This is a genomic window from Pseudoalteromonas sp. XI10 (genome assembly GCF_001469895.1).
Taxonomy (GTDB): domain Bacteria; phylum Pseudomonadota; class Gammaproteobacteria; order Enterobacterales; family Alteromonadaceae; genus Pseudoalteromonas.
Map to the genome: position 1 here is coordinate 115,344 of NZ_LOPY01000011.1, position 57,671 is coordinate 173,014.

Genomic DNA, 57,671 nt, shown 5'->3' on the forward strand with positions numbered 1-57,671 from the left:
TAATATGCGCTTGCTCTGTGGTTACCTGATGCACCAATACCACCAAATGGTGCTGCACTTGATGCACCTGTGATAGGACGGTTCCAGTTTACGATACCTGCGCGAATACGACGAAGGAAATGGTCGTAATCTGCTGCGCTGTCGCTTAATAAACCAGCTGATAAACCAAAGCTTGTGTCATTCGCTTTATCAATAGCGGCATCAAAATCAGTGAAGCGGAATACTTTAAGCAGTGGTCCAAAGTGCTCTTCGTCTGGGAAGTTAGCGACATTTGTACACTCTAAAATACCCGGTGTTACAAAGCCGGTATTTTCTTTGTGCGTTAGCTCAACTAACACTTCAGCGCCAAGCTCAACAAGTTGCTGTTGTGCTGTGACCATACCAGCTGCTGCTACTGAAGAAATCATTGACCCGATGAAAGGTTGATCTTCTGCGTCGTAGTCACCGACTTTAATAACTTTAGTTGCTTTAATAAGACCCGCTAAGATAGCATCACCTTGCTCGCCTGCAGGTAAGAATAACTTACGCGCACACGTACAACGTTGACCTGTAGAGATAAACGCTGATTGAATAATATCGTGGATAGCCGCTTTAGTGTCAGCAACATCAGTAACGATAAGCGGGTTATTACCACCCATTTCTAAAGCTAAGATTTTGCCCGGTTGACCAGCAAACTGTTCATGTAAAATATGACCAGTGCGCGAAGAGCCTGTAAAGAATAAACCGTCGATCCCTTTATGAGATGCAAGCGCTTTACCCGTTTCTACTTCACCTTGCACAAGGTTGATTACACCTGCAGGCAGACCCGCTTTTTGCCATAACTTCAACGTTAACTCAGCAACTGCTGGCGTTAGCTCAGACGGTTTAAATACCACGGTATTACCTGCTAATAATGCAGGTACAATGTGACCATTTGGTAAGTGACCAGGGAAGTTATAAGGACCAAACACAGCTACAACACCATGAGGCTTGTGACGGATCATCGCACGACCTTGTGGCATTGGGTTTTCAACATCGCCTGTACGCTCTAAAAATGCTTTTTCAGAGATAGCAATTTTACCCACCATCGCACCTGCTTCAGTGCGTGTTTCCCAAAGTGGCTTACCAGTTTCTTGTGCGATAGCAATCGCTAATTCTTCGCTGTGCTCTTTCAGTGTTTCTGCGAATGTTTTTACAATCGCTAAACGCTCTGCAAATGTTTTATCAGCCCAGCTGTAAAACGCTTCACGTGCAGCAGCGACTGCGCCGTCTACTTGTTCAGCAGTGGCAGTGTTTGCTTGCCAGATTACATCGTTATTTGCTGGGTTTACAGATTGAAAAGTATGACCAAGGCCTGCTTGCCATTGACCATTAATAAATTGCGCTGCATGAGTCATTAATATGTCTCCTGAATTCTATAGTTCTGCAAGTGATACTGAATCACCCGCTTCTAAGTGAAGTGCTTTTGCTAGTTCACTTGAGATTGTGATGCTATCGGCATCACATGATAGGCTAACTTGAGTCACGGTTGCTCTAAAATCAGCAATTTTATCATTTGCTAACAATACCGTGGTGTCGCCTTGGCTTTCACCAATTTCAACTTTAACTGTGTGGGCATTTCTGACTGTAGCAATGTTATCTACTTTTGCTTCAACAGTTGGGCCCGCATCAAAAATGTCTACATAACCATTAAAGGTGAAACCTTCGCTCTTTAATAGTTCAATCGCAGGGCGTGTGTTGTCATGTACTTGACCAATCACAGCTTGTGCATCTTTGCTCAGTAAGTTGACGTAAATTGGGTATTTAGGCATTAACTCAGCAATAAATACTTTCTGGCCAATACCCGTTAAGTAATCTGCCGTTGGAAAGTCCATTGAGAAAAAGTGCTCTTCTAGCCATTGCCAGAATGGGCTTTCGCCGCTTTCGTCTGACACACCACGCATTTCAGCAATTACGGTGTCAGCAAAACGTTCTCTATGTTGATTAATAAACATAAAACGCGCTTTTGAAAGCAATTTACCGTTATTGTTTTTACGGTAGCCATCTTTTAAGAATAATGTGCATAGCTCAGTTGCACCGGTGTAATCATTACACAGGGTTAAAATATCAACGGCTTTATACACGTCTAGCGTACGAGAAGAATGAATTACTTTGCTTAAATGATAATGATAAAAAGCATCATCTAAACCAACAGCGGCTTCAATACCCGAAGTCCCTACAACTTCACCCGTTTCGCTATCTTCAAGAACAAACAAGTAACCTTCATCACCTGGCTGCTGTGCTGCTTTTGCAAATGAGCTGACAGAATGATCAATTTTCTTTTGTAATAACTCTTCATTATTAGGCAAAGACGTAAAGCCATGGCCTGACTCAACAGCAATCTTTACTAACGCTTGGTAATCGCTTTGCTGGATTGGGCGAAGGATCATCATAAGTCCGCTTGCTCCCTTATAAATAACGGTAAATTAAGAAATGTGGGCAAGCTTAGCTTGCCCTGAAATGACAGTTTCGTTTAGCCGTTAACGACTTTTGCAACTGCTTTTTCGAAACGAGCCATACCTTCGCGGATATCAGCTTCTGGAATTACAAGTGACGGAGTGAAACGAACAACATCAGCGCCAGCAACTAAAGACATAACGCCTTCTGCAGTACCAGCTACTAAAAACTCTTTTGCACGACCTTTGAATTGCTCTGTTACTACAGCACCAATTAATAGACCTTCGCCACGGATTTCAGTGAATACATTGTACTTTTCGTTAATCGCAGTTAGTAACTCGCGGAATAACGCTGACTTTTCTTTAACGCCGTTAAGTACCTCTGGTGTATTTACTGTGTCGAATGCAGCTTCTGCTACTGCACACGCAAGAGGGTTACCACCGTAAGTAGAACCATGAGTACCTACTTTTAAGTGCTTAGCAATATCAGTTGTGGTGATCATTGCACCGATAGGGAAACCACCACCTAACGCTTTTGCAGTCGTTAAGATATCAGGAGTTACATTTAAACCTTGATAAGCATAAAGCTCACCCGTACGGCCAACACCTGTTTGTACTTCATCAAAGATAAGTAGTGCATTATGCTTAGTACATAACTCACGAACACCTTCAACAAACTCAGCAGTTGGAGAAATGATACCGCCTTCACCTTGCAGAGGCTCCATCATTACTGCACACGTGCTGTCTGAGATAAGCGCTTCAAATGCTGCTAAATCGTTGTAGTCACAGTGAACGATATCACCAGGTTTTGGACCAAAACCATCAGAGTATGCAGCTTGACCGCCTACTGTTACTGTGAAGAAGGTACGGCCGTGGAAACCTTTGTTGAATGAGATAATTTGTGACTTTTGCTCACCAAAGTTATCAAGTGCAAAACGGCGTGCAAGTTTAAGTGCCGCTTCGTTAGCTTCTGCACCAGAGTTAGCAAAATATACTTTTTCAGCGAACGTTGCGTCAGTTAGCTTTTTAGCTAAGCGAAGCGCTGGCTCATTAGTCATTACATTTGATAAGTGCCAAATTTTTTCGCCTTGCTCTTTTAATGCACTTACAAGAGCTGGGTGACAATGGCCAAGACAGTTAACAGCAATACCACCAGCAAAATCGATAAATTCGCGACCTTCTTGGTCCCATACGCGAGAGCCTTCGCCTCGAACTGGAATAACACTTGATGGTGCATAGTTAGGAACCATTACTTGATCAAATAATTCGCGATTGACTGTCATTTTATATCCTCATAATTGTAAGCACACTCAGAGTAAGGTGGCGCTCTAAAGCTAAACTAAGCCATTTTACTTAGCCGATTGAGCTTAGCGCAAAATCACCAAAATTACTCTTTGGTTCAATTTTCATTCATCCATTATTCCAGAAAATTTTCGTCCTGTCTCTTAGAAAACTTTCATGTAGCCCTTGAAAATAAAGGGCTTGAGATATTTTTTCATGGATAGTGAATAACTATTTGAAGGCTATTTTTTGCTCTAAATACTATAAAAAGGCGTACGGCTAGTGAGCCAAGCAGAGGCTAAAGAGAAAAAATTTGTCGCTGCGGATTGATAAACAATGAATGAATAGTCGCAAAAAAATTAACAATTTTTTTAATTAATTTGAATATGAAAGCGATCAAAATTGCATTTTGCTAGCTGATCAAGCTCTTCTTTAGTGAAATCGAAGTGTGCAAACCAACGTTCGGTTTCGTCATTTTCGACTAGTTGATGCTCATTTAAACTTAAATACTGAGCGTAACAACGTGCTTTTAAAATCACCTTGGTAAGCGGCAAATACTCATCGTTTTTAGCTAAAGGTGTAGTTAACTGCTGCATTACCGCATTAAATGGCAAATACCTAAAAGCCATTTTCTCAATTACAGTGGCTGTTACCTTCATCGACTGCTTATTTAGCAAGGTGCTTAAAAATAAAGGATCCGGTTTTAGCTCTAATAAAGCTGTGTGTAGATCTTTCTTTTGCTCATCACGGGCTTTCGTTACTTGGCGCTGCCAAACTAACTCAAAAATACGAAGGTATATACGGACTAGCGCTATCTTACCCACGTCGAGTAGCATACCTAAGGTAAACGCGTGCACCTCATTTACACCATTTAATTTAGCAAGTTCTTGAGCAGCAATGGCACACGCCATTGAGTTATCACGAAGTCGACGTTTTAACAGCGGGAATGGCTCTGTACTGTGTGGCATCCAATGGCGTACCGCAAAGGTTGGCACGACAAACTTTAAGTTATCTAAACCAATGTAGCGCAGCGCTAACAGTGGGTTATCGACCTGAACTGAAGTGTGTTTATTACGTTGTTTTCTATAAAAAGGTAAATTCACAAACGCAACGAGCTCACGACCTAACCAACTCAAATCTTTAACTAACGGCTCTAGTCGACCTACTGAGGCCGAGCGCACAGCTAAAATATCTAAAATAGCAGGTACGCTATCTTGAATCCCTATAGTTTCATGAATTACTGAATCAATGTCTTCAAGCTGCTTATGCATGGCAGCCTCAATCACTTGGTGTAATTGCTTGCTCGCCTGTGCACGGTATTTATGGTGAGCTGTGCTGCTCTTTTGACGTTTTTTCTCAGCAGCAACTTCTACTTCTAATAGAGTTCGCTGTTCCATTGATTCGCCATAATCAATTTCGAGAGTGTGAATATAGCCAATTTGACGCTGTGCAAAACTGTGACCAAGCAAAAGATCGTGCGCGCGCTCATTAAGCACCATCGCAGTCCTTTGTTGTCGGTTTTCTTCGGTCATTTGCACAGGCGTATTGTCGGTCATATTTGTTAATTCACTAGCCTAAGGTTAGAAGCGAGTTAAAAAGTTAGCAAGTAATTCAAGCCCTTGTTGGGTCAAAATTGCTTCGGGGTGAAATTGCACTCCTTCAAGTGCTAAATCATTATGCATGATCCCCATAATTTCATCAAAATCAGAATTTTGTTCTGTCCATGCGGTAATGCTGAAGTCACTAGGCAGACTTTGTTTATCCACCACTAAAGAATGGTAGCGGCATACCGTCAGCGGATTTGCCAAACCGTTAAACACACCTTGATTGGTATGCTTAACTAACGAGGTTTTACCATGCATCACTTGCTTTGCACGAATAACATCAGCACCTAGAGCCTGAGCAATAGTTTGGTGACCTAAGCAAATACCAAGAATTGGCAACTGGCCTTTCAGTTGTTCAACCACTTGCAAAGAAATACCCGCTTCGTTTGGTGAACATGGCCCAGGCGATAGTACGATGTGCTCTGGGTTAAGTTGTTTAATCTCAGCAATGCTGATCTCATCGTTTCGTTTAACTAATACATCTTGGTCTAAGCGCTGAAAATATTGCACTAGGTTGTATGTAAACGAATCATAATTGTCGATCATTAACAGCATTGCGTGTAACCCAAAATTACTCAGTCAAAATAATGAAGGCGCATTTTACCCCAAGCGTTCATAAATGTCGGCAAAAAATGGGGGATTACTCAGCGATTAAATGCGCTGTAAGGTCAGCCCTTTCTTGCTCATTAAGTTTTTGCGAACATTTATTTGCGAAGTCATAACGTACTAGTACGGTTTTACCAACGGCACAGCAGTTATCTTGCTGCCAGGCCTCTTGGCGCAGTACAAATGAACTAGAGCCGATGTGCTCAACACTTGTTTTCACTGTGACATCGTGACCATAAAACAACTCACCCACAAAGCTTACTTCAACCTTAGCAATGATCAGTTTCCACTCATAAGGGTTTAAATCGGGCGTAAAAAACCTGAAAATAGGCGCTCGGGCGGCTTCAAACCATACAGGGAGTACGGTATTGTTGATGTGCCCTAGCACATCTGTTTCGCTAAAGCGTGGTGTGATAGTTTCAGTAAACATAGTAACCCTATAAAAAATATAAACTAAAGGTAGCTCATGACGGACTTTATTCGCGTATACGAAAACGCCCTCAGCAAAGAATTTTGCGACAACTTTATCACGGTATTTGAACAAAGCCCGCATTTAAAACAAGGCATTACCTCAGGCGGAGTAGATTTAGCGAAAAAAGACAGCCGCGATTTATACCTTAATAACCACCCTGAATACGCTGAGCAACTAAAGCATATTCAACAAACGACTGCGGGTTACGTCTTCAAATACCTTGAAGAGCATATTTTTATGATGATTGGTGCCTTTGGTTTAAAGGTTTACCATCCGCAAACGGGCAAACCTGTTGACCTAACACAAGATAACTTTGAAGAAGTCGGCAAACCACAATTGCCATTACTCGTGCAGCAAATTTTCCGCATGGGTCCAATTCAAGCACAGAAATACGATATCAATAAAGGTGGCTACCCTTATTGGCATAGCGAGGTATACCCGCAAGCTGGCCACAACGAAGCTCTGCATCGTGTGCTGTTATTTATGTTCTATTTAAATGATGTAGAAGAAGGTGGTGAAACTGAGTTTTACTATCAACAACGAAAAATATCACCTACACAGGGTTCTATGGTCGTAGCACCGGGCTATTTTACCCACACGCACCGTGGTAATAAGCCTATTTCAAATGACAAGTATATTTTAACCTCGTGGGTCTTATTCAACCGCGCGGAACAAATATATGGCCAACCACAATCCTAATGCTAAGCGGTAATAATCTAAGCTAAAGCTATTAGTAGAAGGAGTGCAACGTTTGATGTCGCGCTTTTTGTTAGCATAAAAAAGCAGCCACTTGGGCTGCTTAAAACTTATAGCTTATAGCTTAATTAAAGCTCAGCTTTAATCTGCTAGTAATTGATCAAATAAATCAAAAACCTTATCAAGCTCTTCAATTGTGTTGTAATGCATACAACCAATGCGTACTACGCCCCCGGTTTCTAATACACCTAGCTGCTTACATAAGCCTTGAGCGTAGAAGTTACCGTCCCACACACAAATATGTTGCTTACCTAAAAATTCAGACACAACACGTGGCTCGATGCCTTCAAAAGTTAAAGCAAAAGTCGGTGTGCGATAAGCTATACGCTCTAGATCATCAATACCAAATAACTTGATGCGTGGGTAATCTGCTAAACGAGATAAAAAGTGCTTACTTAATGTCATTTCGTGCTGTTTAGTCATAGCAAATGCAGCAGCTAATTTTTCTCGGCGTGAATGAGTATCATCAAGCTCACTAATTGCAGCAATGTAATCAACAGCAGCAATTAATCCAGCTAGCGCTTCAAAGCTTTGTGTACCCGTTTCCCAGCGACCTGGCGCAACATCTTTTGCAGGTTCAACTTTATATGGTGTGAAACCTTCAAGATGCTCACGTTTGCCATAGACAATACCAAGGTGAGGACCAAAGAACTTATATGCAGAGCAGGCTAAGAAGTCACAATCAAGTGCTTGTACATCAACCAATTCATGAGGTGCGTAATGAACGGCATCAACATACACTAGCGCACCAACAGCATGTGCAAGCTCAACGATGCGTTTAATGTCATTAATTGAACCTGTCGTGTTCGACGCATACGTCACTGCAACAAGCTTTGTTTTGCTAGATAAAAGGCTTTCAAAGTGTGCCATATCTAGGCTGCAATCAGCTTCGTTGATAAGGGTAGTTTTTACTGTCGCGCCTTTATCTTCAGCAGCTTGCTGCCAAGATGATACGTTTGAGAAGTGATCGGCATTGGTGACGATAATTTCATCATCAGCAGTCCAATCACGCGAGATGGCACGGCTAAAGCTAAACGTTAAGCTTGTCATATTTGCACCAAACACGATTTGCTCTTTAGATGGCGCATTTAATAAATCGGCTGCAGCTTGGCGCGCATTTGCCATTAACTCTACCGTTTTATCACTTGAGAAAAATGCACCGCCTAAGTTTGAGTTGTAGTAACCCAAATATGCACTCATAGCGCTTAGCACTGACTGTGGTACTTGCGAGCCTCCCGGACCATCAAGGAAAATCGGTGACTGACCTGCAACTTGTTGCATAAGTGCAGGAAATTGGCGACGTAATTGCGTTAAGTTCATGATTTACCCTTACGCAGTTAGTACGAAGCAATCAAGGTAACCTTCTTTGCTTGCATCTAATTTATTCATTGGTGTAGCGTTGTGCCATACTTCACGGTCATTAATCAGTGCGAACATGCCGTCTTTGATTTCCATTTTGAAACATGGCTCAGCTTGTTGGTGTTCATAAACAAGCAACTCACCACCTTCTAGGTTTTCGTGTGATACACCACATACGCATACGTGATCAAAACCATCTTGGTGAACACCTTCTGGCGCAGCTGGTGTGTCACTGTCGATCGCAAGCATTCTGAATTGGTGAATTTCAATAACGCGATCATCGCTGATACCCGTCATATCACGGAACTGATTAACGATTTGCTTCATGCCATCAGTCGCTAATAAGCTATCTTCTAGATTTTCATAAGTACGCTCAACATTACCTTGGAATGTATTGATTGAGTCATCTTGCACGAATGCTTTTGTTGGTTGTAGTTTTAATTCACCATCAACAACTTTAATTACTGAATAACGACGCTTACGAAATTCACCATCTGCGTATGGGTTAGCAGGTAGGTTAGCAAAAGAAGGCTTAACTGCGTCAATGTGCGCTTGGCTTACAAAACGAAGTTGTAGAAGGTTCTGGTTGTTTAATGTAGTCATTTCGATCTCGCCTTAATACGTTGAGAATATTGGCGAGGATTTTAATTCAATTAGCAGGGAATATTTGCGTTTTTATGTAAACCAGCAAGGTTTATTGGATAATTTTAAGATCGTTATAGACATTTTTTAGAATATTTAATCTAAAAAATAAAAACAGCCACAAATGTGGCTGTTTTAGGTTGCACAATTTACGACAAGTTTAATTGCTCATAGAAAGGGAAACTTGATCTTGTGACTGGCAACTATTGCCTGCTAAATACTTACAGAAAACGAGTTCGGTGCGATTGTTGCTTATAAGCTCAAGCAGCGTGTCTTGGCCATTTTCAATAAATGACAATTTACCATCAACCAATTGAACACCCGTGATGCTTTGATCTCCAATCGTCAGTAAGTAATCGTAAGACTGACTATTTTCATTATAATCCTGCTCACTTAATGACCATGTTGTACCATCGCTTTCATATAAAGTGAAACTATATAAGTCGTAGTCGTAGAATTTATCAACTGCTGTTGAAGTAGCATAATCATGTACATATAGATGTGCAGATGATTTTTCTAGCACCCCAGTACCATTATCATCGAACGCCACAGTACGCTCGACAAAATAGCGGGCTCCATCAATAGCAATCAGCTTGTAAACAAACTCACCATAAATGTAACATGTATCCAAGCTAGTATCACAGAAGTCAGTTGTTTCCCAACCTCCTGAGCTAGTATCTACATAAAGCCTTCTAATATAGCGGTTATTAATAAAGCTTCCTTGATATGAACTTGTTCCAAAGGTAAAGAAGATTTCACCATCGTCATAAATTTGGATTTCAGCCCAATGCGAATCAATATCATGACCCTCTCTGAACTGATGACGACCAGAAAAATTACTTACATTAATGGCTACTTCATTGCGTTTAACAAACATGCCTGCATCAACATAGTCCCCCTCGTTATCATTACCCTTATCTAAAAATTGGTAACCAACGTTGATGTTTTTAGTAAAATAGAGTGTATCTGTTGAATTATCACTGCTGTGATTAAGTACTAAATTGCTATCAATGATCTGCCAACTAAACGTATCTTGCTCATCACTCAAAATATCTATGTAAGAGCCTGTTCCATCAGCATTGATCTGCATATTTAATAGCACTCCTCCTTGTTCAGCGCTTACAGCCCATTGCCCTACGACATCATCACTAACAATGGCAATTTCATCGCCATCAGAAAATGCATAAACATTGGAACTTTCAGTACTAGTATTCACTAAAACGTCATTCTCATAATAGCTATATTCAACTGTTAGCCAATGCCAATTAAGCCCTTTTTCTGCCATTGGCATTAATTCAGCGTAACTAATCTCCGTGCGATATTGAACCTCTGTCATGCCATCAGGGAAAGAGATATATTCTTCCACGACAATACTATCGATAGGTGATAACTCAATGTGATCATCAACTTCATACCAGTTGATATTTGAACTACCGTTGAGAGTTACAGCGCCAGTGTTATCTGCATTTAGTAATAAGCCCAAGGCTGGTGCATTATATAAATCACTATTATTTAAAATATACTCGCCAGCGGCTAATAATGCAGGTTTAAATGTTGCTGTAATTTCGCAATCAGCACCTGTGGTATAGACAAGGTAATAAGCTCCTTCGATATATCCCTCGCATCCTGTAATTTCGTCAACAACATACCCTTCATCAGGGCTAATTACGAAAGACGCGTATTGGTACCAATACGAAGTTTGACTGCTAGGTGAGAGACTACCATTCTGAGATGGGTTTACTGTTAACGTTACTTTAGGGCGCTTAGGTAAGTAGCTAATCTGCGTATCAGCTGAACAACTGCTTCCTTGCTGATATCGGCAAATAGTAACAGCATTTTCATCCGCAGAAACCAGCTCAACAAACCACGTATTGCCATCAACTTGATAGCTTAATACGCCATCATTGAACGTTGCTATATGCTCAACACCATCAAAACGGACAACATACTCTTCTTCACCTAAATCATTGTATTGAATGTAAATAGCATCTGTAGAGCTATCATCTTTGTAAAGAGAAATCGCACCATCTAATAGCTCTTCAGTAAAAGCTGAGTATGACAAGTCTTTACTATATTCATAAATGAATACCGATTTAACTTCATCATATGCCTCACCAGCCATAGTGTAATAAGTTAGCGTTCTAATTATGTAGTAGGTGCTACCAACGATATTAATGAATTCATGTTGCATTTCACTTTCAAGGTAACAGTCATCAGCAAAGCCATCACAACTTGAAACAAGACCATATGTTTCTGAATAAAAACGTTTTCTAGAGAAGTTGCCATCTTCAATATGACCTTGGAAACTTGAATTACCTAAACCAATAGCAACACTACCATCAGGATAAATATTCAAATCATAAGATTGAGACGTACCAACAAAACCATGCCAACGACCAATAATATCCTCATTGGTTGTTGTTACATTCGCTTTTTTAACCATTAAGCCTGTTAATGTATTACTTGGCTCATCAAAACTAGTGTCTAATGCAACCACTTGGTAGCCCGCAGAGAGAGCTTTTGTAAACCAAAACTCAATTAACCCAGTTTCACCGTTTTCATCATAACTAATAGATAACTTAGTATCATTGAGCTCCCAACTAAATACCTCAGTACTCTCACCCGTTACATCCCCTGTACCATCGGCATAAAAGCGCAAAGTTTCAGGTTCATCATCAGATGACGCAGAATCATAATCATTGTCTCTTAGGTCTAAAACCCATGTGTTTTCGGTTAACTCTGTAGTATTTAGTGCTATTGTTTTAGCTTTATCAATCAGGTTAGTTGTATAGGTTCGAGTAATTGAAGGTTCCACAACGGGTTCACTACCATTTTGGTAGTCCAATGTTCTTTGTGTGGTTTGAGTCACTTCAATCGTTCTGAAAACCTCATTTTCTGCTAAAACTTGAAAACTAATATCTGTTAATTTTGTTTGCCCAATATAAGATTCATTGCCATCGTTATATTCATCAGTATAAGTCACTACACTATTTGCTAGTGCTAAGGTATACACCCCTGATTCTTTACTCATTGTCAGTGTTGAGCTTGTATTTGCATTAAGTTCACCTGTACCGTCACTTGCCAGAACAAGGTGATATGCATCATTGTTATAATAACGAGGTGAGTTAACTATAAAATCACCGACAATAGGCTCATCGCTATCAGAAACTAAGTTTTCATCTTTTTTAATTTCTTCTTTCGTCTCTTCAATGAGATCTGGATCTTTCTCATTTACTTCATCTTCAAAATTCTTAGCGATATCTTCGTCACTGACAAGATCGAGTGTGCTTTCGACGCCTTCAGGGAGAACATAATCTGCATTATCCACGATGATTTTGATGAGAGTTGCCAATAAGATCTTTTCGTCAGCATCAACATTTAGCAGTGCTGCGTTTAGCTCTTCGACTGATTGAGGCTCTTCATTATTACGCGTTAAAAGCGCATATTCTGCGGTCGTTACATTCGTGATGTTGACGCCAAAGTTGTCTTCACTATCAAGCGTATTATCCTCACCAGCCTGTTCCAATAACGCTTGAATTGAGCTTAGCTGTGAAACAAAAACAACCCCAGGATTGGTGCTATCAAGACCTTTTGCTTTAACCAGCACAAGCTTATCACTTGCAGATTCGTCCACTACAAGCTCTATCGAATAGCGCCCGGTTTGATCTGCATTGACCGAAAAGATGTCACTACCAACATTAATCTCTAACTCTGCATTAGCGATTGGCTGATCCGTTACTATCCCGGTAATTGTCACTGTTGATACATTTCGTTTAAATATAACACTATGCTTTGCTGAAGCTGTTGCCCCATCGTTATCGGTTACAGTGACAGTGAAATTAACCGTTGTATCAGCGTCTATATCGGGTGTTTGAAAAGTAGCTTCAGCACTCGTTAATCCATCACTTTGTACAAAGTCAAAACTAGCATCAGATGTCCAACTGTAAGAGGCAATGCTACCGTCACTATCTGTGGCAGCAGCACTTAATTTAAAAGAAGTCTGCTCTGCACCTTCTGATTCGGCACTAATAGTAACTGTTGGACTTTGATTAACGGGGTCTACAGGATCTGGTTTAGTTTCAGAGTCACTACCTCCACCTCCCCCACACCCAACTAAAAATAAGGTACCAATAACTGCAGCCAACAGCCGCTTATGAATTAACATACATACTCCATTATATTCACTTATAGCAGGGAAATTCTTAGCCATGTAAACGCTAAATCCCTTAACGTTGATAAAAAGCCACAGCGAACTGTGGCTCTTGGTTTACTCAATTAATTGCTTTTCTTACTTGTTGAAGCTGCTCCTGAAAAGAGAGGCCTCTCAGATCACCCAAACCAGCAGCCATGGTCAATGCATAAATTTCACTTTCTAGACTCAGCATGTGCGCTTCAACAGTGTCTTTATCAATAGCCGATTTTTGGGCTAAGTACTCAGCATAGAGACTATTAATACGATCGATTTGTAATGACAATAAAGCAGCTTGTTGTTTAATTTGCTCGTACTCACGATAGTTAGCTTTACTAAATGTTTCACCTTGCTCTAATTGTTTTCGAACGTCCTGATAAACTGTCGGAAATATATCGACTTTTTTTGAGTTAGCTAGCCCATAAATTTTTTCGATATACTGAGAGAAATAAAACTGTACAACGGCGTCTTTTTCTAAATCAATGAGTTGCTCTAATAGCTTAGGTACATACTCAGCAACTTGCTGCTCTTGCCCGTCAATGAGCATTTCCTTTAATTGTTGATGTTGCTTATCGAGCTCTCGATAACGCTTTTCATAAGATGTTTCAGCATCCAATTGATCTAAAATGGCAAACTCATCTCTAATTGGCTGTAAAACCGATGTGATCCTTTGCTTGGCAAGCTGCGCTTCAGTAACCAAGGAAATGACCTCCTGACTTTGAGACATGACTTCATCTGCAACCGTGTCAGATGAGAACAGTGACGCACTTTTTAAAGCATGTTCAGGAGCTAAACGCAGTTCATTAAACTCAGGCTCAAGCACCGCCCAAACTTTACGAGCCTTAGCTACACGCTCCTCATCAAATTGCGCTAAGTTCTCCGTATCTATTTGGTTATAAGCTGTCAGTGCTTCTTGGAAAACACTTTGGGCTTTTTCATAGGCTGCCTGTATTTGTTCGGGGGTCGCCTGTTCTTCTCCTGTAATACTACTCGCAAGAGAACCTAAATCTTGCTGAACAGAATCAATGGTTTTACACCCTGATAAAGAGAATAAAAGTAATGAGCTAATTATGGCGAACTTGTTCATTAATAGCTCCACTGCAAACCAACTGCAAAAGACACATTACTATATTCAACTTCAGGCACGCGCAGACGTTGACCATTTTCAAGATTCTTAGTCACTATATCGCGAGATTTGTATTGCGCATCAATACCGCCCATTAACGCAATATGTGACATTATTTGATAACGTAGCCCGACTCGCCCTAACACACCCCAGCCATTAAAACTGTCGGTTAATGTAGTTGTTTCAAATTGAGTATTTTGAATTTCAGAGTACATGGGTGTACTCAATTCAGCTTCTGCATACCAGCTGTACTTATTAAAACTGTCTTTTAAACGACTATCGTAACGGGCACCTAAAGTAAGCAAGATACCCATTTGATCTTCTGACACAGAGACCACGGGGCGTAGCTGAGAGTTATAATCTTGTTGGTCGCCCACATTGTTCGCGTTATTCATACCCGGTAAGGTAAAACGAGCGGGGTTATCTGGATCATCTGAGATAGCAATCAGTGCCTCATCAAATGCCGCTGCACCTGGTTGCACAAAAGCAAAATTTGAGCGTGTAAAACTAGAAGTAAAAAACTTAGTGCCTAAAGTAAACTGTATGGCTTTTGAAAAATTATAAGCACCTTTAAAACCGATCTCATTCGCTTTTGTTTTAAATGCATTTTCTTGAATATCGCCAAACTCTGCCAAATGCCAAGTTTCAGTTTCAATTTCAGTAGAAATTGTTGCAGCACTTTCAATATAGAATCCCCAATCATCATCAATCCCTGTGTATGATATCTGTCGTATTGCGGGATTGGTCACATCAATTGACTGGCTCAACTTGCCAAACCCTGCTACATCATTGAGAGTCTCACTATAGCTAATCGTTTCAAAACCGAGTCGGACTTCACTAAAAGAGGGGTTAACAGCAAGAGCCGAACCACTAAGGGGGAGTAAAAGAAGAAGTGCTTTCATTGTTCAATTCCTTGATTTGCAAAATCTATGCAGCCAAGAAATGATGTCCGCCTTCCTTGGTTACAACATTAAACACAAAGTTACAACTGTTAACTTTTAACAATAATCAGTGTAGACAAATGTATTAATTTTACAAACCAAACTGAACAAAAACTTAATAAAAAAGCCCGCTAGGTGCGGGCTTTTATACTAGTAAATTTAATTATTACTAATTATACAGCTTGCTGAACGATCACTTGGTCTGCCTTTTTAGTGTATTGAGGCATACGGTGGAAGTTCAGGTAACGATAAGTATCAGCTGCAGTTGCATTGATCTTATCTGAATACTCTTGGTACTCAGCAGGTGTAGGTAATTTACCTAAGATTGCCGCTACTGCTGCAAGCTCAGCTGATGCTAAGAATACGTTAGCGCCAGTACCTAGACGGTTAGGGAAGTTACGCGTAGAGGTAGATACAACAGTTGCTTTATCAGCAACACGTGCTTGGTTACCCATACATAGTGAACACCCTGGAGTTTCGATACGCGCACCTACGCGACCAAAGATACCGTAGTAACCTTCATCAGTAAGCTGGTCTTTATCCATCTTCGTTGGTGGTGCAACCCAAAGTTGAGTTGGGATACGGCCACTGAAACCATCTAGTAGTTTACCTGCAGCACGGAAGTGACCGATGTTAGTCATACAAGAACCGATGAATACTTCGTCGATTTTCTCGCCTGTTACGTCAGAAAGAAGACGTGCATCATCTGGGTCATTTGGAGCACAAAGGATTGGCTCTTTAATTTCTGCAAGATCGATTTCGATTACATGCTTGTACTCTGCATCAGCGTCAGCTTCCATAAGTTCAGGGTTAGCTAACCACTCTTGCATTGCATTGATACGACGCTCAATAGTACGAACATCACCGTAACCTTCAGAGATCATCCATTTAAGCATTACGATGTTTGACTCTAGGTATTCAGCGATAGACTCTTTAGAAAGTTTAACTGTACAACCTGCAGCTGAACGCTCAGCTGACGCATCAGAAAGCTCGAAAGCTTGCTCAACTGTTAGGTGCTCAACACCTTCGATTTCTAGTACACGACCAGAGAATTCGTTGATCTTACCTTTCTTCTCAACAGTAAGAAGACCTTCTTTAATACCGTAGTAAGGGATAGCATGTACTAGATCACGTAATGTGATACCTGGCTGCATTTCACCTTTGAAACGTACTAAGATTGACTCAGGCATATCAAGAGGCATTACACCAGTTGCTGCTGCGAATGCTACCGCACCTGAACCCGCTGGGAATGAAATACCTAGAGGGAAACGAGTATGCGAGTCACCACCAGTACCTACTGTATCTGGTAATAACATACGGTTTAACCATGAGTGGATTACACCGTCACCTGGACGTAGTGATACACCACCACGGTTCATGATGAAATCAGGAAGTGTGTGGTGAGTGTTTACGTCGATTGGCTTAGGATAAGCTGATGTATGACAGAAAGACTGCATTGTTAGATCTGCAGAGAAACCTAAACATGCTAGATCTTTAAGTTCGTCACGCGTCATAGGACCTGTTGTATCTTGCGAACCAACAGTTGTCATTTTCGGCTCACAGTATTGGCCAGGACGTACGCCAGGCATGTTACATGCTTTACCAACCATCTTCTGAGCTAATGTGAAGCCTTTACCAGAATCAGTTACAAGAGCAGGCTTACGGAAGATATCTTCAGCTTCCATACCTAGTGATGCACGCGCTTTATCAGTTAAACCACGACCGATGATTAGTGGAATACGACCACCAGCACGCACTTCATCAAGAATTACGTCTGATTTAAGAGAGAAAGTAGAGATTACTTCATCAGTACCGTGACGCTTAACAACACCTTCGTATGGGAAGATATCGATTTGGTCACCCATGTTTAGCTCATCAACAGGTAGTTCAATTGGTAATGCACCAGAGTCTTCCATTGTGTTGAAGAAGATAGGAGCGATTTTACCACCTAAACATACACCACCAACGCGTTTGTTTGGTACGTGAGGAATATCATCACCCATGAACCAAAGTACAGAGTTAGTTGCAGATTTACGAGAAGAACCCGTACCAACTACATCACCAACGTATGCAAGAGGTAAACCTTTCGTTTTAAGCTCTTCTAGTTGTGAGATTGGACCAACTTCACCTGGTTTTTCAGGATTGATACCATCACGTTCGTTCTTCAGCATTGCTAAAGCGTGTAGTGGAATATCAGGGCGAGACCATGCATCTGGTGCAGGAGAAAGGTCATCTGTATTTGTTTCGCCAGTTACTTTGAATACGGTAACTGAGATTTTTTCAGCAACTGCAGGCTTGTTTACAAACCATTCTGCATTTGCCCAAGATTCGATTACTTGCTTAGCAAATTCGTTACCTGCTTTCGCTTTTTCTTCTACATCATAGAAAGCATCGAACATTAATAATGTGTTTGATAAACCTTTAACAACGATCGGCGCTAACGCTTCGTCATCTAGAAGATCAATCATAGGTGCGATGTTGTAACCACCTAGCATAGTACCAAGTAGCTCAGCTGCTTTTTCTTTTGATACAAGTGGAGAGCTCGCTTCACCTTTTGCAACTGCAGCTAAGAAACCTGCTTTGATGTAAGCAGCATCATCAACACCTGGTGGTACACGGTTAACTAGAAGATCAACGATAAACTCTTCTTCGCCTGCCGGTGGGTTTTTGATTAATTCAATAAGATCAGCCGTTTGCTGAGCATCTAATGGCGCTGGTACGATACCTAACGCGGCACGTTCTTCTACGTGTTTACGATATTCTTGTAGCACAATATTGCCCTCTTGGTGACGTGAAAGTACTCGGTAGTATTAAGCTAAATACCAATTAAGACCCAGTACCTTTAGTATTCTGACAGTTAATTATAAAGCTTTTAAGTATAGATGAAAATCCATGCTGTAAGTAAGGAGTTTAATATTCACTATAAGTAGCATGAATAGTACTAGAAAAAAACTCTATTCAAATGAATATTTATTAAGAATCATTCCTATCTACTTACTTTATAGGTTATAAAAATGAAAAAACCCAGCACAAGGCTGGGTTTTCAAATTTGCGTAAAGGGTTAGATTAACGCTCTACTTTTACACGCTCAATTACAGTTACTTTCGCTTCAACACGACGGTTTTCAGCGTGAGCTTCTGGCGTATTTGCTGGGTTTTTAAGGCGCTCTTCACCTAAACCAACAGTAGTAAGACGCATTGGGTCAATACCGTCTTCGATTAGTTTCTTAGCAACAGCATCAGCACGTTTCTTAGATAACCACTTGTTGTAGTCAGCTTTACCTACTGATGAAGTGTGACCTTCAAGTACTACGTCAGTACCTGGGTGCTCTTTTAAGAACTTAGCAGCGCGGTCAATATCATCTAAGTATTGTTGAGATACTTTAGAAGTGTTGTTAGGGAACGTGATTAGTAAGCTCTTAGTTACTTCACGATCTTCATATAATGTACAGCCAGTACCATCAACAGCGTCAGTCATTGGCGTGTTTGCACATTGGTCATCAGCATCAGGGATGTTATCGCCATCGCTATCAACTGGCTCAACCGCAACAGGAACAACTGTTGGAGCAGGTTCAACTGGCTCAGAAGCTGAGCTTTGCGCACCAAAGATATAGCTTAGGCCTAATTTAGCGCCAACATCTGTGTAACCACGGTCAAGACCTTGGTATAAAGATGTTTCAGCGTTAAACGCGAAGTTATCTGTGAAGTAGTGTTGGTAACCAGCACCTACGTTTGCGAACATTAGATCTTCGTCAACCGCATCAAGATTTTTAAGACCGAAAATACCGTAGAATGGACCACCACCTAAGTGATATAAAGCGTCAATACCGTAACGTTTTCCACTTTCAGTACCGCTAACAGAAGTACCGTCATTTAGATCAGCTTTCCAATCGAAGTCCATGTCAGCATATTCTAAACGAGCGCTCCAGTAATCACTAAAACGGTAACCTAGCTCTAAACCCCAACCTGTAGAGTCATCAACATCAAGGCCACCTGGAGTGTAGTCGCGGACATTTTCCCAAGAATTATCATAGTAGTCGCCAAATGCGCCGATGTAGAAACCTTGCTTTTCGGCAGCGAAGCTTGAAGCACTAGTTGCAGCAAGTGCTAAAGCAATAGTAAGTGATTTTAATTTCATTGTTTCCTTCCCATTTTCACAATTAAAATTGTAGCTAAGTCAAACCAGCTCAATCAGTTTAAACAGAGTAGTCGACTAATAGTTAATCAAAACTTAACGAACTCGGTACAGAACAAAAATCTTGCCGAGTAATTTCAGTCAATTACCCAAATAATAGGTTATCTAAATAACTTTGCGTAACAATGCCTTTAGATCGCTTTGTTATGATTAGGTGAAAGTCGATTCAGCCTAATCTACTGACTTCAAAACCGATAAAAGTCCATTCCCAATTACATTATTATATTGGTTATTTTTAAATCAACAAGTTGAAAGCAACTTTATTTGTAAATTTTCGTTAAAAAGCAAAACTTTAGTGCTATTTTATTGATATAAATCATAACACTGGCAGCTAACTTGCTCAATCAACGAACACTCAGATTTAAAAAAATGAGCATTTACAATTGTTATCAACCATAAAGATTAACCCTTAAGTACCACAAAAAGTTTGGTAATTACAATCACCTTCCTTCGGAGGTTGATACCATGCTGCAAACTCTTCCTCATACTCATATGGTTTTTGAATAACTTTTAAAAACTCATTGATTGATGAACTAGATCCTGTCTTTTCATACTCAGCCAAGATCATTTCAATATTATGATTACGGGGAATGACTGCAGGATTAACAGCTCGCATTGTGCTGTAACTTTCAGCTGATGTTCTGAGCCTCCATTTTGAAACCCATTCTTTTAAATTAGAATCTATAACAAAGTCTTTCACTAAAGATTCAGTAAGTGCATTAAAAGTATTGGTGTAATCAAGTTGGTGTTGCTTCATTAACCCCAGTAACTCTGAAACTAAAGCATGATCGCCTTCTTGCTGACCAGCTAAGCCTAATTTCTGCAGCCACATAGTATTAAATGCATCATTAAATTTAGCAGCAAAACCATTCACAACCGGTGAGAGTTGCTCAACGGCAGCATCTTGATCAGCAAATAAAGGGATTAAGCTTTCAGCTAAACGCGCAATATTCCAATTGGCAATATTCGGCTGATTAACAAATGCATAGCGCCCTTGATGGTCAATCGAACTAAACACCGTGTCTAAGTCAAACTGATTCATCATTGCGCAAGGACCATAGTCAATGGTTTCACCACTAATCAAGGTATTATCGGTATTCATAACGCCGTGTATAAAGCCAATTCGCATCCAGCTGATAACGAGCTCAATTTGCTTATCTAGCACGGCGGTTAAAAATTCAATATAACGCTGCTCACCCGTACTGCTAATGTCAGGAAAGTGGCAATTAATTGCGTAATCAACGAGCTTTTCTAGCCCTTCTATATCACCTTGTGTAGCTAGGTATTGAAATGAGCCAACACGGATATGACTCTTAGCTAAGCGAGTGACAACTGCACCCGGACGAGGTGGCTGGCGATATACCGTTTCGCCAGTTGTAACTACAGCTAAACAACGCGTAGTCGCGATACCAAGCGCATGAAGTGCCTCACTCATGATGTACTCACGTACAGCCGGACCAATTGCACAGCGACCATCACCACCACGAGAGAATACAGTTGCTCCTGCGCCTTTTAGCTGTAAGTCCCACAATGTGCCATCTTGATCTGCAATAGCGCCAAGCAAATGCGCTCTGCCATCACCAAGGCGCGGTGAAAAATGACCAAATTGATGACCTGAGTAACCAAGTGCAACCGGTGCAACATCTTTATCTATTGTTGAACCAGATAGCAATTTAGCTAAAAATTCGCTGTCGTGGTTAATCGCAAAATTATCAGCGAGCTTGTCATTGAATAGCAGTAATTGCGGCTTAGCAACGGCGCTAGGCATATCTTTAATAGCAAGCAGCTCACTAATATCTGTGTATCGGGTTTGCAGTTTCATAACTGTCCTTAAGATGTCGCTACACCTACACGATTATCGCCTACACCATAGGCCACTAGTTGGCTTAGTGCCTGCAAGCTATAACCACTTTGCTGTTGTAATTCATTGAAGAAGTCTTGCGCCGCTTGTAATGACTTTTTAGTTTGTAAGCCGCCATCAATCAACTCATGGGCACGCAAGTAGGCTTCTACATCGCGAGAAAGCAAAAAGGTATCTTTACCAAGCGCTCGCAAAGCGTACGGGCCAGTATTTCCCCCTAAACGCGCACCATGCTTTTTAAGATAGGCCCACAAACCAATAATATTGTCAGTTGGCCAATCTGCAATAAACTGGCTAAAACTGCCATGTTTCTCGGCAACTTCGTGGATCATGTACGCATTTTCTGGGATCGTTTGTACTTTTTTAAAATTACGAACAATTCGCTCATCACTGGCTTTTTGCTCAAGCATATCTGGCGGCATCATCAACAACTTTTCTACGCTGAAATCCCAAAACACATCACGAAAACCAGCCCATTTATTATTGATAACAGACCAATAAAAACCGCTTTGAAAGACTTTACGCGTAAACTCTTCTAACCATAAATCGTCATGCATTTTGGCAATATCAGTATCATCGAGCGGGTTTGATAACAATGCATGCAGCATTTCTTCGCTGCCTTTTCGAGATACGGCTCGCTGATAAATATCGTTAAATTTTTCCATCATTTTTCCAATTTATTTGGTTAACGCTAAGTGTACGTAAAAACACGCTTATACGTAAGCATGTTGCAAAATCGGTCACTAAAAAACAAATCCTTCGCCTTGACACCTAGATGGCTAAAATGCTTTAATCGCCGCCAATACCCTATTTAACTATGTTGGCTTTAACCTTTAAAGCGAGCATAAAGGGCTGGAAGAGGTGCGTTATTCAGGTAGCGTATGGGAAGAGCACAGACTCTGTTGATCATACGTGAGGGGAATTAACGCCGAGAAGTAACACCGTTTGTGAGGTGCTTATTTCGGGCGACTGGGCTGAATCCCAGCGACTGTCACCAACAATAGCAAAGCGCTATTGATTAGTTTGGTGGAGAGCTTCTGGTCTTAGTATAATAAGGCCTTCGCGTCTTTATTATTTTAAGCCCATTCGCTCTTCGAATTATACCTTGTTCGAACGACGACATGCGGCTCCATTCAAATGTTCCCGCATAAACTCTTCGAATACCTTATAAGTTCGTGAGAGATGATCAACAATTTTGATTTAAACGACTATCCATTGTGGACAGCGCTTGTCACGCCATTTTCTGAATCTGGCGAGGTCGATTACACGGCCCTTGAACAACTGGTTGCGGAGCAGCAAGATGCAAATAACGGCATTTTATTGCTTGGCAGTACCGGTGAAGGGCTGGCGCTTTCACTCAAAGAGCAACAAGCCATTGTTGAACATGTTTGTCACTTAGCACCAAATGTCCCACTCATGGTTGCTGTGGGCGGCATGAACCTTAAGCAACAAATTGCTTGGGTTGAATACTGTAACCAACTACCTATTCATGGCTACCTGTTAGGTTCACCTCTGTATGCAAAACCTGGGGTTGTTGGCCAAACACATTGGTTTGAAAGCCTACTAGACGCAAGTAACCACCCTTGTATGTTGTATAACGTACCAGGACGCAGCGCAGTTGAGATTTCACCACAGGTGATCAAAAACCTTGCTGAGCACAAAAATCTTTGGGCCTTAAAAGAAGCCAGTGGCGACATTAGCAAATTTGAAGGCTTTAGAACGGCATCACCAACACTGGCTATTTTCAGTGGCGATGATGCACTTATGCCATATTTTGCTCAAGCTGGTGCAAAAGGTTTAGTTTCGGTTGCCGCGAATGCTTGGCCGAGTCAAACCCATGAGTTTGTTAAACGCAGTTTAAGTGGTCAATACCCAAATCTATTCACCGATTGGTCGCAAGCAATCCAAAGTTTATTCGCTGTGGCAAACCCAATCCCCGTAAAAGTACTGATGCACCTGCAAGGTAAAATAAATACCCCGCATTTACGTCCGCCGCTTACGCATTTAGAGCTTGAGCAAACAGACAGCATCACCCACGCAAACAACACAATTTTATCTTGGAACTAAAAACAGGTTTTATCATGAGCTGGTTAGAATTATTAAACAACTTAGAATCAGGCGCAGTTCGCGCAGCAACACAAGACGAAAACGGCAACTGGCACGCCAATGTTGAAGTTAAACAAGGCATTTTAGAAGCCTTTAAAAATGGCACAAACACTGAGTTCCCAGGTGGTTTTGTAGATAAACACAACTTAGCACCACAAGGCTTTGCAGCCGATGCAGGCGTGCGTATGGTACCAGGTGGTAGCAGTGTTCGCCGTGGCGCACACGTTGCTAAAGGCACTATTATCATGCCACCAGCATATGTGAATATTGGCGCATTCATCGACGAAGGCACTATGGTCGACAGCCACGCATTAGTGGGTTCATGCGCACAAGTGGGTAAAAATGTTCACCTAAGTGCTGCAGTACAATTAGGTGGTGTACTTGAGCCAATTGGTGCCAGCCCTGTGGTTATTGAAGACGACGCATTCATCGGCGCAGGCTGCGTTATTGTTGAAGGTGTGGTTGTGAAAAAAGGTGCTGTACTTGCGCCAGGTGTTCGCTTATCGGCAACCATTCCTGTCTACGATTGCGTTAACGAACGCCAGCTAGACAAAGGTGAAGCCATCCCAGAAAACGCGATTGTGATCCCAGGCTCTCGCCCTGCTTCAAATGCATGGGCTCGCGAGCAAGGTCTAAGCATGTCTTGTGCATTGATCGTGAAATACCGTGATGAACAAAGCGATGCATCATTACTGTTAGAAGAGGTTTTACGTTAATGAGCTTTTTGAGCACGCCCATCAAGCAAGCTGTTGAACAAGTTTCAACACATCTTGATACGCCATTTTTTATCTATGATTTAGATAAATTAACTGCACATTTAAATCAACTGACTGCGCAAACCGATGTGAAACTTTGGTATGCCGTTAAGGCCAACCCACTGTCTCGCATTATTCAATGTTTAGACAGCGCAGGGTTTAACTTTGATGTTGCAAGTAAAGGTGAACTTGAGCAAGTGCTTGCTCAAGGCATCGATAGCGAGCGCGTGCTCAACACAGGGCCTGCAAAGAGCCCTGCACAAATTTCACATTTTATTGCTCGCGGCGTACGTACCTTCGTGGCCGAGAGCATTAACCAAGTTCGCTGGTTAAACGAACAAGCAACAAAAGCAAATTGTCAGCTGCAAGTTCTATTGCGCGTACAACTTCGTTGGCCAGACAGCGATAAGAACCCTCTTGGTGGCGATAGCCTTACTCCTTTTGGTTTGGGCTGTGATGAGTGGCAAGCACTCAATGTAAGTGATTACCCAGCTCTTAGCTTTGATGGTCTGCATATTTTCCAATGGGGCAATATGCTGAGTACTGACAAGCTCGCCGAGCTATGGCGTGCGATGATTGCACCATTACAACAGCTCGCAAGCTCAATAAATATTAACCTTAATATTCTCGATTTAGGGGGTGGCTTAGGCATTCCTTATACTCAAGATGCAAACCGACTCGATTGGTCTGCACTTATCGAGACTCTGGCGGCTATTAAAGCGGATGCTGGTGTCAAAGAGCTTTGGATGGAACTTGGCCGCTATGCGGTGGGCGAATGCGGCCATTACGCAACACCGGTTGTTGAGCGCAAAGAGAATTACAATCAACAACAGGTCATTTTATCAGGCGGCATTAACCATTTACTTCGCCCAGCTGTGACAAGCCAAGATTTTCCAGCGGCCTTACTACGCGAATCGACGGCTGAGCCTGCGGCAATGACTTTATACGGACCACTTTGCACCGCCCTTGATTGCTTAGGTGAGCACCAATTAGCGAGCGATTTAAATGAGCAAGACTGGTTGGTATTCAGCCAATGTGGCGCTTACGGCTTTACCGAAAGTATGCCGTACTTTTTATGTCACGAATTAGCGGCTGAATACATCCTTGAACAAGGCAATATTGAGTGCATTCGTAACGCTGAAGATGCCAGCTATTATTTAAGGTAATTGCCATGAGTAAAGAGTTAATCAGCCAAGAGAATATTGTGGTTGGCGAGATTGCCAACGGCCTACCTCTAACAATCCCAGTGTATCGCTTAAAAGGCAATGGCACGGGACCAAACGTGTATATACAAGCAAATATGCACGGCGCTGAAGTACAAGGTAATGCAGTAATTTATCAATTGCTTGAGCAGCTAAAATCACTCAAGCTGCGTGGCGATATTACCCTAGTGCCTTATGCTAACCCTATTGGTTGCAACCAAAAATCAGGTGAGTTTACTTTAGGTCGTTTCGATCCAATTACTGGCACCAATTGGAACCGCATGTACCGCTTTAATAAAGCGTTACCGTCACAGATTGCTGAACAGCATAAAGACAGTGATGATGCGACCCTTAAAGCTGCGTTTAAACGGGCACTCGTTGCTGACATCGACAATCAATTAACGGGCCCTGATTACAGTCTAACAACAGGTAAGCGTATTGCCCTTAACTTGCAAAAGCTTGCCCATCAGGCTGATATTGTTTTAGACCTTCACACTGGGCCTATCTCAAGTAAGCACTTATATTGCCCTGAATACGCCAAAGACAGCGCAAGTTACTTCAACATCGAGCATGTGTTATTGATCCCAAGTGATTTTGATGGCGCGATGGATGAAGCGAGTTTCTGCCCATGGTGGTCACTATCTGAAGAGCTCGGCAAACAAGGCCGTGAATTTGCTGTTCAAGTCGAAGCATTCACCGTTGAGCTAGGTAGCCAAGAGAAAATCGATTTAAGTGCGGCTCTTGAAGATGCAAATAGCATTTTAAGTTACCTCAATCATAAAGAGGTATTAGTTGATGCTGCGTATCATCCAAAAGCGATGACACGTTATGCCTGCATGCTTGAAGATTATGTAGCTTACTACGCACCTATGGGTGGCATGGTCGAGTATCTTGCCCCATTGGGTGGTCATATTAAAGCTGGTGAGCCTATCGCCCGCATTTTAAGAATGGAGCGCTACCTTTCTGAGCAACCGCTACAAACATTAAGCTTTGATAAAGACGCCATTTCTATTTTGCATTTTGCTTCAGCAAGCGTGAATCAAGGTACCGAACTTTATAAGTTTTTTACCAACGTATTTGAGCTGTAAGCTCACACCTTCTCATTGCGTGAGAGTCAACGGCTTATGCCCTTAGGCCGTTACAGCAGGGCTCCAAGCTTAGCTTGGGGCTCTCTATTTACCTAAAATTTCAACAATTCAGTACAAGTTCACGGTTACTTATGTAAAAATCGTTATAATTATACCTACTTAAAAGTCTACTGAAAGGGAACTGCAATGGAATGGCGCATTTGGCTGGCAGCAGCTGGTTTATTTTCTGTACCTGTATTTGCTCAAACTGAACAACCACAAACTAACGAACAAGACGACGCGCTAGAACTCGTAAAGCAGTGTATTTTGAACGAAGCGATTGGCGGTGACGGTAAACAAACACTCGAACAACTTCGTAAAAAATGCTCAGACTTAGACGAGAGTAAAAAGCTCACCGCTTTAGACAAACGTAAAGCCCGTGAAGAAGTGAGTAAGAAAAACCGAAATGTGATCACCCCACATAAGCGTAACTACATATTACCGCTTTCATACGTATCTAACCCGAATGAGCGCCCTTTTGATGGTTTAAAAGATCTTGCAGATCAAACTGATGGCGAGCCACTTGATAACCTTGAAGTGAAATATCAACTTTCAATTAAAGTGCCTATCTTCGAAGGCTTTTCAGATGAAGATCAGGGCGTATTCTTTGCGTTTACCATGCAATCGTTTTGGCAGTTTTACAACAAAGATATTTCATCACCATTTCGTGAAACAAATTACGAACCAGAGATCTTCTGGGTGAACTACCTTGATCCTGAGCATGTGCTTTGGGGCGATGAAATGGCAATTGCAATTGGTGCCTCACATCAATCGAATGGCCGCAGCCAACCTAATTCACGTTCGTGGAACCGTATCTATGCCGATTTCCTATGGGAAAAAGATGGCTTTGTTTTTAGCTTTAAGCCTTGGTACCGCATTCCTGAAGATAAAAAAGACGATGAGCTAGAAGCCCGTGGCGATGATAATCCTGATATCTACAAATACATGGGTTACTTTGAGTTTTCAGGTGCATACCGTTACAACGAGCATGAATTTAGCTTTATGACCCGTAATAACTTAAATTCAGATAACCGTGGCGCAATCCAATTAGATTGGTCTTTCCCTCTTTGGGGCCGATTACGTGGCTACGCACAATATTTTAATGGTTATGGTGAGAGCTTGATTGATTACAACGCCGATATTGAACGTTTTGGTGTGGGTATTCTATTAACTGACTTACTTTAACTGCAATAAGTGAAGAGCGAGCTTTAGATAGCTCGCTCTAAATAGTCGTTATTTTTTAACGATGAAGTGACCTTCGAATTCTGCTACTAACACATCACCATCGTATACATTTACTGGCACATGGTAGCTTGCTTTACCACTGTCTTCTAAATCAGCTAACTTGCCTTTACAACCAGCCAGCTCAACACTACCACGAGGGTCGTTATTGAGTGGTTTAAGGTATTTAATGTTGGCATCAGCTAACACGATATTTCCTTCTAGGCCTGCTTCTTTCAGCGCTAGGTAAGTTGCGCCCCACCCTGTTAAGGTTGCTAAACTATAAATTGAACCCGCAAACATAGTGTTATGAAGGTTTAAGTTCGCATCTAAATCAGCGCGGGTAGTAAACTGCCAATCGGTATAGCTTTCAACTTTAATGCCCATCGCATCACTGATTGGGATCGACTCACGCCACGTGTTTTGCAGTACTTGTGTCCAGTTTGGATGACGGAACCAACCCGGCTCAGATGGTTTTTGTTTTACCATTTTCCAATGCTGTACATCGTCATAGGCAAGGTGCGCTTTTTCTTTTAATTCGTAGCCATGACGCTTATAGAAATCAAGGGCTCGCTCACGAGCAAACAATACCAGCTCGTCGGCATCTTGAGTCCATGCGATTTTTTCTAATTCATGTAATAAACGGCTACCAATATGCTGGTTACGATTACCTTCAGCGACCGCCATATAACGAACTTGCGCTTGCTGATGATTGTTAAAATGCAGGCGAGCTACGCCTAATACTTCGCCGTCATTATTTTTGATAAAGCGGTGCTCAGCGTCTTGTTCTAAGTCATCTTGCTCAGAACCACGCGGCTCGCCCCAGGGTGCTCTTAAAACCTGCCAACGTAATGAATAGTACGCTTGCCAATCTTCGCTGCTTTGTGGGGTGGTCACTTTAAACATAAAAACTCCTGTGATAATTCAGCCACTGTCTGTTGTTTTTCTGTCGTGGCCTTTGGAATGCGAATTACGATACGCGATCTTCTAACAAGTTGGAATAATACTTTGGTGACCCAGCCTAAATTATTATTCTTGGCTGTAAAAACTAATGCACAATTGCACTTTAAGCCTGCTGGTCTATGCTGAAATAATTGTATTATTTTAATAAATAAATAGCTAAAGGCCCGAAATATGGAACATTTTCTTGAACCCAGTGGCGCAGTAAAACATAGTTTTATTGAGGACTGCCACCGATTAGGGCAACTCATCTATTGGCATAAACAAGGCAATTACAGTATTCAAGTTAGGCAACTTAACCAATTACGCTGGTTACTGATCAACGAAACTCTGCAATCGGTCATTGAAAAACGCCGACCTGCCAGATTACTTTTCCCGCATTTACAATACCTTGCAAAGCTTTGGCAAGACTTAGAGGAACCTAAAAAGATTTTAGAACTAGGGCTAGGCGGCGGTGCTATTCGTAATTACTTACAGCACACCTACCCTGACAGCCAACTGACATCGGTTGATAAAAACCCCGACATAATTCACTGCTATAAACGTTACTTTGGTGGCGACCATGCCAATAACCTGCACTGTTTTGATGCACAGCAAGTATTAGAGCAAAACAACGAATACGATTGGATTATCCTAGATTTATTCAGTGAGGTAGATGCGCCATTATTTTTATACAAGCACCAGTTTTACACCAAACTAAGGGCAGCGATGGCAAAAGATGGCTTGTTGTTCATTAATTTTTTATCTAATCACCCATCGCAACTAAAACAACTTGAGCACCTGCTAATCACCGAGTTTGGCAAGCGCCCAAGCATTGTAAAAATCCCCGACTACGTGAATCACATCGTGATGATCAAAAAATAGCTGTCTGTTAGACAGATAAATTAAAAGTAACGGGACCATCGTTACATAGGCTTACTTGCATATCAGCACCAAACTGACCTGTAGCCACTGTTAAGCCAGCTTTTTTAGCCTCAGCAATAAAATACTCATAGAGCGTATTGGCTTGTTCTGGCGTGCCAGCACTTGAAAAGCTCGGACGCATACCCTTTTTAGTGTCGGCTGCTAACGTAAACTGCGAAACCACTAAAAGCTCACCTTTGATATCATTCAAACTTAAGTTCATCTTTCCTTGTTCATCGGTAAAAATGCGGTAATTGCTGACTTTGTGTAAAAGCTTCTGGACGCTTTGCTCGGTGTCCTGTTTTTCAACACCTAATAGCAGCAAAATACCTTGTGAAATTTCACCAACTACTTCGCCTGCCACTTCTACTTTTGCTTGTTTTACTCTTTGAATTAAGCCTTGCATTGATCCCTCGATAACTTGATATACATTAAATCTGCGGCACGTCGCATTGCCGCCAAATATACCTGATTATCGCTGCTGTGCCCAATGCCATCTAAAATCAATAATTGTGCATTTAACTGTTCAGCAAGCTGCTGTACAGCACTATATCGACAGATCAAATCGGCGCGGCCATGAATAAACCAAATAGGTAAATGAGTCAGTAGATGTGCATTTTCTGCGATAAAGCCTTCTTCAATGAAACAGTGATGACGAAAATAATGCACCATTAACTTTGCTTGATTTAACCCGACATGGGGCTCCTGTAAACTCCAGTTTGTCAAAGGCTCACCATGACATAGCACCTGCTCCCAATGACACCATAACTTGGCAAATTTACTGGCTTTAATTTGATCATCATTGTTTAGTTGCTGCTGATAAAAGTCGAGTAAGGCACGCCAATCAGTGTAATCATGTGCAAATTCATTAAAGCACTCAGGGTAAAAATGCGCGCCAGCTCCTTTTGTTGTGTAAAGCCACTCGAAGTCACTGTTACAAGCTAGAAAGCTAGCCCGTAAAATAAGCCCTGCAACATGCTCTTGGTGATGAATAGCATAGACAAGTGCCAAAGTGGCACCCCACGACTCACCACACACCAGCCACTTTTCAATACCCAGTTGCTGGCGTAAATACTCGAGATCGGCAACTAATTCTGAGGTGGTATTGGTTGAACTATCATGGGGTGTTGAGTGACCGCAACCGCGCTGACTGAACATGATCACTCGAAAACGTTCTAAGTCGAAAAAGCGGCAATTTTCAGGGCATAGACCCGCACCAGGCCCGCCATGGCATAACACCACAGCAATCCCTGTAGACGCACCATATTCTTGCACATGGATTTGATGACCATCGCCAACACTCAAGTGATAATCACGGTTGGCAACATATTGTGGATGTAACTGCACCTCGCTCTCCTTAGGTGCAGTGAATTTAAACCTCTATATCAGGCGTATCCTCGATATTCTCAGGGCTGATACATACAGTAAATTCTGCACCGAGTAATACGACAATCCACGACAAATACACCCATACAAATAAAATAGGGATTGTCGCCAACGCCCCATAAATAACTTCGTATGATGGGAAGTGGCTGATGTACAAAGCAAAGCCTTTTTTTGTCAGCTCAAACAACATAGCTGCAAACAAAGCGCCCGGAATTGCCGCTCTAAATGGAACTCGTGTGTTAGGAACTAAAGTATAGAGCATAATGAAGCCAATCATTGAAATTATGTAAGGTAATAATTTCAATAAAAAGCCGCTAAAGCCGGGGATACCTTGATCGGCAAACGACACTAACGACACGATGTATGAAGTAACACCAATACTAGCCCCTAATAACACAGGGCCTAGGCTAAGCACCATCCAATAAACGGCAAACGAAATCATCATTGGACGCTTTTTCTTAATACGCCAAATTCGATTTAATGTAGCATCGACATTGCGAATAAGTAACAAAGATACCGCCGCTAAAAAACCCACACCAACGGCAGTCATTTTATTCGCATTACCGGCAAAAGCACTGATATGCTCTTTAATTACATCTGTAGAGGTCGGCACAAGATTAGTAAACAAGAAATTTTCTATAGTCACTAACGTGCTTTCGAATCCTGGGAAAGCAGAAAAAATAGCCACACCAACCGCCACTAAGGGCACGATTGATAATAAGGTTACATAAGCCAAATAACCTGCATTGACAGTGATTTGATCGTCAATACAACGATTAAGATACTGCATCCACCAAGTAGGTTGTTGTTTTAAAAAAGTGCTTAATTGCAACTTATAACGACTGAGCTTCTCATCCATAGAATCTAATTTCTGCTAAAATGTTTTGATAATCATAGCAATCCACCACATAATTTGAAATGACAGGTACCTAAAAAGGATTCTCAATGAAAAAACTGACACTTTTAAGTGCACCACTATTTGCAGTAACAATGGCATTATCAGGCTGTCAGTCAGCTTACTACTCAGCCATGGAATCTGTAGGTGTGCATAAGCGCGACATTTTAGTAGACCGCGTAGAAGAAACAAAAGAAGCACAGCAAGAGTCACAAGAAGAGTTTCAATCAGCATTAGACAGATTAACCACGCTTATCAATTTTGATGGTGGTGAACTACAAGATGCCTACAATCAACTGAATGATGATTACGAGTCGAGCTTAGCGGCAGCAAACGACGTAACAAGCAATATCAATAAAGTAGAAGATGTAGCTGAAGCGCTATTTGATGAATGGGCCGATGAGCTAGAGCAATACAAAAGCGCCTCTCTTAAACGTGAAAGCAGCAAAAAGCTCAATGCAACTAAGCGCCAATTTGATCAACTACTTCGTTCAATGCGCAGCGCAGAAAGCAAAATGGAGCCGGTATTATCATCACTTCATGATAATGTTTTGTACTTAAAACATAATCTAAACGCACAAGCTGTAACTGCAATCAAAGGTGAGTTCACAAGCCTAAAACGCGATATAAAAGTGTTAATGGACGACATGAACAAATCAATTGAAGACTCTAATAAGTTCATTGAGCAAATGAACAAAGCGGGCTAATCAGCTCAAGCTAATAATAACAAAAGCCTACTTAAACGTAGGCTTTTTTATGTAACCTCTTGTTACTTTTTAATGATTTATCTTAAATTTTATTTTGCTAAACTCACTGCAAAGAATAAAAAGTAAGCATGGTATGCATTTAAAAACACTCTCAACACTTATTGCAGCAGCACTTTTAAGTGCATGCAGTAATTCAAACACTGTTAATGTTATTGCCGGTGAAGGCACTATCACTCCGTTAAAAACAGAGGGTGAGTACGAAGGTCGCTACCACAACCTTTACCCGGGTGATAAAGAATACCCAACAACCTGCACTGACAATTGTTATGAAGTGTCAGAACTCCTTGTGTGCGACGACAATAACTCACAATGCCAGTTTCATGCAGAACAACATGTGCCTGCAATCAACTCAGGTTTTACGGTGCGCTGGTTAGGTCATGCTGGGTTTTATATTCAATCACCAAATGGTGAGCAGCTGTTGTTTGACCCTGTTAAAGATCAGTTTGATTCGCCCGTAGACTTTGCCTTTAAGCTTGCTGGCGGCATGTATCGCAAACCTGGTTTTTGGCCATCACAAGCTGAACTTAATGGCTTAGATGCAGTAATGTACTCACACATTCACTATGACCATTTTAACAAGGCGGATATAGAAGAGATTGGCAATACCCCCCGCTACTTAGTGCCATTAGGCTTTGCAGATAACTTCCCGACGGGTGGCTTTAATATTTCCGAAATGGCGTGGTACGCAAGTACACAAATTAATGATTTAACTATTCATGCGCTGCCAGCTCATCATTTTAGCAGTCGTATAATGGTGCCTTTCATTTACGACGACCACAATAAAGATTTATGGAATGGTTGGTTACTTGAGCAAAATGGTAAAACCTTGTTTTTTGCTGGTGATACCGGTTACTCAAAACACTTTCAAGATATTAATCAAAAATACGGTGAGATTGATGTATGTTTAATGCCTATCGCTTCTTATTACCATGAAGAAAACGGTAAGTGGTATCGCTATGTTCATACAACGCCCGAAGACAGCTTAAACGCCGCAGAGGAGCTAAGCTGTAAAGTAATGATCCCGTGGGGTTATGGCAACTCAAGCTGGCAAATGGGCGACCATTCAAGCCACTCTGCATTATTAAGATTACTGCATATGCAAAAACAGATGAACAGCTAAGTTCCTCTTTATATATTGAATGAAGGTGAGCAAGTGTCACTGTAGTGACACTTGCAAGCCCTACATAGTATGTTTGAGCAATGAGTCCCGTAAAGCCAGCATAAGTTTATGAGCGCTTCCTGCCGACATAGCTAATGGGTTAAATTCGCTGGTACCTGAATACTTAAGGTTAATAGGGGTCACTTGTTTAGTGTAAGGAATGTAACCCATCGACCAATTTTCAAACTCTCTTTCATAAATTTCACAATAGTTCAGCATGATGATATTGCGATGACGTTTGTCATTAAGAATACGATGATAAGTTTCATTAACTGCTTTTCGTGACCCCTCAAGGCATTGCATAAAGTGAGAACTATTAAAACAAAGTAGCCCAGTTACATTACTTTCTGCATTATTCTGCTTAGCTTTCTCGAGAATATCTTCGATATCATTAGGCCCAAACCCATCGCTAATTTCACTTGTGTAAATCAGTCTCACTAAATACATCTTACTCTCCTGCAAGTTGGATTTAGAAAAGATAGTACAGATGGGGGAGTTAGTAAAAAGTTGCTAGCTGCGAGTTGCGAGTTGCTCAATAAACAAATTAACTAGGTTAGAAATACAAAAAAAATAAGTAAAGCTACAATTCTGATAGCAATGTTGGAACAATTTACTCCTAGAAAATTAGCTTAGGCTAAATTCCAGTGGTATTAACTTTGTTATGGAAATATTTTCCTAAAATTCCTGTAGGTAGCAATAAAACATTAATCACTACAGTACGAAATATTACGCCAACAAGAAAAATAATATCAAGGTCAGGATTACCATCCCACTCAGGTTGGGACATTAGTTGCGACACATAACGTAAGTCACTAGCAAATACACTCACAAAAATGATGCAATGCGCAATGAACAAGCCTAGATAGCCATATTTCTTTGCAGCAAGAACTGTTATCGCTAACCATCCGAGCCAGTAAAAAAACTCATACCCAAAAAACATTTAATCTTCCATTCGATCTGACAGCTGAGAGCTAACGGCTAACGGCTAACGGCTAACGGCTAACGGCTAACGGCTAACGGCTAATCATACAACAAAAAACCGCCGTATTTTTCAATACGGCGGTTTTAATTTTGTAAAACTAAAAGACCTTATTAGTCTTTAGCTTGACGGCTCGCACGCTTACGCTCACTTTCAGTTAAGTGACGCTTACGAATACGGATGTTTTCAGGTGTCACTTCCACTAACTCGTCATCATCGATGAACTCAATCGCTTGTTCAAGCGTGTAGTTTAGTGGTGGAACAAGTGTTTGTGCTTCATCTGTACCAGATGCACGAACGTTTGTAAGTTGCTTACCTTTAAGCGCGTTTACTGTTAGGTCGTTGTCACGGCTGTGGATACCGATAACCATACCTTCGTAAACTTCAACACCGTGACCGATGAATAACTTACCGCGGTCTTGTAAGTTGAATAATGCGTTAGTAAGTGCTTTACCAGTTGCGTTAGCAATCATTACACCATTCTTACGAGCACCGATAGTACCGCCTTTATGTGGACCGTAGTGATCGAATGTGTGGTAAAGAAGACCAGAACCAGACGTTAATGTCATGAATTCAGTTTGGAAACCAATTAAGCCACGGCTTGGGATCATAAAGTCCATACGTACACGGCCTTTACCATCTGGAGACATGTCTGTTAGTTCACCCTTACGAAGACCAATTTGTTCCATGATAGAACCTTGGTGCTCTTCTTGACAGTCGATTGTAAGTGTTTCGTATGGCTCTTCTTTTTGGCCATCAACTTCACGAATAATTACTTCTGGGCGAGATACTGCAAGTTCGAAACCTTCACGACGCATATTCTCGATCAAGATACCTAAGTGTAACTCACCACGACCAGAAACACGGAAGCTATCTGGGTTATCAGTTTCTTCAACACGTAGTGCTACGTTGTGAACAAGTTCAGCTTGTAAACGCTCAAGGATGTTACGTGAAGTTACGAATTTACCTTCTTTACCAGCAAATGGTGATGTGTTTACAGAGAACGTCATTGTTACTGTAGGCTCATCAACGCTTAACGCTGGTAATGCTTCAACTGTATTTACATCACAGATAGTGTCTGAAATTTTAAGCTCACCAAGACCTGTGATAGCAATAATGTCACCAGCGCCAGCAGATGCTGCTTCATGACGGTCAAGGCCTAAATAGCTCATTACTTGACCAACTTTACCGTTACGCTTAGTACCGTCTGCACTAACAACCGTTACTTGCTGGTTAGGCTTAACAGTACCACGCTTGATACGACCCACACCGATAACACCGATGTATGAGTTGTAGTCAAGCTGAGAAATTTGCATTTGGAAAGCACCTTCAGGATCTGCATCCGGTGGAGATACTTCGTCAACGATCATCTGGAACATTGGTTCCATGTTATCTGATGGCTCGTCTAAATCCATTGTTGCCCAGCCGTTGATAGCTGATGCATAGATTACTTTAAAGTCTAACTGTTCGTCAGTTGCACCTAAGTTATCGAATAAGTCGAAAACTTGGTCCATAACCCAGTCAGGACGTGCGCCTGGTTTGTCGATTTTGTTGATAACAACAATCGGCGTTAAACCTTGTGCGAATGCTTTTTGCGTTACGAAACGCGTTTGCGGCATTGGACCTTCTTGAGCATCAACAAGTAGTAATACTGAGTCAGCCATCGAAAGTACGCGTTCTACTTCACCACCGAAGTCGGCGTGTCCTGGGGTGTCTACGATATTGATATGGTAGTCGTTCCAAGAGATAGCTGTGTTTTTAGCTAAAATGGTAATACCACGCTCTTTCTCAATGTCGTTTGAGTCCATTACGCGCTCTTCGTTACCACCGCGCGTTTCTAATGTGCCTGATTGCTCAAGCAGTTTATCAACCAAAGTTGTTTTACCGTGGTCAACGTGGGCGATAATCGCTATATTTCTTAACTTTTCGATGCTCATATTTTTTCTCAGAGAAATTGAATCTCATTGATCCTGCAAGATCTACGCACTCACCTGCGTTTTCACCAGATGTCCCAGCATAGGATTTAAAAGGGCGCATATTATCCCTTAATAATGGCATGGATGAAAGTTTATCCAATATAAATTTATAAACTTTCTTCAGGCTTTTTCTAAGTATCTGTTTTATAAATGACAAATTTATGAAAATTAAAGTGAATCTGATCTCAAAACTGGCGAAATTTTAGTTTTTGAACCATATTTTGGCACTAAATCGTGTTTAAAACAGAAAAATTGGCACGCTCAATAATTGTGCAAAACAAGGTCGCACTTTTTACGCACCACAATGATCTTTTTACGCACCAACTTAGTGCAATAAAAGTTAACAAAACAAAGCCTTGTTTGTTTTTTGTAAGTCTAAACAAGGTGTTAAAGAAATGGCACGAAACCAGCTTATATAAGCGAAAAGCAATAATGCAGCAAAAAATAAAACCCAACAATTGGAGGACACATGTCACAATCGGTTTTAGATTTTATCAAAGAAAATGACGTTAAGTTCATTGATTTACGCTTTACTGATACCAAAGGTAAAGAACAGCATGTTTCTATTCCTCATCATCAAATTGATGAAGATTTTTTCGAAGACGGCAAAATGTTTGACGGTTCTTCAATTGCTGGCTGGAAAGGTATCAACGAATCAGACATGGTGCTTATGCCTGTTCCTGAGTCTGCGAAAATGGACCCGTTTTCTGAAGAAGCTACACTAATCGTACGTTGTGACGTAGTTGAGCCTTCAACACTTCAAGGTTATGAGCGTGATCCACGTTCTGTTGCAAAACGCGCTGAAGAGTACATGCGTTCTACTGGTATTGCTGACACTGTTTTATTCGGTCCAGAGCCAGAGTTCTTCCTTTTTGATGACGTTAAATACAAATCAGACATGTCTGGTTCTATGTACAAAATCGATTCTGTAGAAGCTGCTTGGAACTCAGATAAAGATTACGAAGGTGGCAACATGGGTCACCGTCCAGGTGTTAAAGGCGGTTACTTCCCGTGTTCTCCTGTTGATTCATCACAAGACTGGCGTTCAGCAACTTGTTTAGTTCTTGAAGAACTAGGTCAAGTAGTTGAAGCTCACCACCACGAAGTAGCAACTGCAGGTCAAAATGAGATCGCAACGCGCTTCAATACAATGGTATTAAAAGCTGACGAAATCCAAGAGATGAAATATGTTATCCATAACATGGCTCACCTTTACGGAAAAACAGCGACATTCATGCCTAAACCAATCGTAGGTGATAACGGTTCTGGTATGCACTGTCACCAATCTTTAGGTAAAGATGGCGTAAACATCTTCGCTGGTGACAAATATGCAGGTCTATCTGAAGAAGCTCTTTACTACATCGGTGGTATCATCAAGCACGCTAAAGCAATCAACGCATTTGCTAACGCATCAACTAACTCATACAAGCGCCTAGTACCAGGCTTCGAAGCACCAGTAATGCTTGCATATTCTGCACGTAACCGTTCTGCTTCAATCCGTATCCCAGTGGTACCGTCTGCAAAAGCACGTCGTATCGAAATTCGTTTCCCTGATCCAACAGCTAACCCATACTTAGCATTCTCTGCAATGCTTATGGCCGGCCTTGACGGTATCAAAAACAAGATTCACCCTGGCGATGCAATGGATAAAGACTTATACGATCTACCTGCTGAAGAAGCAGCTGAGATCCCACAAGTTGCATCTTCTTTACAAGAAGCACTTGCATCACTAGATGCTGACCGTGAGTTCTTAACTCAAGGTGGTGTATTCACTGATGACCTAATCGATGCATACATCGCGCTTAAAGGTCAAGAAGTTGAAAAACTTAACATGACAACTCACCCAGTTGAGTTCGAAATGTACTACAGCGTGTAACACACGCTGTACCAGAATTATCTGAAAGATAATAAATGTGTGTTCTCAAGCCCGCTCTGCGGGCTTTTTTAATGGTAATTGAGCGGGTTCTACTCTACAGTTTTATTTAGATTAAAAAATGCAGGGTTGCAGGGTGAAAAGCACAACTTTATTGGTACTATCGCTGATTTTTATAAGCTTTTTTAGCTATAGCGCAGCGCAGAAAGTGTATTCTTGGAAAGATAAAAACGGCGTTTTAGTATTTTCTGATACACCGCGCCCTGGCGCTACCGAAGTAAAGATGAATACCCAAAACCTGACCATGCCAGCTACCGACACCAGCATACTTGATAGCGCACCAAGTGCGACACCAGTCAAATTTAAAGTCAGTATTGCTTCTCCTGCTAATGAAGCGACCGTGCGAGAAAATACCGGTTCAGTGTATGTCACCGCCCGAATTAGCCCACGCTTCGAAACAGGGTTTAAAGTACAGCTTTTATTTGATGGCACACCTCATGGTGCACCAAGTAATAGCACGACCTTCGCACTAAGAGAGGTCAACCGTGGTGAACACACATTACAAGCAAAACTTTATAATGCTAATAATAAACTCGTTTCGGTTAGCCCAATCAGCACCTTTTTCATGCATAGAGCTTCTGTGATTAATAGAAACTAATATTTCAACATAACGGTCTCGCAACGTAAAAAGAATATGCTAAGCTGCACTAAATCGAAACGCACTAAAATGGTGCAACCATGCTCAGTGATACACATTTTAATTCTGAATTACTCGACAGTATTTGGAAAAATTTAAGTACTGCCGTCATTTTACTCGACCATGATTTTAAGCTGGTTTATGCAAATGATAGTGCCAGTGAGCTTTTAGGTTTAGGACCTAAGCGTATTATCAATCAACCGTTCGATAACCTATTTAATTACCACTCGATAGACTTAAAACGCATTGCCCAATACTCCTTGTTCGATGGTGTTGATTGCCACCAGCATAGAGCTGACGTGGTGTTTGTCGATTCTCGTCATGCCAAGCTAACTATTAGCACGCGTCGAATAAATAGTAATAACGACAATTATATTTTGTTTGAATGCCGACAAATGGATGATGAAATTCGCCACGATCAAGCTTCGAATCAAATGCATCAATATCAAGCTGCACGTAACCTAATTCGCGGTTTAGCACACGAAATAAAAAATCCTTTAGGTGGAATTCGCGGAGCGGCGCAATTATTGCAGTATGAGGTTGATCAGCAAGAACGTGATCAATGTGCCGAATTAATCATTGAACAAGCAGACCGTTTACGCGAGCTTGTAGACCGCTTACTTGGTCCGAATCAATTGCCGCATAAATCTTATGGCAACATTCACCAAGCGTTAGAGTCTGTGATTAAACTAAGCATGTTAGATAACAATGCCAATATCACTTTAGTGAAAGACTATGATCCAAGTATACCGAGCGTGTATATCGACCAAAGTAAAATTCAACAAGTGGTACTGAACATTATTCGTAATGCACAACAGGCACTGGTTGATGGTGGCGAGATAAGAATAAAAACCCGCATCAATCATCAACACAGGCGCCCAGGTAAGGCGCCGAAAAAAACCTTGCTGATCCAAATTTCGGATAACGGCCCAGGTATAGACAAGAGCTTACGTGAAACCTTGTTCTACCCAATGATCACCAACAAAGAAAATGGATCAGGGCTTGGTTTATCGATAGCGCAAACCTTGGTTGACCAACATGACGGCCACATTGATTGTGACAGTTGGCCAGGCCATACAGAATTTAATATCTATTTGCCTTTTACGGATTAATGGTTTTTTGGAGTAGTCATGAAAACAGTCTGGTTAGTTGATGATGATGCCTCAATTCGCTTTGTACTAGAGAAAGCGTTGGCACGTGCAGGATTTGAAACTGAAAGCTATGCGAACGCACAAGATGTGCTTAATGCATTAAAGTTTAGCCAGCCAACGGTATTAGTATCTGATGTACGAATGCCGGGTATGGACGGTATGGCGTTACTCGAGACTATTGCTGAGCAAAACCCTGGCCTGCCAGTGATCATCATGACCGCTCACTCAGACTTAGATTCGGCGGTAAATGCCTTCCAAAAAGGGGCATTTGAGTATCTCGCTAAACCGTTCGATTTAGATGAAGCTGTCGCGCTAGTCGAAAGCGCATGCCGTGCTAATTCAACGAAAAAAACTAAACGTAAGCAAGCACCACAAACCAATGCGCATATCATAGGCGAAGCGCCTGCTATGCAAGAGGTGTTTAGGGCAATTGGTAAATTATCAGCATCAAGTATGAGTGTGCTGATTAATGGTGAGTCAGGGACAGGTAAAGAGCTTGTTGCTAGTGCCCTGCATAACCACAGCCCTCGTAAAGAAAACCAATTTATAGCTTTGAATATGGCTGCCATTCCAAAAGAATTGGTCGAGTCAGAGTTATTCGGTCACGAAAAAGGCGCGTTCACTGGAGCCGACAGTATTCGTAAAGGCCGTTTTGAACAAGCGAATGGCGGCACCTTATTTTTAGATGAAATAGGTGATATGCCGCTCGATGTACAAACGCGTTTATTACGCGTGTTAGCCGATGGTGAGTTTTACCGCGTTGGTGGTCATCAAAGTATTAAAGTTGATGTACGTATTATCGCTGCAACGCACCAAAACCTCGAAGACTTGGTAAAACAAGGTAAGTTTCGTGACGACTTATTCCATCGCTTAAACGTGGTGCGTTTACGCTTACCCGCGCTACGTGAGCGTACTGAAGATATTGAACGACTAGCACAACACTTTTTACATAAAAGTGCCAAAGAGCTGCAGGTTGAAAGCAAAATTTTAAGCCCTAAAGCAACCGAACAACTGCGCTTATTCAATTGGCCAGGTAACGTGCGCCAATTAGAGAATACCTGCCGCTGGTTAACGGTTATGGCACCGGGTGAGCTGATCAGCGAGCAAGATTTACCACCAGAGATTGTTGCTGTTACACCAACTGAGCAAGAAGGCGATTGGCTGGATGCATTTCAACAATGGCTTAACCTTGAACTTAAACAAGGCAAAGAAAATATTTGGCCTGCCATTCAAGCACAACTCGAAACTCGTTTGATTAAAACCGCCCTTGCCAACTGTGCTGGCCACAAGCAAGAAGCCGCAGTGAAGATTGGTTGGGGCCGCAATACATTGACCCGCAAGCTAAAAGAGCGCAATATTAGCTAATTTCGCGCTATACCTATGTGAGTCAATGAAGTTAATCGAACACATTCCACTAATTAAACAAATGGAAATTATTAACAGATTGTCGTTCTTTAGAGAGTTTACTCTCAGCGAACGACAAGTGTTATTAGAGTCATTCAGTCATTTATATTTGGTCAAACAAGGCCGTGCTGTTTTTAAACAATACGATGCTGATAAACGGCTATATATCGTGCTAAGCGGCTCACTGATGGTATTCAAACAAAGTCATTTACTCGAACTTGGCACCATTGAGCCCGGTGAATTTATCGGTGAAGGTGCTTTTATCAATAACCGAGAGCACAGTACCAGTGCACGCGCTAGAGTCGATACCATTTTGTTAGCTATTTCCCCTGAAGCACTCACCCGCTTACCTAATGTAATCCGTGAGAAAATTAAAGATCGCATTATCGAAGGCATGAGTGAGCGTATTACTAAGCTTAGTAATTACCTTGAGTCGCGAAGCTAGTCCATATACACAATTTGTAATGAGCAATTTAACCAACTTGGGCTATTAACACGTGCCGTGTAACGGTAAGTATCTGATGGTTTCATACCAAAAGGAGTGCTCACTTCTGGCGTTAAATGACTGTATGTTTGCGAATAATTTTTATAATAAATGACTAGGTAGCCATATAAATAATCCCAATCTAGGGAGACTTTTCTACCACTTGTAAGGGTAAAGTGCGCCTGCTTATCATTAAATGTAACTGCAAGATCATTATACTTGTCTTCAACGCATCCAGTGGTGAGTACACGAGCCGGCATAGTAAAACTGGTGGTGGTATTTTTAGCTCTTAAGTAAAAGCCAATATTGCCATGATTGTAAAAGTGATTGGCATCTGTGGTGTACTTAATTTCAGCTTGATAACCCAGTCCCTGCATAATTTCAGCTAGTTGCTCGGCTTCATGAGTAAGAATTTTATCGCTCGATAGCATTAAGGTTGCATCAGTAAACTCTCTTGGCACAGGAAGCTGGGTATATTCATAGGGTAAGCTTTGTTTATTTAATGCTTGCTCTAATGATTGCAACTGCGACTGTTCAAGGTTTTCTGTGTATACGTAGACTGTAGCTTGCTGACAACCTGCCAAAATTAAAAATATGGCTGCTGAAATTATCCTTTTCATGTTCTTTCTCACTTTAGATTACAAATGTAGTCTAAAGTGAGAAAAACAATAAATCAACTAAGATGTTTTTTTAGCCAACTATTAACACTTTGACGGGTATATAGAATATCTTTAAATAAACGGTGAGTTTGATGCTGAAGCAGTTTTTCTTTATTTGTTTCACCTGAACTTAACTGGCTATGGTTATCATTAAAACGCGAAATTAACGCAAAACCTTGTTCTGACTTTTCAGGCTGAGACTTAATTGTTTGCGTTAACAAAGCTCGCACATCATCTGCAGCAAGCAATGACGAATCTTGCAAACCCATTAACTCTTTTCTTAGCGCTGATCTTACGCCCATTACAACTTCTCCTGAACGAATAAAAAATGAAACGGACATGCATTTAGCAATTTGTACACCAATTCCAAACGCGCGCAGTGTACCCAGTAAATACTGCAGTTTTTTTACTGTTATAAAAATGTCAGATTATTTATTGCTGCAAATTTTAACCGCTTGAAGAGCTTAAAAATTTAATCTTGGTTCAATTGAGTGCTAGGCTTTATAATGGCTGCGATTGAATTAAGAGAGACCAACATGAACGAAGATTTCATCGAAATTGAACTAGAAGAAGAGCCAATAGAGTTATGCAACTTGCTAAAAGTGCTCGACCTAGTCGAAACAGGCGGCCAAGCAAAAGCCTTAATTGGTGAAGGTTATGTTGGAGTTAACTATGAAATTTGTACAATAAAACGGAAAAAATTATACAGTGGTGACGTGCTGGCTTTCGATGGTGAGTTGTTCCAACTGACACTAAGCGAAGATGCAACACCAAATCCTCGCCCACCGGAACCTGTACAAAAAGCACAACCACAAAGCGCTGAAGAAGCGCCAAAAAAATCGAAGCGTAAACGTACTAAAAAGCCAAAAGTAGACGAAAAAACCGGTCGCCGTCCTATCTCGTTTGGTTAACTAGAGCTTGCTTAGTTAGCATAAATCACCTTTAATTGAATGCGATTATAACAACAATAAAAGGTGATTTATGAATCCTCCAGCTTGGCTCAAGCCACTAGCTTGGGCAGCCCTTGTATGGAATCTTTTAGGTGTCATTGCGTTCGTAATGCAACTGTTGATCACACCCGAAATGATTAACCAACTCCCCGAAGCACAACAAGCCGCATACCGCGACATACCGCTCTGGTCAACGGCTGCCTTTGCGATTGCCGTGTTTGCAGCAAGCTTCGCGAGCATATTATTACTGGCAAAAAAAGCCCTTGCGCGCGAGCTATTTTTAATCTCGTTTATCGCCGTATTAGTCCAGCAATATTATAATTTTGTGGTGATAGATAGCCTTGCTATGTTTGGTACTAGCGCATTAGCAATGCCATTGTGTGTTATCGTTATTGGTTTACTATTACTGTTTATTAGCCATAAAGGTAAACAACAAAACTGGCTTAACTAAAAACACTTATTTCTGAGGGTAGTTTAAAGTGACTACCCTTTTTATCTGCCTCTCTCCCTTGAAATAAATCACATCAGCAGCAACTATATTAGGTAGCATATTTTTTCATCAGCTAGATGAATTTCTCAGCTGGTATTAAGTTTGCAATATCACTGTGTCTATTTCGAAAAGGAAACAACAAAGCAAGCCAAATTGCTTACTCAAACCACAGGGGCAAATAATGAATAACAGTTTTGATACCCAAAAGCAGCTTACGATTAATGGTGAGCAATATCATATTCACTCTTTACAAGGTTTAGGCGACAAAGCAAAACGTCTGCCATTCTCTCTAAAAATCTTACTTGAAAACCTGTTGCGCAATGAAGATGGCGTTAATATTAAAAAGCAAGATATCGATGCTTTACTAAACTGGGACCCTCAAGCGAAACCATCCGCAGAAGTAGCGTTTACGCCTGCTCGCGTTGTAATGCAAGATTTTACCGGCGTACCCGCCATTGTCGATTTAGCCGCGATGCGTGATGCCATGGAAAAACTTGGCGGCGACCCCGCAAAAATTAATCCGCTGTCGCCTGCTGAGCTTGTTATTGACCACTCAGTACAAGTTGACGGCTACGGTGAAGATGGCTCATTCGACTTAAATGCGAAACTTGAATATGAGCGTAACAAAGAGCGTTACGAATTTTTACGCTGGGGGCAAACGGCCTTCGATAACTTGAAAGTCGTGCCACCAGCAACCGGTATCGTACACCAAGTTAACTTAGAATATTTAGCCCGCGTGGTATTTAACGATAGTAAAAATGGTAAATCACTCGCCTACCCAGATACCCTAGTCGGAACCGATTCGCACACCACCATGATCAATGGTCTTGGGGTATTAGGCTGGGGTGTAGGTGGTATTGAAGCCGAAGCCGCAATGCTTGGTCAACCAATCAGCTTACTTATTCCACAGGTCGTTGGCTTTAAGCTCAATGGTCGCCTGCCAGAAGGCACAACTGCAACAGACCTGGTACTAACCGTAACAGAAATGCTGCGTAACCATGGCGTAGTGGGTAAATTTGTTGAGTTTTATGGTGATGGTCTTGCTGATTTACCGCTTGCAGACCGTGCAACTATCGCAAACATGGCGCCTGAGTATGGTGCAACCTGCGGTATTTTCCCAATTGATGATGAAACCATCAACTACCTACGTTTAACTAACCGCGATGACAAGCAACTTAAACTCATCGAGGACTATGCAAAGCACCAAGGTTTATGGCGTAACCCTGGCGATGAAGCTCATTATACCGACACACTAGAGCTATCACTTGATGATGTTGTGCCAAGCCTTGCTGGTCCTAAGCGCCCGCAAGATAGAATCGCCCTTGATAAAGCAGGTAGCATTATTGGTGAGCACTTAAAAGGCTTTCAAGAAGAGCGTATGCAACATCGCGATAAAAGCGATGCTCAAGAGGCGCGCATTGAAGATGAAGGCCCAACCACTAACCCTGATGAGCCAGTGAACGAAGCTCAGTTTATGGGTGCAGCTAAGGTTAACTTTAAAGGAGAAGAGTTTGAGCTTAATGATGGCGCTTGTGTCATTGCTGCAATTACAAGTTGTACAAACACGTCAAACCCAAGTGTTATTTTAGCTGCTGGCCTAGTGGCTAAAAAAGCCAAGCAACTGGGCTTAAAGGTTAAACCATGGGTTAAAACCTCACTTGCTCCTGGCTCACAAGTGGTGACTGATTACTTGAAAAAAGCCGACTTAATGGATGATTTAGATGCGTTAGGCTTTAACCTTGTCGGTTATGGTTGTACAACCTGTATCGGTAACTCAGGCCCACTAGCTGATGAAATCACCGATGCAATTCAAAAGCATAAACTGGTTGTAAGCTCAATTTTATCGGGTAACCGTAACTTTGAAGGGCGTATTCACCAAGATGTGAAAATGAACTTCTTAGCGTCACCACCTCTTGTGGTTGCATACGCAATTGCGGGTCGTACAGATATAGACGTTTATAACGAGCCGCTTGCGCAAGACCCTAATGGTAATGACATTTATCTAAAAAATATCTGGCCAAGTGTTAGTGAAGTGAACGAACTCGTCCGCGAAACTGTAACCAAAGAAATGTTCGCATCAAGCTATGGCAACGTATATCAAGGTGATGATCGTTGGCAGAAAATTCAAATTCCTGATGGCAAACTTTATGATTGGGATGATGGGTCAACCTACATCAAAAAAGCGCCATTCTTTGATGGTATGGAAATTGAGCCTCCTGGCATTCCTAGCATTAGTGGTGCGCGCTGTTTAGCTAAATTAGGTGACTCAGTTACCACTGACCACATCTCGCCAGCAGGTGCGATTAAAGCGGATGCGCCAGCAGGTCTTTACTTGCAAGAGCACGGTGTACAAAAAGCACAATTTAACTCGTACGGTTCGCGCCGTGGTAACCACGAAGTAATGATGCGCGGTACCTTTGCGAATGTGCGTTTACGTAATCTATTAGCACCGGGTACCGAAGGCGGTGTAACCCGTATGCAGCCAAGCGATGAGCTTGCCAGTATTTATGATGCAGCGATGCAATATCAGCAAGATGGCACGCCACTGATTATTTTAGCAGGCGCGGAATATGGTACAGGTTCATCACGTGACTGGGCTGCTAAAGGTTCACTTCTGCTTGGTGTTAAAGCCGTTATTGCACAAAGCTATGAGCGTATTCACCGTTCAAACCTGATTGGTATGGGTGTTTTACCCCTACAATTTAAAGAAGGTGAAAGCTATGAGTCACTGGGTCTAACCGGCCAAGAGTCATTCGACTTTGAAGGCTTATACGACAAAACCAATGAAGTTAGTGTGATTGCCACTAACAGTGAAGGCAAACAAATTAGCTTTAGTGTTGATGTGCGTATTGATACCCCGAAAGAGTGGGATTACTACAAACACGGCGGTATTTTACAGTATGTACTGCGTAATATGCTGGCTGAGCAATAACTGCTTTTAAGTTAACTAAGGGGCTGAATTTTCAACCCCTTTTTTGTTTAAATCACCAATTAATTGCAGTTTAGACCAACACACTTACTTACAAAAAATGAAAAGCACATAAAAATCAGCATGTTAAAATTGGACCATAGTTTGCAAATGCTAACCAGATAAAAATCACAATAATTTTTGGAATCCATATGACTATTGCATCATTCAAACGCGCAATTTGCGCAACGGCCATCTCATCAAGTTTATTATTAACGGGCTGTGTTATTCATGTCTCTCCGGGTCAAATCGCAGAACAAAAACAACAAGACTTAAGCGTGTCGGCTGTCAATTTAAACGAGCTAAAAATTGATGCCGAAGCAGGTTCACTGATCATCAAAGGCGACAGCAACGCCACGGCTATCACAGTGAATGCTAATATCTATGCGGCTAAAGGCGATGAGACCTATACATTAACCCTCGAAAAGCACGGCGACACCGCAGAGCTTATCAGTAAGCTCAATAATGGTAACTTTTCGTTTTACAGTGGCTCATCACCTCATATTGATTTAATTGTCTCTGTGCCTAGCAATCTTAACCTAGATATCGATGATGACTCAGGTGATATCGTGATACGTGCTATGCAAAACGATATCAGCATTGATGATGACTCAGGATCAATTGTGATCGAAGGTGGTCGCACTATTAATATTGATGATGACTCGGGCGATATTCGCATTAGCAATGTCAGCGGCAATATCAGCATTGAAGACGATTCTGGCTCAATTATGATAGACCAAGGCCAAGGGCGTATTGATATTGAAGATGACTCTGGTGATATCCAAATAGAGAACAGCCAAGGACCTGCGCGTATTATTGACGAATCAGGTAGTATCAGCGTTAAAACATTGGCTGGTGCGCTTACTATTGAAGATGGCTCTGGCGATATCGATGTAAGACAAATCAAAGGGCTGGTTACCATAACCGATGGCTCTGGCAGTATTTATGTGGATGACACACTCGGCCTGACAATTATCGAAGCGGGTTCAGGTGATTTAAGCATCGATAACATCAACGGCCCAGTAAAGTTGGATAGATAATCAACAATTGCTTGATTTAGAACAATCCCATTAATTACAACAGCACCTACACTTTAATTAAGGCTAAAGTGAGGTGCTTGTATGACTGAACAAACCATCATTCGAATCTTAAAAACCTTTATTATTTTAGGTATTTGCCTAATTATATTGGGGCACTCTTTATTAGCCGGTAATTACTTAAGTGATAGCATGGGTATACATGGCATAATGATCAGCGCAGCGTGTATTGCTGTTGGTGTGCTATTCTCTTTGCCTACCAAAATTTATCTCACTATTTTACTTATGAAAATGGAAAGCGATCTAAAAGCACATAACAAACAGAGCTAATTTCCACCTTGCTCTTTGAGCTGCTGTTCAAGTTGCTTGTTACGTTGCTCCATAAGCTGTTTTACTTGCTCAGCGTCTTGCATCATCTTTTGTACATTTTTAGGGTCGTATACGCCAAGCGCTGAAGGTGCTTCGTTAGCTTTAACGGTTGCTGGTTGCTTCTCATCTGCCTGAAAAGTCTCTGCAGGTAGCACTGTTATGTCGTTCGGATCTAAACTTACCGCAGTACTAACGTAATTAGGGTGAGGTGTATCAGCATAGTGCCACTGACCATGTTCATCTTGCCATTTATAAACAACAACAGTTGTATTAACGTCTTTGCTAAAACTCAATTTCTCAGTGAGCTTCTTGGCTTGACTGCTAAGCGTATCAGCACTTTGCGAAGCAAAATCACTCACATCACCACTAACTTTTTCCGAGTAACGCTCGAACATGCTCAGCTCTAAGTAAGGTTTACCGTCTGGCTTTTTAATATAAAACAGCAGCGCAACACTGGTCAGTAGCAGCATAACGGCAAGATAACAAAAACGCTTAATCATTCGATTTACCGATTATTGGTAGTTACTCTCAATCTTAGCAAATTCACCGGATGATTTAAGATTTTTCATAAATTCGTTAAATTGCTCGCTCATGCGCTTACCTTTTTCATTGTAAGTAAACTGTAATTGCATCGGTGCCTTACCAACACTGTAATCACTCACCGTGAATTTTTTAAAAGCATTATTTTTTGAGGCATACCACTGCAATGTGTTTTTTGCGATCACAGCAACACGTTGATTTTGCTGCATGTCGACTAAAGCCTTCAGCATATCTAGTTCAGAGTAAAAGTCTTCACGGTGCAATTTTCCAGATGCAAACAACGCTTCAAATTGTGGGTAGGTATAGCCAAAGCGGGCCATCAACACATAACCACCTAGCTCATCAATAGCTGGAATATGACAACCTCTCGGCATAACTAAAATATCTTCCACAACTGCGATGCTATCACTCCAATAGTATTGATTACCTCCGCGATACCACTGCTCAGACTCTAAGCGCACATCAACCTTGCCTTCATCAAGTAAATGCTGTGAACGTACTTCAGGAACTAAAATATAGTCAGTTTTCAGCTTGTACTGTTCAGCAAATCGCTCAAGTAGCTCATCAACTAACCCCTTTTTTTTGCCACTAACTAAATGGTATGGAGGGTAATCTGTGTCATAAAGCGCAACCCTCAAAGTTTCTGCTCGCACTAAAGGCACAATTAAAAACAACAATAAAAAAGCAACAGCACGACTCATAATTTTCTCTCATAGAATTAAGCCTGAGATTGTATATAAATAGCACAAAAAAAGCGCAGGCTAAGCTGCGCTTTGAGAAAATTCTGATAGGAATTTAGGATTAGATACCATCACCATCAATATGTAAGCCACATTCACGGTTTAAACCAAAGAAACGCGTCTCTTCTTCTGTCATACCTGGTTCAAGTTTACGCGTGGTGTGTACATCACCCATAGACACATAACCTTGTTCCCAAAGTGGGTGATACGGTAAATCATGCTTAGTTAGATACTGATAAATATCGCGGTTGTTCCACTCAATAAGTGGGTAGACTTTCACAGTACCACGGCTGATTTCAACAATTTGCTTATCAGCACGGCTTGATGATTGGTCACGACGTAAACCACTAAACCAGGTGCCTGCTTGCAACTCGTTTAATGCGCGGCTCATAGGCTCAACTTTATTAAGTTGATTATACTGCTTAATACCGGCTTCACCTTGCTCCCAAAGTTTACCAAACTTCGCTTCTTGCCACGCGGGGCTAAGCTCAGCTTTATAAACTTTAAGATTAAGCGAAAGTCGCTCCGTCATTTGCTCGATGAACTGATAGGTTTCAGGGAACAAATAACCAGTGTCAGTCAGTACTACAGGAATATCTGGCTGCTGCGATGTTACTAAGTGCAACATCACCGCCGCTTGAATACCAAAGCTCGACGACAAAAAGTGTGTGCTTGGTAAGTTTTCAAGTGCCCATGCAACACGCTCTTCTGCGCTTTTATCAGCCAAAAGACCATTAATATCAGCCAGCATGGCTGTTTGGTCTTCTTTGCTCATCGTTAAGATGTCTTTAAATTCACTCATGGTTAATTCCAAACCTTAAAGCGGTATCGCTTATAAAATTATGCGTGAAAATCGGTTACTGAAACTTTTACTTCAGCAACAATGCCTTTGCGAATTACAAAATCACCAAAACACTCGCCTTCATTACGCTCACTTGCCCATTGGCCAATTAGCTTATCGAATGCTTCTAGGTATACGTCTTCGCCGACATTTTCTAAATACAATTTTGGAATACGCGTGCCTTCGCGGTTACCGCCTAAGTACACGTTGTATTTACCCGGACCTTTACCAACAAGACCCGCTTCTGCCAACATGGCGCGGCCACAGCCATTCGGACAACCCACAACACGCATAATGATGTTGTCATCGCTGATGCCGTGCTTAGCTAATAACGCTTCAGTTTTCTCAATTAAGCTTGGTAAATAACGCTCTGCTTCAGCCATCGCTAACGGACACGTTGGCAATGCCACACACGCCATTGAGTTTTTACGCTGCTCTGTATGGCTGTCATCAATTAAGCCATGGTTGCGAGCAATTTCTTCGATTACCGCTTTTTGATCAGCCGGAACACCTGCGATGATCAAGTTTTGGTTTGCTGTCATACGGAAATCACCTTGGTGAATTTCAGCAATTTTACGGCAGCCTGTTTTAAGAGGTTGATTTGGGTAATCTAAAATACGGCCACTTTGGATAAACAGCGTTAAGTGGTGCTTACCATCAATACCTTCAACCCAACCGATGCGGTCACCACGGTGAGTGAACTCATACGGGCGGCTCTGCTGAAATTGAACACCGGCACGTTTTTCAACTTCAGCTTTAAATACATCAGAACCTACGCGGTCTAGTGTGTACTTAGTTTTCGCATTTTTACGGTTAGAGCGGTTACCCCAATCACGCTGTACAGACACCACGTGCTCAGCAATTTTTAACGTATGCTCAAGTGGAATAAAACCAAAGTCATCTGCTTTACGTGGATACGTTGCTGTATCACCGTGAGTCATCGCAAGACCACCACCCACTAACACGTTAAAGCCAACTAACTTGCCGTTTTCTGCAATTGCCACGAAGTTTAAGTCGTTCGCATGCACATCCACTTCATTGTTCGGTGGAATTGTCACAGTGGTTTTAAACTTACGCGGTAAGTAAGTTGAACCTAAAATTGGCTCTTCGGTGGTTTCACTCTTTTCACCATTTAACCAAATTTCTGCGTACGCTTTGGTTTTTGGTAATAGGTGCTCAGAGATCTTCGCAGCCCACTCGTAAGCTTCTTGGTGAAGCTCAGACTCAACAGGGTTAGTTGTACATAATACGTTTCGGTTTACATCGCCTGCCGTTGCAATTGAGTCAATACCCACGCTATTAAGCATTTGATGCATGCCTTTAATGTTTGGCTTAAGCACACCATGGAACTGGAACGTTTGACGCGTGGTTAAACGAATACTTCCATAGCTGGTTTTCTCTTCAGCAAACTTATCAATCGCTAACCATTGCTCTGGCTTGATGATACCGCCAGGCATACGAGCACGTAACATAACGTTATGTAACGGCTCTAGTTTTTGTTTAGCGCGCTCAGGGCGAATATCACGGTCATCTTGCTGGTACATGCCGTGGAAACGGATCAGTTGGAAGTTATCAGCAGTGAAACCACCTGTGATCTCGTCTTTTAAATCTTGCTCAATTGTGCCACGTAAAAAGTTACTTTCTCTTTTCAAACGCTCGTTATCAGAAAGCTTTACGTTTTTGTCTTGTTCGCTCATGGTATTTCCTAAATTTGTTACAGTGACGGCTGTTAGCTTTAAACGTGATTAGTACACGTCTTTCTGATAGCGGTTTGCGCTACGTAAATCTTTTAAATATTGCTCAGCTTGTTCATCATCTTTGCCGCTATTTTCTTTGATAATGTCTACAAGCGCCTGATGAACATCTTTCGCCATGCGGTTTGCGTCACCACAGATATACAAATGAGCACCCGCTTCTAACCAAGCAAATACTTCTTGGCTGTTTTTGCGAAGTTTGTCTTGAACATAAACTTTTTCAGCTTGATCACGGCTAAACGCCACATCAACTTTAGTCAGTAAACCTGACTTCAAGTAACCTTGAATTTCTACTTGGTATAAGAAGTCTTGAGTAAAGTGTGGGTTACCAAAGAATAACCAGTTTTTACCGCTTGCTTCACGAGCATCACGCTCTTGTAAAAACGCACGGAATGGGGCAATACCCGTACCCGGACCTACCATGATAATTGGCGTTTCATCATTAGCCGGTAAACGGAAGTTATCGTTATGCTCGCTGAATACTTTTACTTTACAGCCTTCTTCAGCACGACGTGCTAAATAGCCAGAACAACCACCTAAATGCTCGCTACCGAATGCATCAAACTCAACCAGACCCACAGTTAAGTGAACTTCTTCTTCAACTTCTGCTTGGCTAGATGCGATCGAATATAAACGTGCTTGTAGTTTACGTAAGCAGTCTACTAAGGTTTGTGCTTCTAGTTGAGCTGGGTTTTGACGAATAATATCGAAGATTTGGCGAGGTTCGATGTACTCACGCATTGCCGCTTTATCTTCAACTAACTTTAATAATTCAGGATTGCCCGTTGCTGTTGCATATTTTTCAACAAAGCCTGGGTATGACTGAGTTAATTCTAATTTTTCGATTAATGCATCACGAACACTTAGCTCTTCGTCGCCGAGTTTAACCGTGTTAGATGCATCGATTTGTGTAAGCGTAAGTACTTCATCAACAAGCGCTTCGTCATTTAAGAAGTAAACGCCTAGCGAATCACCCGGTGTATAGGTGATGTCTGAACCTTCTAATGAGATTTCTACATGACGCACGTCTTTGGTTGAATCACGGCCCGTAATTTTTTGCACAACACTTAGCTCTGCAGCAAATGGGTTTTGCTTGGTGTATTGGCTTGCTGCTGGTGCCGCTGCACCAAATGGCATAGCCACAACTTGACCACCACTTGCTTGCTGCTGCGCTTTAAGATCAGGTTCAAACGCATCAAGTGCACCATCAATCCACTTAGCTGCTTCATCATCGTAATCAACGTCTAGGTCAGCACGCTGGAAAATAGTTTCTGCGCCAAGCTTGTTAAAACGTTCTTCAAAATCTTTTGCTGTTTGGCAGAAGAACTCGTAGCTTGAATCTCCTAAGCCGATCACAGCCACTTTAACATCATCTAGTTTTGGTGCTTTTTTAGTTATTAAAAACTCATGCAGGCTTTCAGCGTCTTCTGGTGGCTCGCCCTCACCGTAAGTTGAAACAACAACCGTGATGAATTTTTCTTTTTTCAGGGCAGTTGGTTTGTAGTCAGCCATGTTTACTAGCTTAACAGTTAGACCGCGCGACTCTGCTTGCTCTTTTAACTTGCTCGCCACGCCTTTTGCGTTACCCGTTTGCGAGCCGTATAAAATAGTTAGCGGTGCAGCATCACCTGCAGCTGGAGTGGCAGCAACACCACCGGTTAATGCACCTGCGTTGGCATTAGCAGCTAAGTAACCACTTACCCATGCTTGCTGAATTGGATTAAGTTCAGCCACTAAGCCTTGCAGCTTTTGTACTTGCTCTTGCGATAGCGGGCTCGCCGCTGCATTTAGTTGACTTAACAACATGAATTTATTCCTCGTAACCCTGAAAAGTTAACTGCGAAACGAACTTGCTACTGTCATTTCGCGAACAATTTTTTCGACTTTAAAGACCCAATAGAAATGCTTTAAAGGTTTATCTGAGCGTGAAGAATAACGAGGTCTGAGGCGATTAAAAAAGAATAGAATCTGCTTTGATATTCCATTTAGTTATTAATTTAGTATTTATCCAAAAAAAACATGTTAAAAGCAAAAATTCCCAAATAAGAAACTTTTATTAATTAACATTATTGCAACATAAGCCAATTAGCCTATACTCGCTGTGTTCATTTTGAGAACAGCAAAAACTATTAAAATATAAAAAGGAAAATACAATGTCACACGGGACATGTAAAAAATATATGCTAGCCAGTAGCTTACTATGTTTAGCAAGTTCAGCATTGGCAAATGTTAGTAACGCCGACTTCGAAAGCTGGTCAGCAAATACCCCTGCAAGCTGGAGCACTATTGATAGCGGTATTAGTCTTAGCGCTAATACTAATGTGGTTTACTCAGGTAATTACTCAGCACAAGTCGTGGTGAATACTGGCACGCAAAGTAATACCGATTTACAACAATTAGTAGAGGTAGTGGCGGGTGAAAGTTATGAGTTTTCTGCTTGGGTTTACCATACCGAAGGCGGCGTAAAAGCTCGCTTAGTAGTTGATGGCTATCAAGGCTATTCTAACTCAGCATTAACTAATCAATGGCAACAAATCAGTTATCAGTACACAGCCTCTGCGACCACATCAATTAATGTTGGCCTGCGCTTTTACGATGTAACTGGTTTTGATGGCAGCGAAGTCGTTTATGTAGATAACTTTGCACCAAACACAGGCTCAACCCCACCACCTACGGGCAGCTGCGCCGATAACCAAGTATCTTTTACCCTCACTACCGATAACTATGGGGAAGAAACCAGCTGGCAAATAACCAATAGCCAAGGTAGTGCAGTAGCATCAGGCGGCAGCTACGCAGCAAATACTCAGTACAGTGAGCAAGCATGTTTAACTGATGGTGACTATACCTTTACTATTTTTGATAGCTATGGTGATGGCATATGCTGCTCTTACGGTAACGGTAGCTATAACCTTTCATTCGGTCAAACAGTACTCGCCAGTGGTGCAAGCTTCCAAAACTCAGAAGCTACGCCGTTTAGTTTAGGTGATAGCTCAGGTGGCGGTGACGGGGGTGGTACAACACCAACAGAGCCAACGGGGTACTATGTTACAACGCAAGGCCTTAGTGGTTATGCACTGAAAACAGAGCTATACAACATTATCAAAGGTCACAACTCTCAAGGCTATTCTGCGATTTGGAGTTTTTACGATATTGCTTCACGCGATAAGTATTTTGAAAACGACAACTCTATTTTAGATCTTTATTCAGAGAACCCCGCAGGCCAAGACAGCTACAACTATGTTGCTGTAAGCGACCAATGTGGTACATACAACAGCGAAGCTGATTGCTACAACCGTGAGCATTCTTTCCCGAAAAGTTGGTTTGGCGGTAAGGTTGAGCCAATGAATTCAGACGTACATCACATTTTTGCCACTGATGGTTATGTGAATTCAAAACGCAGTAACTACCCGTTTGGTGAAGTAGCTAGTGCAAGCTATACCTCTAGTAACGGCAGCAAAGTAGGCAGCGCTGCCAGCTCATTAAATTACTCAGGAACGGTTTTTGAACCTATTGATGAATTTAAAGGTGACTTTGCAAGAGCCTATTTCTATATGGCAACACGCTATGAAAACGTGATTGGCTCATGGCAAAACAACACAACCTACAGTAATGCTGTACTGAATGGTTCATCTGATCAGGTTTTTGAGAGCTGGGTTGTTGCTATGTTATTAAAGTGGCATAACGAGGATCCTGTTAGCCAATTAGAGCTTGACCGTAACCAAGCAGCTTATGAACATCAAGGTAACCGCAACCCATTTGTGGATCACCCAGAATTTGTAGAAATGATTTGGTAACTTCGTTAAGCCAAGGCACTTAGTTTCGGCTAAGTGCCTTTTTATACGGTAAAGCATGACTTAAGCCCCATTAGGGTTTAACTGCTCGACAAGACGAATGTCATGTAACAAATGGTTATGCCTTACCGACAAAGTATTTTCTTCTGTTGGCTTTATTTTATAACCGAGCTGCTGTAAAACCAGCGTAAATAGGGCGGCATGTTGATAACTAAGAGGTTGTCCGCTTAATTCAAATTCTTCGATTACGCTATTTGCATAGCTAGAGCTATTTTGTAATGACTGCCAAATACGCGCTTGTACTTGAGAAATCTGTATCAGTGACGTGTGATAGCAATTGATTTGTAGGCTTAATAAATAGTTTTCTAGTGAGTTCATAGCGATATCCATTACAAAAAACGCTACTTTAAAAGCTCAAGTTAAGTTGAGGTAAAGTGTTTTTATTACTTTTTACTCCACTTATTCATTATATCTTTAAATAGTTTTGCTTCTTTATCTTCACAGGGTCTTGGGGATCCGCTTGGCACTCCAGATTTACCAAACACCGAATTAAAATCTATGCCGTAACACATGCCATTTAGCACCTCGATACGCTTGCTGCCATCGCCATTTTGCCAAACGACAGTTGCTTTATCAGAGACGGTTAATTGCGCAGGCACTGTAACCCTGCCTGCTGGCGGATTATCATTCACGTCTTCAACCTGCCCAAATAACGAAGCACTTGAAGAGCCATTTTCAAAATTAAGCTGTGGGATTGGCGCATAAGGGTTGAGCTTTTTAAATGGTACTGCGGTGGTTTTTGAATTCTCAAGTGCCTGATTAGGCTTTACAACCTCAGAGGTAGCTTTTTTTGGTTCATCTATTGTGGGATTAACTGTATTAGAATCACTTATCTGCCCAGAGCTACTCTGCGAAGTTTCTTCGTTTTTTGGCAAAGAATTAACCTCATCAGGCATTCCTTCTGTTTGCTCAGGTGAAGGGTTTTCTTGGATTTTCTGCAAGCTAGGTAACGAAGTTAAATCAACACTCACATACGCGTTGA

General features: G+C 41.6%; 51 protein-coding genes and 1 riboswitch (2 of these 52 cut by a window edge). Of the genes, 20 read left to right on the forward strand and 31 right to left on the reverse strand.

The window, feature by feature from the left end; all coding sequences use genetic code 11:
* The 6 genes from astD to AUR67_RS02480 all read right to left on the reverse strand — a co-directional run.
* Window positions 1-1,376 carry the 5' portion of a succinylglutamate-semialdehyde dehydrogenase gene (gene astD / locus AUR67_RS02455; RefSeq protein ID WP_058583978.1) on the reverse strand. Its footprint begins 94 nt before the window's first position, so 1,376 of the gene's 1,470 nt are visible here — the first part of the coding sequence; the start codon lies at window positions 1,374-1,376; the stop codon falls past the left edge of the window.
* A gap of 18 nt (window positions 1,377-1,394) precedes the next feature.
* A complete protein-coding gene (astA, locus tag AUR67_RS02460) occupies window positions 1,395-2,411 on the reverse strand; it encodes an arginine N-succinyltransferase (RefSeq protein WP_055198948.1) in 1,017 nt (338 codons plus the stop codon).
* A gap of 80 nt (window positions 2,412-2,491) precedes the next feature.
* On the reverse strand, window positions 2,492-3,697 hold the full coding sequence (locus AUR67_RS02465; protein ID WP_058583979.1) for an aspartate aminotransferase family protein: 1,206 nt from the start codon (window positions 3,695-3,697) through the stop codon (window positions 2,492-2,494).
* A 369-nt stretch (window positions 3,698-4,066) separates the two neighbouring features.
* Window positions 4,067-5,227 carry an HDOD domain-containing protein gene (locus AUR67_RS02470; protein ID WP_058584015.1) on the reverse strand — a complete coding sequence of 387 codons (1,161 nt, stop codon included), beginning with the start codon at window positions 5,225-5,227 and terminating at the stop codon, window positions 4,067-4,069.
* 48 nt (window positions 5,228-5,275) lie between these two features.
* Window positions 5,276-5,854 carry an anthranilate synthase component II gene (locus tag AUR67_RS02475; RefSeq protein WP_058583980.1) on the reverse strand — a complete coding sequence of 193 codons (579 nt, stop codon included), beginning with the start codon at window positions 5,852-5,854 and terminating at the stop codon, window positions 5,276-5,278.
* Window positions 5,855-5,939: 85 nt separating this feature from the next.
* Window positions 5,940-6,335 (reverse strand): acyl-CoA thioesterase, encoded by a 396-nt coding sequence (locus AUR67_RS02480; RefSeq protein ID WP_054563476.1) that lies wholly within the window; start codon window positions 6,333-6,335, stop codon window positions 5,940-5,942.
* 36 nt (window positions 6,336-6,371) lie between these two features.
* Between AUR67_RS02480 and AUR67_RS02485 the strand changes: the two genes are divergently transcribed.
* Window positions 6,372-7,076 carry a 2OG-Fe(II) oxygenase gene (locus tag AUR67_RS02485; protein ID WP_058583981.1) on the forward strand — a complete coding sequence of 235 codons (705 nt, stop codon included), beginning with the start codon at window positions 6,372-6,374 and terminating at the stop codon, window positions 7,074-7,076.
* 138 nt (window positions 7,077-7,214) lie between these two features.
* Here the strand turns inward: AUR67_RS02485 and AUR67_RS02490 are convergent, their stop codons facing one another.
* The 9 genes from AUR67_RS02490 to AUR67_RS02530 all read right to left on the reverse strand — a co-directional run bounded on the left by AUR67_RS02490 (window position 7,215) and on the right by AUR67_RS02530 (window position 22,110).
* On the reverse strand, window positions 7,215-8,453 hold the full coding sequence (locus AUR67_RS02490) for a cysteine desulfurase-like protein (RefSeq protein WP_058583982.1): 1,239 nt from the start codon (window positions 8,451-8,453) through the stop codon (window positions 7,215-7,217).
* A gap of 9 nt (window positions 8,454-8,462) precedes the next feature.
* Window positions 8,463-9,095, reverse strand: coding sequence for a 2OG-Fe dioxygenase family protein (locus AUR67_RS02495; RefSeq protein WP_054552412.1), 633 nt, complete (start codon window positions 9,093-9,095; stop codon window positions 8,463-8,465).
* A 199-nt stretch (window positions 9,096-9,294) separates the two neighbouring features.
* Entirely contained in the window at window positions 9,295-13,299 is a 4,005-nt protein-coding gene (locus AUR67_RS02500; RefSeq protein WP_058583983.1) for a PKD domain-containing protein, read from the reverse strand.
* A gap of 106 nt (window positions 13,300-13,405) precedes the next feature.
* A complete protein-coding gene (locus AUR67_RS02505) occupies window positions 13,406-14,410 on the reverse strand; it encodes a hypothetical protein (protein ID WP_055020885.1) in 1,005 nt (334 codons plus the stop codon).
* Window positions 14,410-15,351, reverse strand: coding sequence for a hypothetical protein (locus tag AUR67_RS02510; protein ID WP_054563470.1), 942 nt, complete (start codon window positions 15,349-15,351; stop codon window positions 14,410-14,412). The genes AUR67_RS02505 and AUR67_RS02510 overlap by 1 nt, the downstream gene beginning before the upstream one ends.
* Window positions 15,352-15,563: 212 nt before the next feature.
* Window positions 15,564-18,161 carry a bifunctional aconitate hydratase 2/2-methylisocitrate dehydratase gene (gene acnB / locus AUR67_RS02515; protein ID WP_058583984.1) on the reverse strand — a complete coding sequence of 866 codons (2,598 nt, stop codon included), beginning with the start codon at window positions 18,159-18,161 and terminating at the stop codon, window positions 15,564-15,566.
* A gap of 295 nt (window positions 18,162-18,456) precedes the next feature.
* On the reverse strand, window positions 18,457-19,527 hold the full coding sequence (locus AUR67_RS02520) for an OmpA family protein (protein WP_054563468.1): 1,071 nt from the start codon (window positions 19,525-19,527) through the stop codon (window positions 18,457-18,459).
* Between the two features lie 466 nt (window positions 19,528-19,993).
* Entirely contained in the window at window positions 19,994-21,406 is a 1,413-nt protein-coding gene (locus AUR67_RS02525) for a protein adenylyltransferase SelO (RefSeq protein WP_058583985.1), read from the reverse strand.
* A gap of 8 nt (window positions 21,407-21,414) precedes the next feature.
* Window positions 21,415-22,110: a DNA-3-methyladenine glycosylase I gene (locus AUR67_RS02530; protein WP_058583986.1), complete on the reverse strand. Its 696-nt coding sequence runs from the start codon at window positions 22,108-22,110 to the stop codon at window positions 21,415-21,417.
* A gap of 183 nt (window positions 22,111-22,293) precedes the next feature.
* Window positions 22,294-22,490, forward strand: a riboswitch (Lysine riboswitch).
* Between the two features lie 137 nt (window positions 22,491-22,627).
* On the opposite strand from AUR67_RS02530, the gene dapA reads away from it, so the two are divergent.
* From dapA to AUR67_RS02555, 5 genes are all read left to right on the forward strand, one after another.
* The gene (gene dapA, locus AUR67_RS02535) at window positions 22,628-23,512 is read left to right on the forward strand and encodes a 4-hydroxy-tetrahydrodipicolinate synthase (protein WP_058583987.1); all 885 of its coding nucleotides are present in this window, start codon (window positions 22,628-22,630) and stop codon (window positions 23,510-23,512) included.
* A 14-nt stretch (window positions 23,513-23,526) separates the two neighbouring features.
* Window positions 23,527-24,267 (forward strand): 2,3,4,5-tetrahydropyridine-2,6-dicarboxylate N-succinyltransferase, encoded by a 741-nt coding sequence (locus tag AUR67_RS02540; protein WP_054552405.1) that lies wholly within the window; start codon window positions 23,527-23,529, stop codon window positions 24,265-24,267.
* The gene (locus AUR67_RS02545) at window positions 24,267-25,472 is read left to right on the forward strand and encodes a PLP-dependent decarboxylase (protein ID WP_058583988.1); all 1,206 of its coding nucleotides are present in this window, start codon (window positions 24,267-24,269) and stop codon (window positions 25,470-25,472) included. Before AUR67_RS02540 ends, AUR67_RS02545 begins: the two co-directional genes overlap by 1 nt.
* 5 nt (window positions 25,473-25,477) lie before the next feature.
* On the forward strand, window positions 25,478-26,596 hold the full coding sequence (locus tag AUR67_RS02550) for a succinylglutamate desuccinylase/aspartoacylase family protein (RefSeq protein ID WP_058583989.1): 1,119 nt from the start codon (window positions 25,478-25,480) through the stop codon (window positions 26,594-26,596).
* A gap of 186 nt (window positions 26,597-26,782) precedes the next feature.
* Window positions 26,783-27,820, forward strand: coding sequence for a phospholipase A (locus AUR67_RS02555; RefSeq protein ID WP_058583990.1), 1,038 nt, complete (start codon window positions 26,783-26,785; stop codon window positions 27,818-27,820).
* Between the two features lie 48 nt (window positions 27,821-27,868).
* On the opposite strand, the gene AUR67_RS02560 is transcribed toward AUR67_RS02555, so the two are convergent.
* Window positions 27,869-28,762 carry a bifunctional GNAT family N-acetyltransferase/hotdog fold thioesterase gene (locus AUR67_RS02560; protein WP_054563461.1) on the reverse strand — a complete coding sequence of 298 codons (894 nt, stop codon included), beginning with the start codon at window positions 28,760-28,762 and terminating at the stop codon, window positions 27,869-27,871.
* A gap of 228 nt (window positions 28,763-28,990) precedes the next feature.
* Here AUR67_RS02560 and AUR67_RS02565 point away from each other — a divergent pair, with 228 nt between their 5' ends.
* Complete coding sequence (locus tag AUR67_RS02565; RefSeq protein ID WP_058583991.1) at window positions 28,991-29,680, forward strand: spermidine synthase; 690 nt, start codon at window positions 28,991-28,993, stop codon at window positions 29,678-29,680.
* Between the two features lie 7 nt (window positions 29,681-29,687).
* Here the strand turns inward: AUR67_RS02565 and dtd are convergent, their stop codons facing one another.
* From dtd to AUR67_RS02580, 3 genes are read right to left on the reverse strand one after another with little or no spacing between them, the layout of a single operon-like run.
* The gene (gene dtd, locus AUR67_RS02570) at window positions 29,688-30,125 is read right to left on the reverse strand and encodes a D-aminoacyl-tRNA deacylase (RefSeq protein ID WP_058583992.1); all 438 of its coding nucleotides are present in this window, start codon (window positions 30,123-30,125) and stop codon (window positions 29,688-29,690) included.
* On the reverse strand, window positions 30,113-31,066 hold the full coding sequence (locus AUR67_RS02575) for an alpha/beta fold hydrolase (protein WP_058583993.1): 954 nt from the start codon (window positions 31,064-31,066) through the stop codon (window positions 30,113-30,115). The genes dtd and AUR67_RS02575 overlap by 13 nt, the downstream gene beginning before the upstream one ends.
* A gap of 25 nt (window positions 31,067-31,091) precedes the next feature.
* Window positions 31,092-31,964 (reverse strand): virulence factor BrkB family protein, encoded by an 873-nt coding sequence (locus tag AUR67_RS02580; protein WP_054563457.1) that lies wholly within the window; start codon window positions 31,962-31,964, stop codon window positions 31,092-31,094.
* An 86-nt stretch (window positions 31,965-32,050) separates the two neighbouring features.
* On the opposite strand from AUR67_RS02580, the gene AUR67_RS02585 reads away from it, so the two are divergent.
* Complete coding sequence (locus tag AUR67_RS02585; protein ID WP_054563456.1) at window positions 32,051-32,707, forward strand: DUF2959 domain-containing protein; 657 nt, start codon at window positions 32,051-32,053, stop codon at window positions 32,705-32,707.
* A 133-nt stretch (window positions 32,708-32,840) separates the two neighbouring features.
* A complete protein-coding gene (locus tag AUR67_RS02590; RefSeq protein WP_058583994.1) occupies window positions 32,841-33,887 on the forward strand; it encodes an MBL fold metallo-hydrolase in 1,047 nt (348 codons plus the stop codon).
* A 60-nt stretch (window positions 33,888-33,947) separates the two neighbouring features.
* On the opposite strand, the gene AUR67_RS02595 is transcribed toward AUR67_RS02590, so the two are convergent.
* The 3 genes from AUR67_RS02595 to typA all read right to left on the reverse strand — a co-directional run bounded on the left by AUR67_RS02595 (window position 33,948) and on the right by typA (window position 36,842).
* Window positions 33,948-34,373, reverse strand: a complete 426-nt coding sequence (locus AUR67_RS02595; protein ID WP_058583995.1) for a BLUF domain-containing protein — start codon at window positions 34,371-34,373, stop codon at window positions 33,948-33,950.
* Between the two features lie 187 nt (window positions 34,374-34,560).
* The gene (locus AUR67_RS02600; RefSeq protein WP_058583996.1) at window positions 34,561-34,866 is read right to left on the reverse strand and encodes a hypothetical protein; all 306 of its coding nucleotides are present in this window, start codon (window positions 34,864-34,866) and stop codon (window positions 34,561-34,563) included.
* A gap of 152 nt (window positions 34,867-35,018) precedes the next feature.
* A complete protein-coding gene (gene typA / locus AUR67_RS02605) occupies window positions 35,019-36,842 on the reverse strand; it encodes a translational GTPase TypA (RefSeq protein WP_058583997.1) in 1,824 nt (607 codons plus the stop codon).
* Window positions 36,843-37,350: 508 nt separating this feature from the next.
* On the opposite strand from typA, the gene glnA reads away from it, so the two are divergent.
* The 5 genes from glnA (at window position 37,351) to AUR67_RS02635 (ending at window position 42,451) form a co-directional block, all read left to right on the forward strand.
* Window positions 37,351-38,757 (forward strand): glutamate--ammonia ligase, encoded by a 1,407-nt coding sequence (glnA, locus tag AUR67_RS02615; RefSeq protein WP_058583999.1) that lies wholly within the window; start codon window positions 37,351-37,353, stop codon window positions 38,755-38,757.
* A gap of 118 nt (window positions 38,758-38,875) precedes the next feature.
* A complete protein-coding gene (locus AUR67_RS02620) occupies window positions 38,876-39,412 on the forward strand; it encodes a DUF4124 domain-containing protein (protein ID WP_058584000.1) in 537 nt (178 codons plus the stop codon).
* 80 nt (window positions 39,413-39,492) lie between these two features.
* Window positions 39,493-40,563 carry a nitrogen regulation protein NR(II) gene (gene glnL / locus AUR67_RS02625; RefSeq protein WP_058584001.1) on the forward strand — a complete coding sequence of 357 codons (1,071 nt, stop codon included), beginning with the start codon at window positions 39,493-39,495 and terminating at the stop codon, window positions 40,561-40,563.
* 18 nt (window positions 40,564-40,581) lie between these two features.
* Entirely contained in the window at window positions 40,582-41,967 is a 1,386-nt protein-coding gene (gene ntrC / locus AUR67_RS02630) for a nitrogen regulation protein NR(I) (protein WP_055198930.1), read from the forward strand.
* 25 nt (window positions 41,968-41,992) lie between these two features.
* On the forward strand, window positions 41,993-42,451 hold the full coding sequence (locus tag AUR67_RS02635; protein ID WP_054563446.1) for a cyclic nucleotide-binding domain-containing protein: 459 nt from the start codon (window positions 41,993-41,995) through the stop codon (window positions 42,449-42,451).
* On the opposite strand, the gene AUR67_RS02640 is transcribed toward AUR67_RS02635, so the two are convergent.
* Together AUR67_RS02640 and AUR67_RS02645 are read right to left on the reverse strand one after the other, a co-directional pair.
* Complete coding sequence (locus AUR67_RS02640) at window positions 42,448-43,110, reverse strand: hypothetical protein (RefSeq protein WP_058584002.1); 663 nt, start codon at window positions 43,108-43,110, stop codon at window positions 42,448-42,450. The two genes, AUR67_RS02635 and AUR67_RS02640, sit on opposite strands and share 4 nt — an antisense overlap.
* A 53-nt stretch (window positions 43,111-43,163) precedes the next feature.
* A complete protein-coding gene (locus AUR67_RS02645; protein ID WP_055198928.1) occupies window positions 43,164-43,451 on the reverse strand; it encodes a hypothetical protein in 288 nt (95 codons plus the stop codon).
* Window positions 43,452-43,685: 234 nt separating this feature from the next.
* On the opposite strand from AUR67_RS02645, the gene AUR67_RS02650 reads away from it, so the two are divergent.
* The 5 genes from AUR67_RS02650 to AUR67_RS02670 all read left to right on the forward strand — a co-directional run bounded on the left by AUR67_RS02650 (window position 43,686) and on the right by AUR67_RS02670 (window position 48,924).
* Entirely contained in the window at window positions 43,686-44,060 is a 375-nt protein-coding gene (locus AUR67_RS02650) for an RNA-binding S4 domain-containing protein (RefSeq protein WP_054563502.1), read from the forward strand.
* 70 nt (window positions 44,061-44,130) lie between these two features.
* A complete protein-coding gene (locus AUR67_RS02655; RefSeq protein WP_054563443.1) occupies window positions 44,131-44,550 on the forward strand; it encodes a hypothetical protein in 420 nt (139 codons plus the stop codon).
* 220 nt (window positions 44,551-44,770) lie between these two features.
* Complete coding sequence (acnA, locus tag AUR67_RS02660) at window positions 44,771-47,521, forward strand: aconitate hydratase AcnA (protein WP_058584003.1); 2,751 nt, start codon at window positions 44,771-44,773, stop codon at window positions 47,519-47,521.
* 188 nt (window positions 47,522-47,709) lie between these two features.
* Window positions 47,710-48,597 (forward strand): DUF4097 family beta strand repeat-containing protein, encoded by an 888-nt coding sequence (locus AUR67_RS02665; RefSeq protein ID WP_058584004.1) that lies wholly within the window; start codon window positions 47,710-47,712, stop codon window positions 48,595-48,597.
* An 81-nt stretch (window positions 48,598-48,678) separates the two neighbouring features.
* Complete coding sequence (locus AUR67_RS02670; RefSeq protein ID WP_058584005.1) at window positions 48,679-48,924, forward strand: hypothetical protein; 246 nt, start codon at window positions 48,679-48,681, stop codon at window positions 48,922-48,924.
* Here the strand turns inward: AUR67_RS02670 and AUR67_RS02675 are convergent.
* The 5 genes from AUR67_RS02675 to AUR67_RS02695 form a co-directional block, all read right to left on the reverse strand.
* Window positions 48,921-49,463, reverse strand: coding sequence for a DUF4124 domain-containing protein (locus AUR67_RS02675; RefSeq protein WP_058584006.1), 543 nt, complete (start codon window positions 49,461-49,463; stop codon window positions 48,921-48,923). The genes AUR67_RS02670 and AUR67_RS02675 overlap by 4 nt on opposite strands.
* Before the next feature lie 12 nt (window positions 49,464-49,475).
* Window positions 49,476-50,204 carry a substrate-binding periplasmic protein gene (locus AUR67_RS02680; RefSeq protein ID WP_058584007.1) on the reverse strand — a complete coding sequence of 243 codons (729 nt, stop codon included), beginning with the start codon at window positions 50,202-50,204 and terminating at the stop codon, window positions 49,476-49,478.
* A gap of 100 nt (window positions 50,205-50,304) precedes the next feature.
* A complete protein-coding gene (locus AUR67_RS02685; protein ID WP_058584008.1) occupies window positions 50,305-51,045 on the reverse strand; it encodes a phosphoadenylyl-sulfate reductase in 741 nt (246 codons plus the stop codon).
* 38 nt (window positions 51,046-51,083) lie between these two features.
* A complete protein-coding gene (gene cysI, locus AUR67_RS02690) occupies window positions 51,084-52,781 on the reverse strand; it encodes an assimilatory sulfite reductase (NADPH) hemoprotein subunit (protein ID WP_058584009.1) in 1,698 nt (565 codons plus the stop codon).
* Between the two features lie 48 nt (window positions 52,782-52,829).
* Entirely contained in the window at window positions 52,830-54,644 is a 1,815-nt protein-coding gene (locus AUR67_RS02695) for an assimilatory sulfite reductase (NADPH) flavoprotein subunit (RefSeq protein WP_058584010.1), read from the reverse strand.
* A gap of 347 nt (window positions 54,645-54,991) precedes the next feature.
* Here AUR67_RS02695 and AUR67_RS02700 point away from each other — a divergent pair, with 347 nt between their 5' ends.
* Complete coding sequence (locus AUR67_RS02700; RefSeq protein ID WP_058584011.1) at window positions 54,992-56,632, forward strand: endonuclease; 1,641 nt, start codon at window positions 54,992-54,994, stop codon at window positions 56,630-56,632.
* Between the two features lie 60 nt (window positions 56,633-56,692).
* Here AUR67_RS02700 and AUR67_RS02705 read toward each other — a convergent pair whose 3' ends face one another.
* Together AUR67_RS02705 and AUR67_RS02710 are read right to left on the reverse strand one after the other, a co-directional pair.
* Window positions 56,693-57,007 (reverse strand): hypothetical protein, encoded by a 315-nt coding sequence (locus tag AUR67_RS02705; RefSeq protein WP_058584012.1) that lies wholly within the window; start codon window positions 57,005-57,007, stop codon window positions 56,693-56,695.
* Between the two features lie 65 nt (window positions 57,008-57,072).
* Window positions 57,073-57,671 carry the 3' portion of a hypothetical protein gene (locus AUR67_RS02710; protein ID WP_152996463.1) on the reverse strand. Its footprint extends 124 nt past the window's final position, so only the last 599 of its 723 coding nucleotides appear in the window; the start codon falls outside the window, past its right edge — the gene reads right to left on this strand; the stop codon is at window positions 57,073-57,075.

What these genes read in the sequence shown, in the direction of transcription:
- astA (WP_055198948.1), bottom strand. Translation starts at nt 2,411, where the DNA reads ATGATGATCCTTCGCCCAATCCAGCAAAGCGATTACCAAGCGTTAGTA.
- AUR67_RS02465 (WP_058583979.1), bottom strand. Translation starts at nt 3,697, where the DNA reads ATGACAGTCAATCGCGAATTATTTGATCAAGTAATGGTTCCTAACTAT.
- AUR67_RS02470 (WP_058584015.1), bottom strand. Translation starts at nt 5,227, where the DNA reads ATGACCGAAGAAAACCGACAACAAAGGACTGCGATGGTGCTTAATGAG.
- AUR67_RS02475 (WP_058583980.1), bottom strand. Translation starts at nt 5,854, where the DNA reads ATGCTGTTAATGATCGACAATTATGATTCGTTTACATACAACCTAGTG.
- AUR67_RS02480 (WP_054563476.1), bottom strand. Translation starts at nt 6,335, where the DNA reads ATGTTTACTGAAACTATCACACCACGCTTTAGCGAAACAGATGTGCTA.
- AUR67_RS02485 (WP_058583981.1), top strand. Translation starts at nt 6,372, where the DNA reads ATGACGGACTTTATTCGCGTATACGAAAACGCCCTCAGCAAAGAATTT.
- AUR67_RS02490 (WP_058583982.1), bottom strand. Translation starts at nt 8,453, where the DNA reads ATGAACTTAACGCAATTACGTCGCCAATTTCCTGCACTTATGCAACAA.
- AUR67_RS02495 (WP_054552412.1), bottom strand. Translation starts at nt 9,095, where the DNA reads ATGACTACATTAAACAACCAGAACCTTCTACAACTTCGTTTTGTAAGC.
- AUR67_RS02500 (WP_058583983.1), bottom strand. Translation starts at nt 13,299, where the DNA reads ATGTTAATTCATAAGCGGCTGTTGGCTGCAGTTATTGGTACCTTATTT.
- AUR67_RS02505 (WP_055020885.1), bottom strand. Translation starts at nt 14,410, where the DNA reads ATGAACAAGTTCGCCATAATTAGCTCATTACTTTTATTCTCTTTATCA.
- AUR67_RS02510 (WP_054563470.1), bottom strand. Translation starts at nt 15,351, where the DNA reads ATGAAAGCACTTCTTCTTTTACTCCCCCTTAGTGGTTCGGCTCTTGCT.
- AUR67_RS02520 (WP_054563468.1), bottom strand. Translation starts at nt 19,527, where the DNA reads ATGAAATTAAAATCACTTACTATTGCTTTAGCACTTGCTGCAACTAGT.
- AUR67_RS02525 (WP_058583985.1), bottom strand. Translation starts at nt 21,406, where the DNA reads ATGAAACTGCAAACCCGATACACAGATATTAGTGAGCTGCTTGCTATT.
- AUR67_RS02530 (WP_058583986.1), bottom strand. Translation starts at nt 22,110, where the DNA reads ATGGAAAAATTTAACGATATTTATCAGCGAGCCGTATCTCGAAAAGGC.
- dapA (WP_058583987.1), top strand. Translation starts at nt 22,628, where the DNA reads ATGATCAACAATTTTGATTTAAACGACTATCCATTGTGGACAGCGCTT.
- AUR67_RS02540 (WP_054552405.1), top strand. Translation starts at nt 23,527, where the DNA reads ATGAGCTGGTTAGAATTATTAAACAACTTAGAATCAGGCGCAGTTCGC.
- AUR67_RS02545 (WP_058583988.1), top strand. Translation starts at nt 24,267, where the DNA reads ATGAGCTTTTTGAGCACGCCCATCAAGCAAGCTGTTGAACAAGTTTCA.
- AUR67_RS02550 (WP_058583989.1), top strand. Translation starts at nt 25,478, where the DNA reads ATGAGTAAAGAGTTAATCAGCCAAGAGAATATTGTGGTTGGCGAGATT.
- AUR67_RS02555 (WP_058583990.1), top strand. Translation starts at nt 26,783, where the DNA reads ATGGAATGGCGCATTTGGCTGGCAGCAGCTGGTTTATTTTCTGTACCT.
- AUR67_RS02560 (WP_054563461.1), bottom strand. Translation starts at nt 28,762, where the DNA reads ATGTTTAAAGTGACCACCCCACAAAGCAGCGAAGATTGGCAAGCGTAC.
- AUR67_RS02565 (WP_058583991.1), top strand. Translation starts at nt 28,991, where the DNA reads ATGGAACATTTTCTTGAACCCAGTGGCGCAGTAAAACATAGTTTTATT.
- dtd (WP_058583992.1), bottom strand. Translation starts at nt 30,125, where the DNA reads ATGCAAGGCTTAATTCAAAGAGTAAAACAAGCAAAAGTAGAAGTGGCA.
- AUR67_RS02580 (WP_054563457.1), bottom strand. Translation starts at nt 31,964, where the DNA reads ATGGATGAGAAGCTCAGTCGTTATAAGTTGCAATTAAGCACTTTTTTA.
- AUR67_RS02585 (WP_054563456.1), top strand. Translation starts at nt 32,051, where the DNA reads ATGAAAAAACTGACACTTTTAAGTGCACCACTATTTGCAGTAACAATG.
- AUR67_RS02590 (WP_058583994.1), top strand. Translation starts at nt 32,841, where the DNA reads ATGCATTTAAAAACACTCTCAACACTTATTGCAGCAGCACTTTTAAGT.
- AUR67_RS02595 (WP_058583995.1), bottom strand. Translation starts at nt 34,373, where the DNA reads ATGTATTTAGTGAGACTGATTTACACAAGTGAAATTAGCGATGGGTTT.
- AUR67_RS02600 (WP_058583996.1), bottom strand. Translation starts at nt 34,866, where the DNA reads ATGTTTTTTGGGTATGAGTTTTTTTACTGGCTCGGATGGTTAGCGATA.
- typA (WP_058583997.1), bottom strand. Translation starts at nt 36,842, where the DNA reads ATGAGCATCGAAAAGTTAAGAAATATAGCGATTATCGCCCACGTTGAC.
- glnA (WP_058583999.1), top strand. Translation starts at nt 37,351, where the DNA reads ATGTCACAATCGGTTTTAGATTTTATCAAAGAAAATGACGTTAAGTTC.
- AUR67_RS02620 (WP_058584000.1), top strand. Translation starts at nt 38,876, where the DNA reads ATGCAGGGTTGCAGGGTGAAAAGCACAACTTTATTGGTACTATCGCTG.
- glnL (WP_058584001.1), top strand. Translation starts at nt 39,493, where the DNA reads ATGCTCAGTGATACACATTTTAATTCTGAATTACTCGACAGTATTTGG.
- ntrC (WP_055198930.1), top strand. Translation starts at nt 40,582, where the DNA reads ATGAAAACAGTCTGGTTAGTTGATGATGATGCCTCAATTCGCTTTGTA.
- AUR67_RS02635 (WP_054563446.1), top strand. Translation starts at nt 41,993, where the DNA reads ATGAAGTTAATCGAACACATTCCACTAATTAAACAAATGGAAATTATT.
- AUR67_RS02640 (WP_058584002.1), bottom strand. Translation starts at nt 43,110, where the DNA reads ATGAAAAGGATAATTTCAGCAGCCATATTTTTAATTTTGGCAGGTTGT.
- AUR67_RS02645 (WP_055198928.1), bottom strand. Translation starts at nt 43,451, where the DNA reads ATGGGCGTAAGATCAGCGCTAAGAAAAGAGTTAATGGGTTTGCAAGAT.
- AUR67_RS02650 (WP_054563502.1), top strand. Translation starts at nt 43,686, where the DNA reads ATGAACGAAGATTTCATCGAAATTGAACTAGAAGAAGAGCCAATAGAG.
- AUR67_RS02655 (WP_054563443.1), top strand. Translation starts at nt 44,131, where the DNA reads ATGAATCCTCCAGCTTGGCTCAAGCCACTAGCTTGGGCAGCCCTTGTA.
- acnA (WP_058584003.1), top strand. Translation starts at nt 44,771, where the DNA reads ATGAATAACAGTTTTGATACCCAAAAGCAGCTTACGATTAATGGTGAG.
- AUR67_RS02665 (WP_058584004.1), top strand. Translation starts at nt 47,710, where the DNA reads ATGACTATTGCATCATTCAAACGCGCAATTTGCGCAACGGCCATCTCA.
- AUR67_RS02670 (WP_058584005.1), top strand. Translation starts at nt 48,679, where the DNA reads ATGACTGAACAAACCATCATTCGAATCTTAAAAACCTTTATTATTTTA.
- AUR67_RS02675 (WP_058584006.1), bottom strand. Translation starts at nt 49,463, where the DNA reads ATGATTAAGCGTTTTTGTTATCTTGCCGTTATGCTGCTACTGACCAGT.
- AUR67_RS02680 (WP_058584007.1), bottom strand. Translation starts at nt 50,204, where the DNA reads ATGAGTCGTGCTGTTGCTTTTTTATTGTTGTTTTTAATTGTGCCTTTA.
- AUR67_RS02685 (WP_058584008.1), bottom strand. Translation starts at nt 51,045, where the DNA reads ATGAGTGAATTTAAAGACATCTTAACGATGAGCAAAGAAGACCAAACA.
- cysI (WP_058584009.1), bottom strand. Translation starts at nt 52,781, where the DNA reads ATGAGCGAACAAGACAAAAACGTAAAGCTTTCTGATAACGAGCGTTTG.
- AUR67_RS02695 (WP_058584010.1), bottom strand. Translation starts at nt 54,644, where the DNA reads ATGTTGTTAAGTCAACTAAATGCAGCGGCGAGCCCGCTATCGCAAGAG.
- AUR67_RS02700 (WP_058584011.1), top strand. Translation starts at nt 54,992, where the DNA reads ATGTCACACGGGACATGTAAAAAATATATGCTAGCCAGTAGCTTACTA.
- AUR67_RS02705 (WP_058584012.1), bottom strand. Translation starts at nt 57,007, where the DNA reads ATGAACTCACTAGAAAACTATTTATTAAGCCTACAAATCAATTGCTAT.